This is a genomic window from Polyangium mundeleinium (assembly GCF_028369105.1).
GTDB lineage: Bacteria > Myxococcota_A > Polyangia > Polyangiales > Polyangiaceae > Polyangium > Polyangium mundeleinium.
The window spans coordinates 4907206-4964876 of record NZ_JAQNDO010000001.1 but is presented as its reverse complement, the minus strand read 5'-3'; the positions used below and the strand labels follow the sequence as shown (position 1 = coordinate 4964876).

The window sequence follows — 57671 nt, the reverse complement described above, 5'->3', positions numbered from 1 at the left end:
ACGAGGCGGTGACGATGGTCTCGACAGCCAAGTGATACCCGTCGCGGAGTTTGCTCAGACGGCTGATGTGATCGGGCGTGATGTCGACGAGGATGAGGTCCGAGAGATCAAAGACCTGATCGTTCGGCTTGGGATGCTTGGGATCGGACATGGAAAGACTCCTCCCCGAATGCGGGGGGTATAGGGCTGTACTGTCGCGCGGCATGATTGCAGCGCGCGTGTTGGATGAGGTCGAGTCTTTAAGCTTAGGGGGAAAGCAAGAAGGCGACGGGGACGGGTGCGCGGGGGGATGAGGGCGAAGGGGTGATGGGGCGGGCTCGAGTCTTCGGAGACACGAGGGCGTGTAGCGGGAGAGGAGGAGGGCGGGGCGGCGGGGGTTGGGGGCGATGGGGAGGTGAGGCGGGGTCGTTGGGGCGACGGACGGGCGAAGCTGGGGCGGGGGGTGAGGGCGTGGCTGACGGGCTAGGACGTCGTCGCTAGGTGGGACGGATGCGCGCCGTTTGGGACGGTGAGGATGCAGCGTCAGGACACGACGCCAGGAGGGCGGGGACAAGGCCAGGGCCAGGGCAAGTGTCCAGGCGAGCCCCCCTCGGCAGCGAAGGCGAGGGGCGCCAACGTGGACCGGCGCGATCGGCGCAGGTAAACTCCCCCGAGGGGAGGGGTCATGCAACGGATCACGAGTCTTGGAATCGTCGTCTTTCTTGTAACAGTCCTTTTCGCGTCGCCGGAGGCGGCCGCAAACGGGGGCAACGACTGCCCACCGTCGAGCGTCGCGGGGCGATGCGAAGACCGATGCATCGAACAATATGATCGCGACGAGGCGGATTGTCGACGATTGCCCAAGAACAGACGCCAAGCCTGTTTTAACGAGGCCATGCGGCGGCTGGCTAACTGCATGGCCAAATGTCCGGATAGGTCGAAGAACGGATGCAAGAAGTAATCGCTGAAAGGCAACTGGACTTCTATTCGCCGCGAGGCCGACGGCCGAAGAAAATCATCGTCCGCATCGGCAAGGCCGAGCTCGACGAGACGGGCGAGACCTGGCGCGCGCCCATCGAAATCCTTGGTCCCAAGGCTTCACAGGTCTTCCGGAGTCGGGCGTCCGGTGTCGACTCCATGCAGGCGGTCATCGGAGCAATATGGCTCGTCCCGGTCCTTCTTCGGACCCTCACGAACGACACCGGTGGGCGGCTGGAATTCGAAGGGAGCGCGGATCTCGGCTTCTACATGGAGCCGCACGAGGCCTTCAAGCCGCCGTTACCCGCGAAGGAATGAGGCTGCCGTAAGTCCTCAAGACGCGTAGCACGCTCCGCGATGAACTCGCAGGGCTGCTCGTAGTTCGCTACCCTCCCACCTGCCATGCTCAGCGCCTTCACGCGCATCGCCGTCGTCCAATTCGCGTACCACCCGGCGATCCTCCTGCAGATGCGCTCACCGCTCGAGGATCCTGGTGGCGTCAAGCCTCTTTTGCCGTCCGTCGTCCCCGCGACGCTCGTCAAGCCGTTCGACGATCTTCGTCTCCGCATCCGGACCGCGTACACGGCGTTCACGCTTCGGCGAGTCCAGGCCATCCTCGATGCGTGCCGCGGCTGGGGCGTGCGTCTCGTCGTCTTCCCCGAGTACAGCATCCCCTGGGGCATCCTCGAAGACGTCGCGCAGGCAGCACGCGACATGGTCGTCGTGGCGGGGACGCACATGGTCGACTTCGAGGGGCTCGAAGCAGGCATCTACGAGCGCCTGGGTTGGTCGAGCGACGCCTTGCCGATACCCCAACAGGCGGTCGCCCCAGTGCTCTGCCGCGGCAAGCTCCTCGCGCTCTCGCCCAAGTTTCACCCCGCGACGGCCGTCGGCGAGGAGATCGAGGCCGGGACGTCGTGGGCCCCCGTCGGTCTGCCCGAGGACATCGTAGGGCCGATGGGCGTCATGGTGTGTCTTGACTTCCTCCACCGCGAGAACGCCGAGCACCGGGCTCTGGTCATGGAGCCGCTCGCGCAATGCAGATTCCTCGCAGTGCCCAGCCTGACCGGGAAGCACACGGTGGGTGAGTTCGCGGCGAAGGCTTGGGAGGAGGCGAAGCGGTACGGGAGGCCCGTGCTCTACACGAACCAGGCGGAACATGGCGGGACGTCGATCTTCGTGGACGAAGAGAAGCACTCGGACGTCCGGCCATTCCCTGAGCACGTGGGCCGTCTGGAGCCCGGGGAGGAGGGCGTCATCGTCGCGGATGTGGACCTCGGGTTCGTGCGCACGGGAGGCTCGACGCATTACGACGCCCGCAGACCTGTACGCCCGTTTGCAGCGGCGACGCTCGTCTACCGCGCGCGCCCCGAGGACGACGCGTATGCGGCATGGATCGAAGAAACGGCCCCGCTTCTCGCGGCGAAGGACATCTCTACGCTGCGAACGCTCATGCAGCGTATGACGGCAAGCGCCACGGTCCTACAGAGCGCAGCGGATAACGACACGGCCATGTCGCGCAAGGAGCGCCTGTCGCGACTCATCGGCAATCTACGCAATGTGTCGAAAGACGAGATCGGACGGCTCACGCGCGAGGTCGTCCTGCCTTCGGACATCGTTCCATTCGATACGATGTGCGCTGCGCTTGCAAAGGGCGCTGCCGAGGCCATGCAACCGTGGCTCGCCGAGCATCCGAATCTGGGCCCGGACGTCGCGCGGCTACGGAAGGCCGCGAGTGCGCTCGATCCCGGTGCGTGGACGGATGCGGGAGGATCTGCGATCGAGTCGGTTGTCGCGGGGATAGTGGCAGAATCGCAGGCGCACGTGTCCGCACGAGTGGTGCTTCTGGAGGGAATTCACCCGGCGGCCCTCGGCGGGCGGAAGCACGGAGGGCTGGTCTTTACGTTTCGCGCCAAGCCTGCCGATTTGCTAGAAGCGGCGCGCGCTCACGAGGCGGCCCCAAAGCATGGTTTTGGCGATCTGTACCTGCGCGAGGCAGAGGAGGTGTATCAGCTTGCCCTCGCCGAAGGAGCGACGGGGCTCGCGGTCGTAGGGATCTGGGCGGAAGCGCCCGTGGCCGGTGATCTCTTCGTGCTCGTGCCTCGGGGCGATCGATGGACCGTGTGGACGAGCGCGACCGATCGGTGGGTGGAAACGAAGCGTACGGTGATCGTGGAGGGGCTCCGCTCGTTTGGGATCGACCTCGAAGGGATCGAAATTCTGACAAAGGCAGACCGCGAAGAACGAGCGCGCGCCCTCCTACCGCGTTTCGCAGGTGCGCAGAGGCGGATCGATGCCTGCGTGGAAGAGCGCCTGCGTGAGGTGGGAGGGCAATTCGTCGAGCCGGCGGTGCGCGTCGAAGGATCCGAGCCCGAGCCAGCGCTCGCCGCGATGGATAGGTGGCTCGCAGGAGGAGGGCAAACCGCTCTCTTGCTTGGCGAATTCGGGACAGGCAAGTCGACCCTGCTCGCCCGCTGGGCGCAGGAGCGCTGGCGCGCGTCCACGGGACCTCGGGCCCTTCTGGTCAACCTTGCGGGCGCAGCGACGAACACGGTCGCGGAGCAGCTCCTGCTCGAGGCCGCGGGCGTTGCCGATGACTCCACGAACCGCGCCGCGCTGGTCTTGCTCGTGCGGTATCGAATGCTCGTACCCTGCTTCGATGGCTTCGATGAGATGGCGACGCGGGTCGGGCAAGCCGATCTGGGCGGGCGCCTTGCGGGGCTCCTCGAGGTGGCGTGCGGGGGTGGATGGGTGGTGCTCTCCTGTCGAGATCACTATTTCCCCACGGAGACGGGCCTGCGCACGACGGCGGAGCAAGCGCTCGCGAAGGCACTCGGAGCGTCGGCCGGCGGCGTCACGCGGCTCGTGCTGCAGCTTTTCGACCAGGGCCGGGTCGAGGCGCTCGTGAGCAAGATCAAAGACGGGGACGCGGCGACGCGGGAAGCGCTGACAAAGATCGAGCGGACGTATGATCTCGGGGATCTGGTACGGCGCCCCTTGCTCCTCGCCATGGTGCTGGCCACGCTGGACAGGCTGGACCCCCAGGCGCGCGTCGCGACGGCGGACGTGTATAACGCTTACCTCGCGAGGTGGCTCGAGCAAACCCGCTCTGGCGACCCCGAGTGCTTCACGGATGCCCAGAAGATCGCATTCGCCGAGGCGCTTGCGGAGGAGTTGTGGCGCACCGGAAAGCAGAGCTGTTCCTGGGAGGAGTTGCGGCACTCGGTGCGCCAGGAGCTATCCAGGGAGCTGCCCGACGACGTGCCTCGGGAGGCTGCATACCTGGAGATCCAGGGCGGCGCTTTTTTCATACGGGAGGGAGAGGAGCTTTATCGATTCGCGCACAAATCCTTGCTCGAATTCTTCCTTGCGTGCTCACTCGTGAAAACCTTGCCCTTGAAGCCTGCAGAGGCGCTCGCGACGATGCCACTCACGCCCGAAGTGGCGGCCTTCGTGGGGGAGGTTTTACGTCGAGACGGAGAACCCAAGAAGTCGGCAGCGGTGTTGGCGACTCAGAGTTGGCTGCAAAGGAGTAGAGGAGGCGACCCTCTAGCGACCACGAAAGCGGCGGCAAACGCGCTGCGGCTGCTGCTCGGGCTCGGCCAATGGGCGAAAGAGCCGGAGGGCTGGGTACCGGAGGGAGCGGACCTGCGTGGAGTGCAGCTCGCGGGTGAGGACATGCGACAGGCCGCTCTTTCGGGCGCTCGCTTCGATGGCGCAGAACTCACGGGCGCCGACCTCCGGGGTGCTACTTTGACGCGGGCCAGATTAGACCGAGCGCGACTCCCAGGCGTCCGCCTCGACGGAGCGCTGCTCCAGCATGTGAGCGCACGAGAGGCAGATTTTACGCAGACGGAGGCTCACGGGGCCGATCTCGAAGGGAGCGATCTGTCGGGTTCGGTGCTGCGGCAATCGACTTGGACGGGGTGCCGGTGGGAAGGAGCCTGCTTGGAGCGGGCCGACATCACGGCATGGATCGCCCCTGAAGCGCCGTTCGGCGGCGCCGCGGTCGGGGAGGCCGCGGCACTCCCGACGCTATTAACGGATCGACGGCGCATCTGTGCGGCCCGGTCCCCGGGGGGTCAGTACGTCGCGAGTGCCGAATCGGACAACACGATTCGCATCCGGGACGCAGCAACGGGCCACGTCCTCGCGAGGTTGATTGCAGCGGAGACTTTGACCGGGCCGATGACCTGGGATCTTTCCGGTACGCGGCTCGCCGTCCTCGGAGAGCGAGGGGTCGTCGTCTCGTGGGACGGAATCGTCCCGAGGCCCATGGTACGCCTCGAAGGCGCTGCAGAGCATCTCCTGTTCAGCCCCGACGGGACCAAGCTCGCAGGCTCGTACGTCAACGCGACGCGCCTCTCGATATGGGATGCGGTGAGCGGCCGTCGGCTCGTCGAGTGTGAAGCGTGGGCCCTTGGCATGGCTTGGCATCCATGCGCCCCTATCCTCGCCCACTGCGGCCATGTCGTGGAAGTTCTGGATGCAAAGTCCGGAGAATCTTTTGAAGTCGGCGAATACCGAGCCTGGCGATTCTCTGTCGACTGGAGCCCGGACGGCCGGTTTCTTGCGTCCACCTACTCGGATTCCGACAAAAATGGGGTACAAATCTGGGATGTGCAGCGACGAAATGAAATATGGCATTACGACTTGATGGAGGAACGCCCCTGCCTTGCATGGCAGCCGGATGGTCGACTTTTTGTGGACACGGAAGCCGCGGGGCGTATCGTCTGGGATGGTCGCGGCGCACATCCGGAGCACGTAGAATGTGTCGACAATGATAGCGACCAAGAGCTCGAACGAGAGCCTACGGAGTCGTTCTTTGATTTCTTGACGGAACGAATTACCACTCAATCCATCCGGTGGGATCCTCTGGGTACTCGGCTCGCGATCGAGGATGGAACGCAACATGTGCGCATTTGGGACTCGAAAACGGGCCGAGAGGCGCTCGTCATTGCGGATGCTCATGGAGCGGTCTGGAGCCCCGACGGCACCCGACTTGCCGCGTTTGCAGCTCCGACACGCATCCCGGACGAGGGCACAGTCATCCAAGGGCTGCAAATCTTCGACGCCATGCGCGGGACTCGGCTGCGATACCTGGATTCCCCGTCGTTCAGCCCGAACAATTCGCTCCTGAGCGTGTGGCTCACGAGGGACATGCTGATTGCAGCGTCAGCCCCCCTGTTCCATTCCATCAACGTCGACGAGGGGGGGGAGGTTGTGGTGACCCCGATGCTCGCGAGCCCGCGCCCCGGATGGGTTCGCTCGTCGGCACTGAGCACCGATGGTAAGAAGCTCGCACGCATTCACCAGTCTGGTTTCGGGAATGCCACCTCCGAGATGGATGTCTTCGATTTCCAGACGCAAAAACGCATTGTTCTGGAGGACGGTCAATCCGACCCAGCATATCTTCTTGCATGGCATCCTGCTGGAGGGCAGGTTGCCGTAGCCACGTCCTCAGGGAACATCCGGATTTGGGACGCTCTGACAGGACGTCTGCTCGACAGCGCGCGAGCCCCCGAAGGTTTGAGCGCGATGGTATGGCACCCAGACGGCACATCGCTCTCGATCGCCCACGCCAATGGCACGGTTACGCTCTGGAAGGCCACCCCCTTGACGCCTAAGGTACGCCGCGTGGCGACCGGTTGTCAGATTCGCGCGCTCGCCTGGCATCCGAGTGGGAAGTGGCTCACGAGCCTTGGGGCGAATGGGGTCATTCAGCTGATGAACCCTTCCACGCTGGAGACCGTAGTCGCCATCGAGGTTTCTCCCGGCTCGCTGCTCACCCGGACCCCGAACGGGTTTTACGTGGCGAGCGGCAAACCCGCGCAAGTCGGACTCGCGCTCCATCACCCTGATCCCAGCTCGGGTGCCGCGCTGTATCTTCCCATGGCAGGTCTGGACGAGGTCCTCTCCAACCCCGCCAAGGTCGAATCCGCTCTCGCAGGCGACCTCTCGGGGGACGCTGTCTCCCAGGAACTCGCTAAGCGCGGCTGGGACAAAGGCATCCCCTGGGATGGCCGGGAGCGACTCGTCCCCGCCGCGGTCGCTGACCCCAATGCCATCGTCGCAATTGCGCCTCCTCCGGCTCCCCCGATGTCCTCCATCAAGCTCCCTCGACTCCTCCTCGACGCCTACCGCCGCGGCAGACTCGCCCTCTTCGTCGGCTCCGGCCTCTCCCTCGGCCGCGACGTCGCGGGAGACTTCCCCACCTGGTCCCAGCTCCCCGAGCGCCTCCTCGACGCCTGCGCTCGTTACGATGCGCTGGACGGCGACGTGATCGCCGCAAAGAGGGCGCTGTTCAAGCCCGGCATGCGGCTCGAAAACATGCTCGCGGAACTCGGGGCCTTGCGGACCGCACTCGGTCGGGACTACCAGAACGCCCTCAACGACATCTTTCGCCCCGAAAACGCTGCGCCAGGCGAAGCGCATCGCGTGCTCGTCAGCCTCGGTACCCGGGCCATTCTCACGACGAACTACGACCAGCTCCTCGAAGGCGTGTCCGAGACGCCGCGGCGTCAGCCCTACACCTGGAAGGACGCCGATCGGGCGCTGGGCGACTTGCGCGCGGGCCGGAAGGTCCTCCTCAAGGTCCACGGAACGGCGGAGCACCACGATACGGTCGTGATGTCGGAGGTCGAGTACAACCAAGCACGTGCCGACCGCTCCTACCAGGCCGTGCTGAGCTTCCTGCTCCAGGATCACGTGATGCTCTTCGTGGGCTACGGCATGAACGATCCGCTCGACCTCGATCTTGCCTTGAAGGGCAACGCGGACGCGTTCCGGACCTCGGCACAGCGGCACTACGTGTTGCTCAAGGGGCCTTCCGATGCGGATCGGGATCGACTCGAGCGAGAGTATAACGTCCGCGTGATTCCTTATGCAGAGCATTCGGAGATTCCCGCGATCCTCCGAAGCATCGCGGACGCGTGACACAAGGGGGACACGCCGGTCGTGCTCGCAGACGTCGCTTGCACCCGATGGCCGCCCCATCTGTGCGAGCCCGTTGTGGCTCCACATCTCACACGTATTTCGCTACCCTTGATCTTCCTCCGGCTGGGACCTCGATCGCCAGATCCGCGAGGAGTTCACCCTCACCGCCGACCGCGTCACCACGAAGGGTCGCGCAGGCCAGAACCGGATCCCCAACACCGGCAAGCGCGCGGACATCGTCCTTTTCTACAAGCCGAACCTCCCCATCGCCGTTATCGAGGTCAAGGACAACAACCACGCCGTCGGCGCCGGCATGCAGCAGGGGCTCGCGTATGCCGAGCTCCTTGCCTGAGGACGCACACCATGGGCTGGGCCACTGGATACATCACCAAGCTTCGCACTGGCGAAATCGTTTCCTTCCGCCCGCGGGGCAACTCCATGTCTCCACGGATCGAGTCCGGTCAGCTCTGCACCGTGGAGCCCGTCGACCCACGCGACATCCGCCCCGGCGACATTGTCCTGTGCAAGGTCCGCGGCACCGAGTATCTCCACTTCGTCAAGAGCGTGCAGGATGGGCGGTTCCAGATTGGGAACAACCGCGGGCACATCAATGGGTGGATCGGGCACAATGCGGTCTTCGGGCGGCTCGTGAAGGTGGAGCCGTGAGGGATCCGCGTGCGCGCAGCGTGGGAGTGGTGGGGTGACAAGCCTCAGCCGCTCGCGTTTGCCATGAAACAAGGCGACTGCATTCCCCTCGATACCGCATATTACTGCGTGGAAGCCATCGAACCGGGAACATCGGTCACGCTGAAAGCGACGTACAAGAAACCCCGGCGACCGGAGCACATGCTCGAACGTTTGCCCTGAGCTCGTCTGGTTTCCGGGAGGTGCCCCTCCCGCGGCAGGAAAAATCGTCCGGAGGATGCACGGATCCACCCGCGAGCCTGCCCAAGAGGAGACGTGACGACCCCCGAACCCGCCGCGCCTCCTGTCGGTTCCTTCGCCAGCCTCTACCAGGCCTACGCCGCCCAGCTCCCGCACTGGTTCCGTCGGCTCCGCGTCCCGGCCGTCAGCACCGCCGATGCAGAGCAAGAGGTCTGGCAGGCCGTCACCGAGGCCCCCGAGAGCATCCTGACGAACCCCACCGAGGCCCGGCGCGCGCTCTTCAAGCCGGTGGACAGACGGGCCATCCGCGGGAGGCGACGAGGGCATGCCCTCCTCCCTGGGGCCCGTTGCCGGGGATGACGGACGCGTGTCTCCGAAAGGTGAGGACGCGGCGTCAGGACACGACGTCATGAGGGCAGAGACAAGGCCTGGGTCGCGAACGCCTCAGGACCGCTGCACAGCGCGCGGCGTCCTCGGCGAAACGTTCTGGCGAAACGGAATTCAACAGGCACGGAGTCTCCCGAGCTCCAGGGACAAGGCCATCACCACAGGGGTTGTCTTGGCGAGCACTCGACAGTACAAGGAAGGCTCTCGTGGGAAATGGGGGTTCACATGAGACGCGTCGCGATTGTTTTATTTGGGGGTCGTTACACTCGTAGTATTTCCATTACAAATCGGTGCATAAACGCCCCTCGAGGCGTGCTTCAACGCATGCGAAGCCATCTGGAGGATGGACAATGAGCGCTGCCGCAGGATGCCGGAGAATGCCAGAAAAGAGCGAGAGGCGTGCTGGAGTCAGGCGAATAGGGACCGCTCGAACTGTCGCCTGGAGTGCGAACGGGAGGCTGCGAAGTTCAAATGCCCGGTCCCGTCATCGCTGAGCGAGTTCTAGAATTTCGCCTTCCCGGGCAGACGCACGCACAACGGGTCACCGTGCTGATAGAGGCGCCCCAATCCATAGAAAATGGAAACTGGTCCGTGGAGTACGAGATCCACGGTCCGGGTCAGCGGAAGGTGCGCCAGTGGGTCGGTGGCGTCGACTCTGTGCAGGCCCTCTACATGGCGTTGGTCAACATCCCGGTGGATCTGCGTGGGATAGCGCTTTTGCTGGGCGGAACGATGACGTTCCTCGACAGCGAGGACCTGAAGTTTCCTCCGCCGCTCTAATGCTCTCCTCACCCGCGAAGGAATGAGGCCGCCGTAAGTCCTCGCCCCACCTCGTCTTGCTGGACGCCCGCAGACGTGACAGGGCGAGGACGTACGGTCGAACAAGTTCTTGGCGAGTTCGTCCTGGGAAGCGTCGTCGAACAACTCGAGGCGATGCTTGCAAAGGAACGCGAACAACAAGGCGACCGAGGGTCAGGGCAACAGCGGGGCAACGGAGTCCAGCGAGCCGGAGCACGGGGGCAACAGCGGGGCATCTCACGGTATCCGCGCCCCCGCGCCTCCTCCCCCTCCCTCACGGCCCTGCGTGCCTCCCCGCTTTCGCTGGCGGCCAGCATGCCCCAGGGAATCCGTGTGCGTTTGCGCCACGGGGACAGGGAGGTCGAACATGAAACTCACGCTGGCCGTCACTTCGTTGCTTTGCTGCGCATTGACTGCGTGCGGCACGGGCGCGCCCGAGGAGACCACGACCACGGAAAATGTGCTTGCGCTCGTCAGGACTGCCGACGGGGCGGAGGTCCGCTTTTTCGAATCTCCCCCCGGTGAGCTCAACCTCGAAAGCACGCCTGCCGCCGGCGGCGAGGATCCCCTCGCGCGCCCCGACCTCGGCCACCTCCGCGCGACCGAGGTGTATGAGGCCCTCGCTGGCGAGCCGGCGCCGGAGGCGCTCGTGGCTGCGGAGGCGCGTGCTGCCTTGTCGGAAGGATCAGGAGAGACGGGCGAGCTCGCGCCGGTGGGCGAGGGCGACGCGGCGCTCGTCGCGGTGCCGATCGGCGCGACGGATTTTCAGCGCCGCTTCTGCGGCAGCCTGTCGTTCTGCTGGGTCAACCGGTCGACCGACTTGCGCGACGAGGAGTTCGCCAAGGGGATCAAGGGGTACATCTACGCCGTCCGCGGCTCGGTCTTCTTCGGCATCCGCCGGAGAGAGAATGGTTGGTATCAAGTCATCTCGCGCCAGATTCTGCCGGAGGCGGCATTGCCCTACCACTTCGACGAGCACTGGGGAGATCTGATCCGGCGCAAGATCAAGATCGAGGTGAAGAACTCCACCGGCGACCAGTACCACCTCGCCTACGACTGGATCTCCCGGCGCGGGTGGTGATCGGGCCGGAGGTCGCGCCCGGGACGCCGCTGCCGGGACGGGCGGCGCGAGCTCATCCACCACGGGCGTCGGCGGAGGGAGCGGCGACGCTCCCAATGCGGAAGGCTCCTGCGGGTGCAAGGTCGTCGGGACGAGGTCGAGCTCGAGCGGGCTGCTCTTCGGGGCGGCGGCGGTGGTCGCCATGTCGGTCTTTCGCCGCCGCCTGCGGAGGGATCGCAGCGGATGCGTCTCCGCGGGCGTGGTGAAATAACGCGGGAATAGGCAACGCGGCGGGGACGATGTTATGTCGGGGCATCCGAGGAAGGGCGCCCGGGCGGCGCTCGATCGAACCGAGAACGAGGAGAGCCATGAGCCAGGAGACGGAAACGGGCGAGAAGGTGCGGGCGGCGGGCGCAGGGTCACACCACAAGAGATTTGGCCAGCAGATCGACGGCGGATGGAACATCGCCATCTACGACCACAAGGACGGGGACCTCATCGCGCAGATCGTCACGACCCTGCCGAACGGACCCACCATTCACCCCGCTTCGGACAAGTTTGGCTCCAACGACAACCCGCCACAGAGCACGGAGATGTGGTGGTACCAGAGCAGCTTGCTCGACAAGCTCACCGGCACCACCATTTACATCGAGAGCAACCCGATCACGGGAGATTCCGTGAACCTGCTCCGTGCGTCCTTCGATCCGGCGACCCCCGCCTTCACCAGCGCCGAGGGCACGAGTTGGGCGCCCCTTCGCGTCGAGAACGGTGTGCCGAACGTTTTGGTGTTCTGCGGGAAGGACCAGTACAACGGCGGCGACAAGGATCTCTATGTCTCGATCGTGGTGACGAATGAGGCCATCACCCAGGTCGAATGGTTCGAGAAATCCGATTCGGCGCCCGCGTACATCGTCCCCGCGACGGCTTCCTGGACGTCCAGCGTCTTGCCGAATGGCCAGTATCAGGCCGCCTACTCGCTGCACGGGCCGAACCCGCGCCGGAACTCCTGAAGGGCGCTCGAAGAGGGTGCAGCCGCAGACTCACCCGCGGAGCGACCTCGCCACACGCACGCCGATGCTCTCTCGCCGATCGCCGGGCAAGTTGCCGAAGCGCGCGGCCGCGCGCGAGCGCTCGAGAGGGCTCGTCCACGCGCCGCCGCGGTTGCTCCGGAAGTCCGGATCTCCCGCAGCAGCCGGCGACAGGACCAGACGGCCTCCCGACACGTCCGGCCCCGCGTGACGCCAGACCTCCAGGCAATGGTCGCGGATGTTTCCGGCGAGGCCCCGCACCCCATAGGGGCTCTCGTCCAGCGGATACGCGGTCACGCCCACGCGCATCGGCAGCGTGTCACTCTCCGCGGCGCGGGCAAACGTGGGATCGGCCTGGTTGCCCCACGGGAAGACGCGAGCGTCGGCGCCACGCGCGGCCTTCTCGCGCTCGAGCTCCCCCGGCAGGCGCCACGGCTTGCCCGTCCGCGCAGACAGCCACGCCGCATAGGCACGGGCGCCGTGCCAGTCGATGAGCGCGACAGGCCAATCGGGCTGCCACCGCCGGCCGAACTCCTCCCCCCCGAGGACGAACCGCCCGCCTTCGCCCCGCGTATAGATCGGCCGCCCCGCGCGCGCGTCCGTCGCCCCCGACAGGCTCGGCGGATCCCGCGGACAGAAGACGAGCGCTTCCTCTTCACGGCCCGCGGCGATCAGGTCATTGAGGAAGATCAAATACTCTCGATTCGTCACCGGGTATCGCCCGAGGATGAAGCCGTCCACCCAGAGGCGCCGGCCGGGCAGGCTGTCCGACGCCTGCGGATCGCCGCCTATCCAGCACCAGCCTGCCGGGACGTACACCTCGTCCGGGCCGAGCTCGCCCTCGGCCGGGAGCGGGATCGGAAGCGGCTCCGATTCTCCGGGCGGCACGCCATCCCATCGCCCGCCGCGCTCGACCCACACCGGGATCCGCGTCTCGCATCGGCCCTCGGCCCGGACCACGCAGAGGTAGCTGCCTCTCGGCACCACGGCATCGAGGAGGGGCGTCGGCCCGAGCTCGCCCACGAAGCGCGGAACGAGGCGCCGCTGCGCGGGCTCGTAGCGGAACAGGGACACGCTCGCTCCCGGGGGATCGGTCACGAGCGAGAGGGCCCCTTCCCCGCGCAGCAAGGCCACGTGCCGGCCGCGGTCGTGCGCGCGGAGGAGCGCCTCGAAGCGGACGGCGTCCTCGCCCGAGGAGGCGCGCTCGGCCGCGATCAGGCTCTCCGCGTAGTGATCCGCGAGCGCGGCGTGCGCTTCTTCGAGATCGGGATCCAGGGTGAGCGCACCCGACATGCCCTCGAGCCACGCGATCTCTTTCAGCGCCGCTTCGCGCCCGAGCGCGGCCGCCTGCTCTTCGAGGTCCCACGCGGGCGCCTTGATCTCCACCGGATCGAAGGGCCGCGCCGTGGACAGCCGGTGTCGCGCCTCGGCCAAGAGGTCCGCCTTCCTCGCGCGGAGCGCCGCGATCGCAGGCGCGATCGCGCGCGCTCGCGTCGCGATCACGAGCGCCTGATCGCGCCGCCGCGCACCGTCGAGCCACGCGAGCACCTCGCGGCCGAGCGCCTCCGCGTCGGGGTGGCGATGCGCGATCTCGCGCGCCATGGCGCGGCGGCAGATGTCCGCGAGATCGTCCGGAACAGGCTTGTTCCCGGCCGCCGCGCGCACGTCCGGCGGCGGCCCGGCGCGCACCTGCAGGACCACGAAGGCCGCGGCGCCCGCGTACGGCGGGTGGCCCGAGAGCGCGTGGTAGAGGATCGCGCCGAGCGCGTACACGTCACTCGGGGGGCCGAGGAGCGCCTGTTCGCCGCGCGCCTGCTCGGGTGACATGAACGCGGGCGTGCCGAGCACATCGCCGTGGCGCGTGAGGGTGGGGCGGTCCTCGTCCGGCGCGGCGCCGGCGGCCTCTTCCACAGGCGCCGGCGCGTGCTCCCCGAGGCGCCGGCCGAGGCCCCAGTCCATCACCATCACCTCGCCGAGCTCGCCGACCATCACGTTGTCGGGCTTGAGGTCGCGGTGCACCACGCCGCGCTGGTGCGCGTACCCGACGGCCTGGCAGACGCGCGCGAAGGCGTCGACGAGGCGGCGGAACGAGAAGCCGTAGGGCGTCTCGACGAACGTGCCGCTCGCCGCGTCGCCGTGGACGTCGTGGATGATCTCGGACAGGGTGCGGCCGCGGACCTCCGGCATCGTGAACCAGGCGCGGCCGTCCGCGAGCGTGCCGCCGTCGAGCACCGCGACGATCCCCGGATGCTGGAGGCCTGCGGCGAGGCGCATCTCCGCGAGGAAACGCGCGGCGGCGCGGATCGACGAGGCGACCTCGGGCCGCAAGAGCTTCATCGCCACGGTGCGCCCGAGATCACGATCGTACACGCGGCGCACCTCGCCGAAGCCGCCGCTCGCGATGCAGCCGAGGTCGTGGTAGCGCGGCGGCAGCGCGATCGCCTTCGCCGCGCCGAAGCGCGCTGCCTCCGAGCCCGCGTCCTCGCTCGACGAGAGCGCGGTGATCATGCCGTCCTGCGTGCGAGACACGACGCGCGGCGCGCTCACATCGGCGGGGGCGGGTTCGGACGCAGATTCGTCCGCCGCGGCTCCTCCTCGCCCCGTGTCGCCATGATCCACCGAGGTCACCTCGCGCACCCTTCCTGCTTGGTGACTCGGCCCATAGCATACGCGCCCGTGGGAGCCTTGAAGCAAAGTGGTCACGCGGCGCCGTACAACCTCCGCTCGTGGTGCCTCCTCGGCCGCTCGCCCACGTGTGACGTGCGCCTCGACGACGCGCGGATCTCGGGCGAGCACGCGCGCGTGAGCTTCACGGGCCACGGGTGGGAGCTCCGCGATCTCGGCAGCCGCAATGGCACGTTCGTGCACGGGCAAAAGGTCCCGACAGCCGATCGCGTCGCGCTCGCGGAGGGCGACGTCTTCACGCTGGGCGGGCCTGCGCGGCCGGCGCCGGAGCTTTGCCTCGTGGATGCGTCTCCTCCGATCGCGAGCGCTCTCCATGTCGCGAGCGGCAAGGTGCTCGTCGCGGCCGGGGGCGTGCTTTCGCTGCCGGACGAGGACGATCCGCAGGCGAGCCTCGTCGAGACGCGCGAGGGGCGATGGGTGCTGGAGAGCGGCGGCGCGACGCGGGACGCCGTGGACCGGGAGATCGTCGTCGTCGGCGGCGAGGCGTGGAGCCTCGACGTGCCTGCGCTCACGGGCCCGACCCTCGACGCGGCGGCGGGGGTCCCCACGCTGGACAACGTGGTGTTCCGGTTCCGGGTGAGCCGCAATGAAGAATATGTCGAGATCACCTTGCTCCACCCGGCGGGCGATGTCCTCGTCCCGACGCGGAGCCACCATTACCTGCTGCTCACGCTGGCGCGCGCGCGGCGCGACGACAGCGAGGCCGGCGCGGCTCGCGATGCAGCCGGCTGGCGCGAGCGCGACGAGCTTTGCCGCATGCTGATGATGGACGAATACCGCTTGAACGTGGACGTCTGCCGGGCGCGCAAGCAGCTCGCCGCGGCCGGGATCGCGGGCAGCGCGAATGTGGTGGAGCGCCGCGTGGGCAGCGGCCGCCTGCGGCTCGGGACGCCGCAGATCAAGATCGAGCGCGAGGGCGCCTGAGGCGCGTTGCGCCGGAAATAGGCCTGAAATACCGCTCGGGCTGGGACGGCCTCACCATCGAGCAACGGAACGCCCCGAACAACCAGCAGGCGCCGCCGGCAGAAAGAGGTCCCCCCCATGTGCACGCACCTGATGATCAGCGTCCCCTCCAATCCCGGTCAGAACCCCCCCGACACGGCGAAGACATACGTGAGCGGGAGAGCAATGGAGCTGCCGGGCGTGCTCGAGCAGAGCGTCTACGTCATGCCGAGAAACCAGGCCTGGCCGCTGCAAGCGGGCCAGGGAGGGACGACGCTCCAGTGGAAGAATCCCTATGGCTTCGTGGGAATCGCCCCCTCCGGGCGCGCTTGGGCATCGCAGCCGGCCTTCTGCGACGGCATCAACACGGAGGGACTGTCCGTCGGAGCGCTGTGGCTCGCCCCCGGTACCGAGTACCCGCCCATTGGGACGCAGGGGAACCAGGTGTCTTACCTGGATTTTCCTGCGTGGATCCTCGGCAACTTCGCGTCGGTCGAGGACTTCCTGGCAGCCCTGCCGACGATCTCCGTCGTGGGGCCTGCGCCGGGAACTCCGTCCTATGTTCCGCTGCACTTCATCGTGACGGACAGCACCGGTCAGAGCGCCGTCATTGAATTCATCGGGGGCAAGCTCACCCAGTACAAATGCACCAACGGCGTCATGACCAACTGGCCGACGTACGATTGGCAGCTCACGAACGTCCAAAACTACTTCAATCTGACGCTCGTCGGCAGCGGCACCTCCACCACGGGTGCCGGCAATCCCGTCGGAGGCGGCCTGGTCGGGCTGCCAGGGGACTCGCTGTCCTCCTCGCGATTCGTCAGGGCAACGATCCTCTCCCAGGGCTTCAGCCAGCTCCCGGCAGACGGTACGGGTTGGCTGCCGGCGCCAGGCGTCTTCGCGACGACGCCGCCGTCGAAGAACCCGCCCGGCTTCGCCGGTCCCGAGCAGACGGCGGTCATGGTCGCGCTGCAGCTCACGCAGATCTGCATGGGGACGCCGTACGGGATGCTGCTGGAGACGGTGCAGAACTCGCTGGCCACCACGGGCATCCCGGCCACGACGCCGCCCTCGTCCACGACCACGTACGGCGACTATACGCTGTGGACGAGCGTGCGTGATCACACCAATTGCAAGTACTACTTCATGTCCGCGTTCAGCGGGATCCTCACGATGATCGATCTGAGCTTGCTGAACTTCGACACCACACCGGCGTACCCGAACAACGCGAGCATCGCAGTCCTGCCCCAGGGGGATGCGCCGTGGTGTGCGGATGCGACGAAGCTGCTCACGCCGGCAACCTCCGTCGCGGGTTCAGGTAGGGTGCGCTGACTCCTCTCGGGAGAAACGCAGGATAGGGGCCCCCCGAGGTCCGGCCTGTCACGATGGGGCCACGCCCACGCGCGTTACGGCGCGAGGAATCTCGCGAGGAACATGTCGGAATCGCCGGCGGTCTCGAGCAGCCCCTGGCCGAAGTCCACCGTACCGTAGAACGAGCCCGTGATCGCGGCGGCCCCGCTCGGATCCACGGCGAGGCCGTCCACGGACATGTACTTGGTACCGCCAAACCCGCGGCTCTCGACGTGGTTGCCCGCGGCATCGTAACGCGCGAAGAAAATGGCATTCGCCTCGCGCAGGATCTGTCCGCCGCCGAGGTCGATCGCGGCCATGAAATCCCCCGTGACGACGAGCCCCCCCGCGGGGTCGGTGGCGATGCGGGGGCTTGGGTTGTCCCAATCGGCGTCGAGGAGCGCGAAGCTCCGCGCCCATCGCGGGGCGCCGGTCGGATCGAACTTCGCAAAGAAGAGATCGCGGTCCTCGGCGCGCAGCTCGCCATTGCCGAAATCGATGCGTCCCTCGAAGAGCCCGCCGACGAAGACGTTGCCTTCCGCGTCGGTGGCGACGGACTTGATCATCTGGAACGAGGCGTCGCCGAAGGTCTTCGTGAAGACGTGCTTGCCGTCCGCGTCGAGCTTCACGAGCGCGGCGTCCCACTCCCCTGCGTTCGTGGCCAGCCCGCCGCCGAAATCGACCGGCCCACGGATGGCGCCGCCGAGGAGGACGTTCCCGCTCGGGTCCACGGCGACTTCCATGTGCTCTTGGTTCGCACTCCCGAATGCGCGGGTCCAGACGGGGGCGCCCTTCCCATCGAGTTTCATGACGAGGATGTCCTCCCCGCCCGCGCCGGTGAACGTCTCGCCGCCGACGACGACCGTCCCGCTGAAGGTGCCCGCGGCGACGATCGCATCGTCCCCGGCGGCGGCGAGCCCCTCCAGCCAACCCGGGAACATCATGCTGAAGACGTGGCCGCCTTCCGCGTCGAGCTTCGCGATCGCGGTGCCGGCGACGCCCTGGGGAACGAGCGGCCCGCCGCCGAGATCCAGCTCTTTTTCCGTGTGTACCCCGAACACCCACGCGCCTGCGCCGGCGGCGACGACGTGCCGGGCCAGTTCGTGCTCTGCCGTCCCGAAGCGCAGACTCATGCCCGGGTTGCCCTCCGCGTCCCACGTCGCGAGCACGGCGTCCGCGTTCCCGGCCGAGACGAGCGGACCGGCCCCGAAATCGACGGTGTCCCAGAAGGCGGCGAGCACCGCCACGCGGCCGTCGGCCGAGACGGCAACTCCTTTGCCGCCGTCGTACAACGAGCCGCCCGCGCGGAGGCTGAAGGCGCTGCCGATGGGCGCCGCCGCTGGGTACTCTTCGGTGGTGGTGCAGCCGAATGCGAGCGTCGCGCAGACGAAAAGGAAGTTCCGTAGGTTCATAATGCGTATCCTACACATCGTCGTCGCCTCACGCGAAGCGTGATCGCCCTCGGCGCGGATGCCGTCACGCGGGCATGACAGGTGTCCGGGGCGCGTGACAGCGCGCTGTCACGCGGGCATGACACCAGGGGCTCGGGCCCCGCGCCGCCGGCGCCGAACGTCGCGCAGCGGCGCATTCCCGCAGGATCGCAGCGCGTTTGCGTCCCCCCTGCACTGCCGGCATGCCCCATGCACAGAGTGCGCTCGCTCCTTGACCAGCAAAAGAAACACGAATGCGCTCGTCAGGGGGCATCCACACCCACGAAGACAGCGGAGTTGCCTCTCGGAAGAGAGCGAGCTGGCTGCCGCGCGCGCCGCGTTCAGAGCGAGCTCGCGCGGCAGGGCGTCGACATGGACGTCGACGACGCTCGAATCTCCGCCCCGGCTTCAGAGCGGAGCGACATCTCATGCGTAGAAATTCTATCTCGTTCGGCATCGCCGGCATTCTGGCCGCCTCGACGTGCCTCCTCGGTTGTCCCCAGGAGGGCGGTGTCGGGGACTCGGCGGGGCCACTCGGCGTGGACTGCGACGCGCCCACGCCCAATCGATCGTTCCCCTTGCTCGACGGCAAGTGCTCCATGCCGGCGCTCTGGGGCACGGCCGTGTTCAACGGGGTAGATTGCGAGATCGACAATTGCTTCGCGATCACCCAGGACTGCCTCGACGAGATGGAGGCGACGGTGGCGAGCGTCGTCGAGGGCACGCCGGACTACGGGTCCGAGGACAACAAGACGGCATTCCTCGTCGCCATGCAGCAGCTCCTCTATGGTCCCATGGCGCGCGAGCCGGCGATTCTGCCGGGTCTCAGCACCATCCTCCCGCCGAGCCTCGATCACGTCGACACGACCGACCTCTGCTACAACGCGACGGAGGGCTCCCCCTCCTTCCACCTCGCGCTGCTCGAGGACATCCACGACTACACGGCCATGCCATACCCCGTCATCTGGGGCAGCGAGGAGATGCGGAACGAACGGCATTACCAGTTCGTGTTCGAGCGGCTGAGCCACCTGAAGATCGACAGCACCAACAAGGCGGACTACGTGGCCGGCAATCGTGGAAACCGGAAGCTGATCCTCGGGCCCGAGTTCGGTTCGGATCACGGGACGTTCGGGCATGCCGGCTTCCTGCTCCACGAGCTGATTCACGGCCTGGGCGACGGTTTCTTCGCGCCGCACCACCTGGGGTCGCCACACATCGCCGCCCTTTGTCCGATCCCGAGCGACGACCCGGACTACGAGTGTGATCAGGACGAGGCCAGCGCCTATGGAATGGAGGTCCTCGTGATCCACGCCCTCGCCCTCGGTTATCAGCATACGGCCGGCCAGGCCTTGTTCCTGCTGCCGAAGATGCAGGCGGAGTGTGATAGCAACCTGGAGGATGAATTCGCGCGTGCTTGCAGGCGCGCGCGAAGGAGGGTCGTCGACGCCTTGGCGACTCCGGCCCCGTTCGACTGCGAGAGCGAGGCCGCCGCATATCTGAGCTTGCACGCGCCCTCTGGGTTCAACGATCCGGCCTGCCTGACGCCGGCGGCGACGTTCCGGGACCTCCCGTGCGGCACCGCTCCGCTCGACAAGACGGGCATCGATTTCAGCGCGACCGCGAACCGCGTGACGCTCCCGCAGTCGACCCACGACGAGCTCCTCGAGGACCCCGAGTGGCTGATCGACGACGAATACGCCGCCGGCGTCCGCATCAACGTGACACAGACCACCAGCGGCGCCGATGTGCTCACCTTCGCTCAGGTCCCGTCAGGCTCGCTGGCGCATACGCTCGGCATTCTCCCGGGCGATGTCTTGACGCAGGTCAATGGCTCGAACGTGACGACGGTCGGCCTCGCTGATCTCGCCCTCCGGCCGCATCTGGTGGAGAGTTTCACCCTGGCACGGACGATACCGGGCAGCGGAACACAATCCCGGACGATCAGCATCCGTGAAGAGGAGGGCGGATGCGCCGACAGCGTGCAGGTGGCGAATGAACAGACCTTCGCCCCCGGGATGGTCGGCTGCGCGGGGACGGTGGCGTGGGCCGACCGCGCCAATCTCTGCAAGCCAGGCTGGCACGTCTGCTCGGCCGAGGAGTACGTGGAGCGCAACTTCGCCGTCACCCCGACCACGGACGCCCCGGCGTTCCATTACTGGACCGACGACAACCTGAAGTACTCGGGGACGAGCAGCGCTTGCTCGGTCTCGACGACCTCCGGGACGTCCTGCTCGAGTCCGATGCGCGTATGCGCTCCGAGCAGCACGGGATACGACCCGCTGAACAACCAATGCAACTGGCGGGGCTGCGGGTACGAAGGGGGGACCGCCAGCCGTTACTTCGGTGGATGCGCCGGCAATCTCACGGCCGGCACGATGTGCTGCAAGTAGCTCTTCGCCACCCCCCTCGCAGCCCGGGTCCGCCGCGACAGAGGCGTCCCCCCTCCTCGCGGGCCCCCCACGCGTCCCCTCCTCGAGCGTGACCGGGGCCGACGTGCCAGGCACACTTGCTCGCATGGAGGCTGGAGCCCCGTGCGCATGTCGCATTGACCTCGCAGGCAGATGAGCGGCCCGCCCTCGGTGTTGGTCCTGGCGTGCGGCATCGTGGGGCCCCCATAGAAAAATCGTCCGGGCGATGCACGGATCCACCCGCGAGCCTGCCCAAGAGGAGACGTGACGACCCCCGAACCCGCCGCGCCCCCTGTCGGTTCCTTCGCCAGCCTTTACCAGGCCTACGCCGCCCAGCTCCCGCACTGGTTCCGTCGGCTCCGTGTCCCGGCCGTCAGCACCGCTGATGCCGAGCAGGAGGTCTGGCAGGCCGTCACCGAGGCCCCCGAGAGCATCCCGACGAGCCCCACCGAGGCCCGGCGCGCGCTCTTCAAGCTCGCCGTGCGCATCGCCAGGAACCACAGGCGCCGCGCGGCCCGGGGCGCGACCCGCCGAAGCGCGGTCACGGTCGACGACCTCGCGTCCGACCGGCCGAACATCGAAGAACAAGCGGCCGTCGCGCTCGCGTTGCTCGATGCGCTCGAAGAGCTCCGCGACGAGGCGACGCGCCGCATGGTCCTTGCAAACAAGGTCCTCGGGTACGCGGGGCCGCGGGCACGAGCACGCCCTTCGGCGGGCCCGACGGGTGGGACGGGTCCTGCACGAACGAAAACGCCCTGGCCGCGGGCGCCATGTGCGGCGGGGCCTTGTGCGCGCAGTCGATCGCCGTCTCGCCGCTCGGCGCTCCCACGGGCGAGGCGTGCGCGTCCTTCTCCGAACCGATCCCCGTCACGCATTACGGACTCCCCGCGCCGAGGTGGGCGACGGCCGCGATCGGGTGCCGGATCCCGACGTGCAACGTGCCGAGTGCGTCTTGTCTCCCCTCGATTCGCCGCCTCCCCGACGGGTTCCTGACGTGCATCAAGCGAGAGGGAGAGCACGTCTGCCCCGCGGCGTGGAACGGCGATCGGTTCGTCGTATACGAGGTGACGCACGAGAAACCGGGCTGGCTGGAAGGGCGCGAATGCACGGCGTGTGAATGCGGCGCGCCCGTCGGCGGGGCGTGCCTCGCGCGTGTGCGCACGTTCGAGGATGGGGCGTGTTCGAAGCTCATCTCGGACGACGGGATCTCGTCGGTCGTCGAGCAATGCTCGAACGCTCCGTTCGCGGGCCTCGCGATCGGCAGCAAGGAGATCACGCCGCCGGAGTACCTGCCCGGCGCGTGTGAGCCGAGCGGCGGAGAGCCAATCGGGGATGTGAAAGAAGATCCCGCGCAAGCGGTGACGTTCTGCTGTCGGCCGCCGGATACTTGAGCGGCCCAGCGTCGAGCTTCGCGGAAGGGGCAGGCGGCGAATTTCGTTCAACGAACCGGGGGGACGCCCCCTGCGTTCAGTCGCAATCCCACCCGATTCCGGGGATCGATACGCATTCGAACCAGGGATTGCCCATGAGGGAGAAGCTGCAATGGTACCAGGTGCCGCCGAGATCGCTGTCGCAGCTGATGCCCACGCAGCCGGTCGGGTTGCTCAGGTCGCAATAACTCGTCGGATCGGGCCCACCCGTGGACAGATCGAGAGAATCCCTCGCGCAGGCGGCTTCGGGTCGCGTCGGGCAGACCCAATATTCGACGATGCTCTCCGTGAGCGTCGCTTCGGCTTCCACGCACACGTTCTGACCGGCGACATCAAGACCACACTCCGCGGAAGGGGCAGGATCCGCGCTCGCAACTCCGGGGGCGCCCGCCATGAATGCAAGCAACGTTGCGGCGCCTACGACGATTCGATGGAAAGACAGGTTCATGAGTTTCTCCTTCGTTCTCTGTGTCGTCCAGCGACGCAAACACGTACGGCAAGGCGCGTGCCCGAACGCCATCGGGAGCGTGCGCGTGTATCCGCGCCCTCGTGCGCAGCGTTTTTGGTGGGCCGCGCTGGGGTATCGCATGCCCATCACCCCCCACACGTCCCGGACCTTGCACCCCGCGACGTTCTGCAACCGGGGAGCGGTGGCCGACCGGGAGGCTGCGGGACGTCACGCGGGTGTGACGCTGTCATGATCGGGTGACAGCCGTCGTCATGGGCGTATGACACGAGGAGGCGGGTGGGGCGGGGAGCGTCATTCCTGCCGAGGATGCCTCTGTAGATACGCTTCGACGGCCAACAGGTCACACGATGGCGGCACATTGACCGTCAGGAGCGGGTAGGCCCCGCCGTATTCCGTGTCGCAGCCCATGGCTTTCAAGCGTTTGATCGGACCGTGGGATTGCGTGAAATCCTTTGGCGGCGAAAAGCACGACCGCGTGTCGGACGCTGTACGATTCGAGCCCGTGCTTTTGCTTCCCTTCCGGGTTAGGAGGCGCCGCATGAACATTCGTGGTGCGGTTCTTGGTTGCCTTTTTCTTACGTTTCTCCTCGGCGCGTGTAGCGGGGAGTCGAACGAGGCGTCGGGCTCGGACGGCGGCGGTGGGACCTCGTCAGGCAACCCGGCGGGCGTACCGTCGTGCGCCGACGTCTGCGCGGCCATCGGAAAGCAGTGCGGGCAGATGCCCCCGAATTGCAGCGATGGCTGCTCGATGCTGTCGAACGAGGCCAAGGCGTGTGTCGTGAACGCGAGCTCATGCGCAGCCATCGACGGCTGCGGGAGCAGCAGCGCGAGCAGCGCAAGCAGCAGCGCGAGCAGCGCAAGCAGCAGCTCGTCGAGCGCGAGCAGCGGATCGGGGGGCTCGGGGGATGTGTGCGCGGCCTGCAAAGGGGACGAGTTCTGCGTGAAAAGCTCGTCGATCGAGTCCGAGGTCGGTTGCGTCGGTCTCCCGTTCGATTGCAACGACTCACTCTGCGTCTGCCTGATCGCGAAGGGGTGTTCGCAGGGCGGTAAGTCGTGCGCGGGTAGCATCGTCGAATGCCTCTGATGCGCGCGACGCCGTGACGAAGGGCCCATCGGGCCCATTCCTTCGGCGACTCCCCGATCACTTCAACGACGCCGCGAACGCCTTCGCTTCGTCCAGTTGCTCGAACAACGCAATCGCCGACGTGCTCGCGTCCGTCTGCACCCCCTCGGGATCCCCCGGCCAAGACACGCATTGGTCGGACGGGATCTCGGCGATGCCCGCCGTCATGCGATATCGGACCACCCCGTAGACGAGGCCCGTCGCGGACGCGAGCCCCGGGGCGAGCTGGCACCCATGCCCGCCGAGCCAGAAGTACCGGAAGCCGTCGATCTCGCGCGCGAGCATGTACTGCCCTCCCGCGTCGGTGCACAGCACCGTGACGGAGATATCGGTCACGGCGATCGCCTCCCCGTCGTCGCCCGGCGTGATCACCTCGGCGGCCGTGTCCAGCGATGGCTGCGTGACGCAGCCGTTCCCATCCGCCACGAAGAGCTGGACGGCCTTGGGCTGCGCCTCCGGGGCGGGGTCCACGACCACACTGCCGCACGCGGCGGCGAGCAGGCACAGAGATGCACAAAAGAAATGGGCGATATGCATAGGCCGGGCATTTCAGCAAAAGCCGTGCCCCTCGTTTCGGGGTTCCGAAACGGCGCGGCACCCCCTCTGTGTTGGTTCTGAGCATTGGTCTCATCGTGACGCCGCTTCGCTGGGGCTTTGCCCCAAGCCCCACCCGGGGCTGTCCGCCCCGGGACCCGGACCAGCCAGGGGCTGGACCCAGTGTCGATGAACTGCGCTTCGCGCAGCTCATCGAACAGGCCCGGTCAAGACCGGCAGCGACGTTGCCAACCAAGACAGGCGCGCGGCCTTCCAGCAGGCCGGTGGCAAGACCATGGGGGGGTTCGCTGGCCCGTGCCTTGGAGGGACGGGAACGTGCCTTGGAGGGACGGGAACGTGTCTCTGGGGCGTGCGGTCGAGCCTCCGGAGGTACGAGGCCGTGCCTTGGAGGGACGAGGCCGTACCTTGGAGGTACGGGGGCGATGGAAGGCGCGGCGGGCCCGTGGCGTCGAGAGATGGGCACGATGCGGGAGACCATGGGCTCATCGCCGAAGACCTACGGCCCCATCGCGTGGTGGGACGGAGCCGTGCTGTTTGGAACATGAGGCCACCGCATCGCGACACGACGTCATGCGACGAGACGTTACCCGCCGACCTGTCAGCGCTGCGGCCTTTGGTTGGCAGGGTCATCCCTGGTCTTGACCGGCAGCGGCGTTCCCCACCAAGACAGCCGCGCTGCGGCTTCTGCTGGCAACCTGGCTTCTTCGTCGGCCTGTTTGAAAAACTGCGCACCGCGCAGTTTTTCAACCCTGGGTCCAGCCCCTGGCTGGTCCGGGGTCGAGGGGGCGGACAGCCCCTCGCGGGGTCCGGGGCAGCGCCCCGGCGGCGGCGCTCACGGGGCGATGCGAAGACGTCAGAATCGCGCGGATGACTGCAAGGGTCGTGTGCGATCACGAAGAGAGGAGAGACACGACGCTCCTCGCGGTCGCCTTCGCGGAGGAAGGGTTCTGGCCCGTCACCAATCTCCCGTCGACGACGACCTTCGAGAGGAACGGGACGATGCTCTTCTCGTATCGCGCGCCGCGCGCGCGCATCTCCGCCTCGGCGTTGTAGGGCACCATCTTCGCAACGCCGGCGAGCACTTCCTCCCACCACGAATACCCAGTGACGCGCCGCCCTGCGACCAGGAGGCGTCCGTCCGACAGCTTCGTGTTGAGGAGGCCGCAGTAGCCGTGGCACACCGACGAGACGACCCCCCCATGCTCGTAGATGTCGCGTGTGAGAGCTTGGAGCGCCTCGTCGTCGGGGAAGTCCCACATGACGGCGTGGCCGCCAGTAAAGGAAATCGCGTCGTAGTCTGCGGCGTCGATCTCGTCAGGCCGCGCGGTGGACGACAGCAGCGCCGACCAGGTTGGATCTGCCCAGCGCGCTTTGGCAGACGCGTCGAGGAGCGGCCACTTGAGCGAACGGGGCTCGAGAGGTGTCCGCCCTCCCTTCGGGCTGACCAAGCGCTGCTCGTAGCCCCGCGCGGCGAAGACGTCATAGGCATGCGTCAACTCCGAGAGCCACAAGCCGGTCGGCGTCGACCGGCCGTCATAGTGGTCCACGTTGGTGACGACGTGGAGAATGCGCTTGGTCTTGCTCATCCGCCCCATCCGAACAGCCGCGTGAACCGTCCGCCGACGGCCATCTGGCTGCGCAGATAACCGCTGTACTTGGGCAAGTCGTCGGCGGCGTCGTTCAGCCTCCGATGGTAGAAAATGTGCATCACCGGCGGCGGGAGGAGCTCCTGCCGTTTGAAGTTGATGCTCGGAACGAAGATGATCTTCGCTGGGCCGAAGCCCACGTATTCGATCGCGGGCTTGCCGCACGTCTTGCAGAGCCCGCGGTTGATGTTCGGCGGCGGGCGGTACTTCTTGAACGCAATCTGGCTCCAGTCGTTCACTTCGACGTGCTTGGCGCGAAGCACCGTCACGTCGGCAAACGGCTTGCCGTTGTAGGCTTGGCAGATCGTGCAGTGGCAAAAGAAACGTACGGCCGGGGCTGCGCCGACCTCGAATTGGCAAGCGCCGCATTCGCAGGTCGCTTGCTGTTGCTGAAGGGTCTTTGTCATGGCCGATGTCCGCTGTTCGGGGGAAGGAAGCTCGCGCGCTCGCGACACGGGAGGACTTTGCGCTGAACCTTTCCGATGAAGGAAGTGATATGATTTCATGCACCTCGATGCATCGCGTGCATGATCGCTTCGACACGATGGACCTCAACCTGCTCCGCGTCTTCGAGGCCGTCTTCCGGGAACGCCATCTGACGCGGGCAGCGCGTGTCCTCGCGCTGAGCCCCTCGGCGGTGAGCCACGCGCTGCGAAGGCTCCGGGAGCACCTCGACGACCCGCTCTTCGAGCGGGAAGGGACCGAGATGGTGCCCACGGCGACATGCCTGCGCATGGCGCCCGCGCTCGTCGAACAGCTGGCGCAGTTGCGCGGACTCCTCCATCGATGGGGAACGTTCGAGCCTTCCACGACGACGCTGATGTTTCGCATCGGGATGCCCGACTCCATCGAGCCGATGCTCGTGCCTCAGCTCCGGAGCGCACTCGCGAAGGCGGCTCCGCTGGCCACGCTGGCGAGCGTCGCGTACCAACGCTCCGCCATTGCGCGTGAGCTTGCGTCCAGACAGATCGATCTCGCCTTTGATGTCTCCATGCCGGTCCACGAGCCAGTACAACACCGTCGCGTTCTGGAGGACGACTTCTGCCTCGTCGTGCGAGATGGGCATCCCCTTCGGGGGAAGCTGACGGTCGCGCAGTACGTCGCGGCGTCTCACGTCCTCGTGTCGAGTCGAGCGACGGGGCTCGTGCTCGAGGATCACGGGCTGTTGAGGCTCGGCGTCGAGCGGCGCGTGGTGGTGCGCTGTCAGAGCTACGACACGGCGTTCCGCGTGGTCGCGGACTCGGACGACGTGCTGACCGCGCCACGACGCTTGACGGGCGAGGTCGGGAAGGTCCACGCGCTCTCGCGACGCGCATTGCCGTTCAAGTTGCCACCCGTGAAGCTTCACATCTACTGGCACGCGCACGCGGAGTCGGACCCGGCAAACATGTGGCTCCGCGGGTTCGTAGAGGAGGTCGCCAACGCCGGTTCGGCCTGACGCTCAGAGCTTGACGCCACGGAGGGTTCCTGCCCTGCTGCGCGCCCCAATCATGCGCGCGCGTGCCCTGCCCCAGCTCCTCTCGATCGCCGTCGCCATCTCCGCATGCGCTGGCAGCCCGGCGCCCCCGTCTCCGCCTCCCCTTGCGGCGGCCTCCGCGACGCCGCCGCCCCAAACACCCGCGCCTCCGCCCGACGACGCGCCGCCCTTCGAGCTCTCCCGGGTGGAGCTGTCGCCCGAGGGAACGCGCATCGTCGCGTGGCAGGGAGGGGCCCCCATGGGGGCGTCTGCACCGCTCTGCGTGGTGCAGCTCGCGTCGCAGACGCCGGTGTGCGTCACGCTCCGTCCCAGTGATCCGCTGGACGGAGATCCGAAATTCTCCGCCCGGGGCACGTACCTCGCCATGCGCACCCGCAAGGGCCTCTTGGTCCGGGAGACAGCGCACTTGCGAACGACCTTCCAGAAGGCGCTCGCGAAAGGCGAAGAGGCGCGCGCCTTCGCCCAGAGCCCGAACGAGCGCTTGCTCGCCTGGATCGACGCCCGCGGCGCGGCGCGCGTGCTCGACATGACCACCGGGACCGACGTCATGTCCGCTGCATTCGGCGGGCCTGTCGAGACAGGGCGTGTCCTCTGGAGCGGCGACGAAAGGGTGGTCGTCGCCGCGGACGGATACGCTCCCCAGGTATGGGACCTGGCGCAGAATGCGGTCCACCCCGTCGACGTGCCGGGCGCGACATGGCGCGGCTACGAAATGGCCATCCACGGCAGCACGGGCCTTGTGGCGGGCGGTGACGCGCTGGTGGCCCAGTTCGACCTGCTCACCGGGCGTGTGACGGCGCTCGTTCGCCCGCCCGCTCCGACAAGAGGATCCCGCCGCGCGTCCCTCTCCACCTCGGCGTCGGGCGGGCGCTTCGCGGTGACGCTGGGCTCGCAGATTGACGTCTTCGACGCGAGCCCACCCGGGCTCGTCGTGTCGGTCCGTGTCGCCGACGGCGAGATCATGGGCGCCGCTCTGTCTCCCGACGGCTCCCGGATGGGGTTCGGCCTCGACCGCACCTCCTTCGCGGAAGGGCTCATGTACGAGTCGCACACCTTCCCGGTCGCGGCGGGCGCTTCTCCGAAGCGTATTGCCGAGACGCTGTTTTTGGGCTGGCTCGGCCATTTCCTCGTGACGGCCCGAGGCACCGAGGTCGTCGCCTTCGACGGCGACACCATGGCATGGCTCTACGACACCGGCTTCGTCTGGGCCGAGGCGTGCATGCTGGGGGGATATGCCGTCTCGGGGGGCACCGCGCTGCGCGTGTTCGACGCCGCGCTCCGGAAGAAATTCGAGATGGTGATCCGCGGGCCGATCACGTCCCCGAAGCTTTTGGCCCTCCCCGGGACGCGGATCGCCGAGCTCCCTCGCAATCTCAGCGACGTGCCCTTCTGACGGCAGTGCCCATCCAGGCTCGGAAAGCGGGTCGCTTTCCGGGGGATCCGGATTGCGCGCTCGATGGTTTCACGCAGCCCATCCTGGGGCGCATGGGTACCGATCTCCCCTCTTGAGATGGCGGCCTCGGCAGAGCACGCGCCGAGGCTGCCCCGGTGTTCGGTGCGCAAAGCCGCACGGCATGGCGCTCAAGGCGCGCTCAGCACCACGTTGATCGCGCTGTTGCTGCTCGAGACCACCGCGTCTGCGTGCCTGCGTGCCGCGCGTGACGACCACGTCATTGTCCCCGTCGCCGTCCATGTCGGCGGGGAGCGCGCCGTCCGGGGCCTGGGCAAAGGGGCTCATGACGCTGACGGAGAAGACCCCGCCGCCCTCGTTGAGCGCGATGCTGGCGTCCCGCGAGAGCCAGTTCGTCATGCCCAGGTCCACGTCGCCGTCGCCGTCCACGTCGGCGGCCTGGAGGCGGCCTGGAGGCGGCCGTTTTCGCTGTTGTAGATCGTCGCGCCCGTGAGGAAGGCGGATTTCGGCAAGAAGCCCCCGCCGCCGTCGTTCTGGAGAATGCGCACCTCGTCGAGCGGGCCCACGCCGGCGGTCGGGCCGATGCGGACGGCGATGTCCAGCCAGCCATCTGCATCGTAATCGGCGATCTCGGTGTCCACCGGCCGCACGCCCAGGGACAGGGGGACGGCGTTGAAGGACCCCCCGCCCTGGTTGTAAAGGCGGGTGAGGTCGTTGGAGCCCAGGTTCGCGGTGATCAGATCGCGGTCGCCGTCGCCGTCGAGGTCCGCGACGTCGAGCGAAATGGGCTCTGTGCCGACGGGAATCTTCACGGTCGCGGCGAATGCGCCATTGCCCTCGTTGCGCAGCAGGCTGACGGAGCTGTCGCCCTTGTTGACGGTGGCGATGTCCATGTCGCCATCGCCGTCGAGGTCCGCGAGCACCACTTGCTTGGGCGTCGCGCCGGTGGCGAGGCTCTGCGGCGCGGAGAGCTGGAAGAGGCCCTGGTTCTTGTAGACGAGCACGCCGCTCGAATAGGTCCTGCACACGACGATGTCCGCGTCCCCGTCGCCATCGACGTCGCCGAGCGCCATGTCGCCGGGCATCTGGCCCACGCCGGCGAGCGCATGGGCGACGACGAACGAACCATCCGACTGCTGCTGGAGCAGGCGCAGGTAGCCATTGGACGTTTCGGTGAGCGAGGCGATGTCGAGGTCGCCGTCGCCGTCGAGGTCGGCCAGCCTGAACGTGCTGGGCGAGGCGTCCAGGGAAAGCGTTTGGCGCGGCCCGAACTGATAGCCTGCGCCGCGCGGCAGGATCTGCAGGCTGGAGAGCTCGTAGCTCGCCAGCACGTCGACGTCGCCGTCGCCGTCATGGTCCCTGAGGCTCATCATGTAGGGGCGGTCGGGGAACACCCAGTCGAGCTGCGGCGCGAAGCATATTTCGCCGGTCTGATGAATGCCGTCGCCGCAGGTGGTGAACGTGGGCTTGCAGTCCGCGTCGCAGCCGTCGCCGCTCACCATGTTCTTGTCGTCGCAGACCTCGCCCGCGTCGAGCAGGCCGTCGCCGCACTGCTCCACGCCCTTGCAATCGCTGCGGCAGCCGTCCCCGTTCTTCACGTTGCCGTCGTCGCAGGCCTCGGCGCCCTCCTTTACCCCGTTGCCACAGGCGAACTTGGTACAGCCCGCCGTGTCCAGCGCGCAGCTCGGCGCGCAGGCGAGCTGTCCGGCGTCGAAGCCCAGGTCCTGGCAGGTCTTGCCATCGAGCAGCGCTCCGTCGCAGGCCTCCTGCGCGTCGAGCTGGCCGTTGCCGCAGGTGCCTCCGCAGGCAGCCTGGCCCGCGCAGTTCGTATCCGCGCAGTCGGCGGCGCCGTCGCCGTCGTCGTCCACGCCGTTTCCGCAATCCTCGACGGGCGGCACGCACGCGGGCTCTTCCGCGCAATCGTCGTCCGCGCAGTCGGCGGCGCCGTCGCCGTCGTCGTCCGCGCCGTTCTTGCAATCCTCGGCGGTGGGCGGCTGTCCGGGGGGCCGGGATCGCCGCAGGCGCCGAGGATGGCAGGGAAGAACGAGAGCAAGAGAAGGGCGTGTCGATGCTTCATGGTTCGCTCGTAGCGTCGCGGGGGCGCGAGCCTATCCGGACGTCAATCGCGGTGGGAAGCGATTGCAGATCGGCTGGCAGAATCCACGACGTGCCCGCGGGCCTATCGAGCGTCAGGCGGGATCGTGGGCTCGGGCTATTCGTCGATCGGCATGCAGGAAGAGCCGTATTCCTTCACGAAGACCTTGTACGTCTGCGGGGGCTCTTCGTCGAACGACGCGAAGTCGCTGCGTTCGAAGTCCTGCACGAGGTCCTTCTCGCACTGCTGCCCGTCGCGGTCGACGTCGACCACCACCGAAAAGTAAAACCCCGCATCCTCGCGCGCGACCGGCCCGACCCCTTGATCGATCAGCGTATGGGCGTTCGCCGGAATGTCGAGCGCGAGGTCGACGGGCAGCGCTGTCACTTCGAGCGCGTAGCGCCGGATCGCGGTGGCGCTCGCGTCGGCGAGCCTGGAATCGTAGCCCCACAGCGTAATGTGCGCCGTGGCGGGCTCGCCGAGCGTCACCGGCTCGTGATCCAGCGTGAAGGTCGTCCCCTCCGTCCCTCCCGTCCCCTCCGTCCCCCCGCACCCGAACAGCGCCAGAGCTGCGAGGATCCATGCGTGATGTGCTCTCATTCTCGTGCCCCTTTCCCTGTACGTGCGCGGGCATGGGGAACAATTGCAGACTTCGTGCCGTCTCGGCGCTCGTTCTTGCCCGCCAGCGTCTCCAGGCTATCGGCCCATCCCGCGCTGCGCTCAGCGTCCTGTTCTGGCGCAGCCTGACACAGGGCTTGCGAGCGACGCGCGGGCCGTCACGGCCCTCCTTTGCGAGCGAGACATTCTCGCCAGCGGGCGATGGGCATGGATCAACGCGATCGCGTCCTCGACCGTGCTCGTGATGCCCATACGGCACAGAAGAAGCACGACGAAGGAAGCCGTGCGGCCATGCCCCTGTGCACAATGCACCAGCACCACGGTCTCGGGGCCTATCTCCACGCTGGGCGTGTCGTGCACCAGCGGCATGCCGTCGAGATTCGGGAGCGCCTCGTATCGATGGGGAAAGCTGTACCAGCGCGGCAGCTCGGCAGCGAGATCCACCACGACGTCGAACCTCGACAAGTCTGGCCCGAGGAGCGGCCACCGGCCGAGGTAGATGTTCGTCCCTTCGAGCCGGTTTACCCGGGGCTCACGAGAAAAGACGGCGAGTATGATCCAGGTCGTCCAGGTGAATAACAACCACGGGAGGTTCAGCGTCGTCCAAAACCAGGAGACGCGTCCGTCGTTCGACTTCCCGCTCACCAGATGCGGGCGGTTTCTCGCGTACGCGTAGGCGAGCACGACACAGGAGAGGGCTGGCCACAGCAGGAGATGACGAGCGGGATGCGCGAGCAGCGCCACGCATGCGCCTTGCGCGAGTGCCAGCAGGAGGAAGAAGACGACGAACTTCATCGAGCAGCGCGGGAAGGCGGCGAACGATATGGGAATGCAGCGATCTTCCCTCGAGGGGGTGCCGCTTATCCGTTCGGCGGCGCCTGGGGAGGAAATGCGTCGTACTGAGGGGCTGGTCCCCCAATGTGATCCCAGGGCGCCTTCGAACCGACGAAGATATGCATCTCGATCTGAACGCCGGGATCACCATCGACGCTGCCGAGCGTCACTCCGTGCACCTTGCCTCCGCCTGTGCCGCACAGCGTGCTTCCACAGGTCCGGCAGAAGCACAGACCCCATCCCGGCGTCGTTTCATAGAAGCTGAGATTGTCCTCCCCGCTGAGCCACGAAAAGGACCCCGGCACGACTTCCGCGTAAGCAGACCCCGTCCCGCTAAATGCTTTTCGGCATCGCGAGCAATGGCAACTGCGCCCTGGTCCAAGCGGCGCATCGATTTGGTATCGAACCTTTCCGCAGAAACAACCACCCGTCAGCGACATGATCTCTCCTCTTTCTTTGGTTTCTGGCCGCCTCGGCCCGCCAGCGCCGGGACCGGCCCGCATCCCAGGCGGCCGTAGGGACACGACTTCACCGGCTTCGAGACCGAACGCCGAACGATGTCATTGGACCACCACCGCAGAACCGCCCCCTCCCGCTGGGTAGCCCGCTGCGGCCTGGTGTGTCGATCGACAGGCCGCCCGCGTGTCCGCCCAAAAGGCTTGACACGCGGGCCCTTGCCCTACCTCACTCCTCCGCCGCCGCCTCCGCCATCCCCACCGACGGCTTCCGCGCCGACAGCCCCGCGTCCCGGATGAGCGCCGTGTCCTCGTCGGCTTCCGGGTTCGGCGTCGTGAGCAGCTTGTCCCCGTAGAAGATCGAGTTCGCTCCGACGTAGAGGCACATCATCTGCGCCTCGCGCGACAGGTCCGTTCGGCCCGCCGACAGGCGCACCATGCTCTTCGGGAACACGATCCGCGCCGTCGCGATCATCCGGATGAACTCCACCGGATCGAGCGGAGGCAGGCTCTCCAGCGGCGTGCCCGCCACCCGCACGAGCGCGTTGATCGGCACGCTCTCCGGGTGCGGCGTGAGGCGCGCGAGCTCGACGAGCATCGCCGCGCGATCCCGCACCGACTCGCCCATCCCGATGATCCCACCCGAGCACACCGTGATCCCCGCCTTGCGCACGTTGCGCAGCGTCACGAGCCGCTGGTCGTACGTGCGCGTCGAGATGATCGAGCGGTAGTGCTCGCGCGACGTGTCGAGGTTGTGGTTGTACGCGTCGAGCCCCGCGTCCTTCAGCTTCGTCGCCTGCTCTTCCGTGAGCATGCCGAGCGTCACGCACGCTTCGAGTCCGCGCTCCTTCACGCCCCGCACCATCTCGAGCACGCGGTCGAACGCCGGGCCGTCCTTCACCTCGCGCCACGCCGCGCCCATGCAGAAGCGCGTCGAGCCCGCGGCCTTCGCGCGGTCGGCCGCTTCGAGCACCCCGTCGACGTCGAGCATCTTCTCCGGCGACGTGCTCGTGTCGTGGTGCGACGACTGCGGGCAGTACGCGCAGTCTTCGGGGCAGCCGCCCGTCTTCACGCTGAGCAGCGTGCAGAGCTGCACCTCCCCATCGACGTGGTGCGCCCGGTGCACACCACGCGCGCGGTCCATCAAAGCAAAGAACGGCAGGTCGTGAATCGCGACGACCTCGTCCACGGTCCAGTCATGGCGGATGGGGTCTGGGGCGAAGTGAGCCTCGGTCATGGCCGGCCGGTGTAGCCGACAAAGGCCCGCGCGAAAAGCCATCACCCCCGCCCGCCCGAGCGCGCCCCCTCGCGGCGGCGGCGGCTGGCATCGATCTGGCACGTTCTCCTCGGCAAAAACCGCAGAGGAGTGCCCCATGTCCCTGGATCGCTACCGTCGCCCCCGGTTGATCGTCCTCCACCCCCGCTCCACGACCTACGAGGCCGCCCGTGCCATGGCCGACAACCACGTCGGCGCCGTCCTGGTCGTCGAGGACCAGCGCCTCGTCGGCATCGCGACCGACCGCGACCTCGCCCTCGACGTCGTGGCGGCCGGCCTCGACCCGCGCACGACGCCCCTGCGCGACGTCATGAGCGACGAGGTCACCCCCGTGGACATCGACGACACGGTCGAAGACGTCGTGCGCGTCATGCGCGAGCACGCCTGCCGCCGCGTCCCCGTGCTCGAAGCGGGCCGGCCCGTCGGCATCGTCACGCTCGACGACCTCTTCCTCGAACGCGCCATCAACCTCGACACCGCCCGCTCGATCATCACGGCGCAGCTCGAAGTCGCCGCGCGCTTCAAGCCGGCAGGCGCGACGAGCCCGGCCGGCGTGACGCCAGGCCGCGGCGGCGAACGCGCACGCCAGCGCCGCGCCGCGCGCGCGGAAAATACCTACGGGCGCCTCCTGCACGCCTGCATGCGCCAGACGGGCCTCTCCACGCGCGAGCAGGCCGAGCGCGCGCTGCTCATCGTGCTCTCGAACCTGTGCAGCCGCCTCACGGAGGACGAGGCGCAGCACCTGCTCGCGCAGCTCCCGTCGAAGCTCGTCCCGCAGCTCGACGCGACGCTCGGCGGCTCGAACAAGGGCATCACGCCCGACACGATCGAGGCGGAGCTGCGCCGCGCGCTCCAGCTCTCGCCCGAGGCCGCGACGGACGTGCTCTACGCGACGTGCGAGGTCATCGCCGACAGCGTCTCCGCGGGCGAGATCGAGGACGTCCGCTCGGAGCTGCCCGCCGCGATGAAGGACCTCTTCCCGCCGATGCCGTATCGCCGCGCCAGCTAGAGCATCGACCCGTTCGATGCTCTGAAGATCGCGACGCGATCTTCCTCGGGGGGTGAATCGGCCGGGCTTTGCCCGGACGAGAGGGGGACGCGAGGCGTCCCCCTCGGGACTAGACCTGCGTCGCTGAGCGCGCGACGTCCGCGTCCACGAGCCCCTCCGCGACGAGGCGCTCGATGTGCATAGCGAACGTCTGCATCCCGTAGGGCGTCACGCCCTTCTCCATCAGCTCACGAAGCGACGGATGGCCTTCCGGACGCTCGATCGCGCCGCGCACCGCGCCCGTCGCGACGAGCACCTCCGACGCGAGCACGAGCCCGCCCCCTTCGCGTCGCGGGAGCAGGCGTTGCGCCACGATCCCCTGCAAACACGCGCTCAGCCGGTCGCGCGTCTCCGCTGGCGTCGGGCTCATCGAGAGGAGCCGTTTCACGGTCCGGCCCACGTCCGGCGTGGGCAGCGACGAGAGCACGAGGTGCCCGGTCTCGGCCGCTTGCAGCACGGCCTCCATCGTCGCCGCGTCGCGGATCTCGCCGACGAGCAGCACGTTCGGATCCTGCCGGAGGGCCGCGTGAACGCCCGACGCGAACGACTCCGTGTCGCTGCCGACCTCGCGCTGGCTCACGGTCGCGCGGCCGCCCTCGTGGACGAACTCGATCGGATCTTCGACGGTGACCACGTGCCTCGGGTGCGCCTCGACGATGTGCGCGAGCATCGACGCGAGCGTCGTGGTCTTGCCTTGCCCCGCGGCGCCCGCGACGAGCACGAGCCCGCGGCTCTTGTCGGCGAACCCGCGCGCGGCGGGCGGCACGCCGAGCGCCTCGAACGAAGGGATCTTCGCGGGGATCAGCCGCAGGACGAGGGCGATCGTCCCGCGCTGCAGGTAGACGTGGACGCGGAAGCGCCCGAGGCCTTCGGCCTCGTAGGAGACATCGACCTCGCGGAGCGATCCGAGCGCGCCGAGGACCGCGGGCCGCCGGGTGAGCACGAGCCGCGCGACGGCCTCGGTGTCCTCGGGCTTGAGGGGCTCGGCGCGGAAGTAGACGATGTCTCCGTGCACCCGGGCCCCGGGCGGCTGCCCCACGCGCAGGTGGATGTCGCTCGCCTGGGCCGCTTGCGCCTTGGCCAGGATCTGGTGGAGGAACGCCTCGCTCGCGTAGGGGGTCGTCACGGGGTCGTCACGGTAACGCAAGTCGGGCGAGGCCTCACCCCCGCCGCCGCCTCCCCCAAAGCAACGCCATCCCCGCCAGGAGCGCGCCCATCCAAGCCGCGCCCGTCGTTCGTCCGGGCCCGACCGCGCACGTAATGCCAGCGGCGTTTTCCTCGCCGATCTCCGCATCCGCGTCCGCGCCCGCTCCCGCCCCTTCCTCCGCTCCCTCGTCCGCTCCCGCCTCTTCCTTGCCCCCCCCGAGCCCTGCCCCCTCGTACGCGCCGATATCGATCGCGCCTGCCGGGACCCGCCCGAGCTGCCCCAGTTCCGTCACGACCTTCTTTGCCGGCGGCACGAAGAGCGGCGTCGCGAGCGGCGACGGGAAGGGAGACCCGGCCGGGCTCGCCGGGGCGGCCGCGCCTGCATCCCGCAAAGGGCTGTCCGCCGCGGGGCGCAGGTCGAACGCCGCGAGGTCCGCGAATTTCGGATTGCTCCCCTGGATCGTCCCCTGCCATTGCGTCGGCACCGTGCTCCCCTGCGGCACCCAGTTCTTCTGGCCGCCGATCACCGCCTTGCCCGTCGCCCATTCCACGTCCGTGAGCTTCAGGATCGAGACCGCGCCTCCCCCGACCCGGTAAAACGCGTTGTTGTGCATCTCGATGCTCTCGATGCCCCAGAAAATCTCCACCACCGGCTTCGATCCCTGCGCGAGGAGGAACGTGTTGTTCACGAAGCGGTAGCGGCCGTTCGTGGATCCGCCCGTCGCGTCGCTCCCGATGCGCACGGTGTAAAACGTCCCCGTCTTGCGGAAGACGTTCCCCACGATGTCGCCGTCCTCGCGCGCCACGTCCTCGGCCTCGCCGTCCGGCGCCACGAGCTCGAGCTCGCGGTAATACGCGCCCTCGATCCAGTTGTAATAAATCTCGTTCCGCTCGGCCCGGCTCTTCACCGCGTGCCCGCCGAGGCCGTCGTGCACGTAGCAATGCTGCATGCGGAACACGGCGCCCGGGTGCGCGTGCTCGTCCGTGTCCATGTAAATGGGGTGGCGCTTGTCGCCTGCCCCCGCCTTGTAGACCTCCACGTATTCGAGCGTCAGCGAGCCGGAGCCGTCCATCGCGCCGAGGATGCCGTGCGAGGGGCAATCATGGACCGCCGTGTCCCGGATCCGGATGTCGTGCCCGCGGTGGAACACGCAACGCGAGCTGCCCCCCACCACCTCGAAGCCCTCGATCACATAATGGTCGGCCCCGACCTCCAGCGTGTTCGTCCCGCCCGAGAGCACCGGGCGCTTGCCGTTCACGCGCACGCCTCGGATCGTGATCTTGTTCGAATTCGTCCCCGACTTCGTGAGCTTCACGTCGCCCGCGTACGTCGTATTTCCGGCGACCTCCACCACGTCGCCCGGCTGTAGCAGTGACGCCACCGCTTTCAGACTCGCATGGGGTTTGCCCGGCCCGACCTGATACGTCGTGGCGAATGCGAAAGGCGAAAGCAAGAGCGTCGCCCCGAAAAACCCCGCCACGACCCCACGGCGAAGCGTCCATCCGTTTGTCATGCACGGAGCTTCGCCCGGCAAACCCGGTCCACTCAAGCGCGACCCGCATCGATATCGGGCGCGAAGCTGCCAGAAATGTGCTTACCCGCCGGAATGGAAAGCCCGGTCGGCGCGCCAAACCCGGGCGCTCCCGGTCTTCCAGGGTTTTCGGGTCAGGGCGGATCGAGATCGCCGGGGATCTTCGCCGGGTCGAGGATCTTCTTTTCGGCAAGCGCCCGCGCGGCCGAGACCGCGAGCGCCCGGTGCTCGCGCGGGAGCGCAGGGTTTGCCGCGATCGAGAGCACGGCCGCGCCCGCCTCCGACGCGCCCTCCGGATCGAGCGGGTCCCGCGCCGTCGCGGGCCGGCCCGCCACGCCGAGGACGGCTTCGAGCGTGGGCCCGCGCTCCTCGTCCGTCGCCGCGAGCGCCCGCTTGCCGAGCACGCCGAGCGCGAGATCCGCGTCGTCCGCGAGCGGCAAGGCGGAGAGCGCCGTCCTCAGGATCGCCCCGCCGTCCCCGAGCGCCTCCACGAGCCCCGCCGCGCCGAGCGCGTCCGCGAGCGCTTGAAGTCCCGCCGGATCGTCATCCATCGCCCGCTGCCAGCGCGGATCGTCGAGCCGCGGGCTCCTCCGCGGCGGCGTGTTCGCTGAAGCAGACGCCCCTGAGCCCGCGGCCGCCTCGGTCGACCCCGACGAACCGCCCGACGGCGAGGACACCTCCGACGGCGCGGATCCGCGGCTGCACGCGGCGAGGCTCGCCACGAAAAGCACGGTCCACAGTCTCCTCGGGCGCGTGATCGAATCCGGCATGGTCCCGGCGGCTTACCGCGCCTCGAAGGTCCTGCCAAGCGCCACGGGAGAGAGGCCGGTCAGGTCCGCGCGCGCTTCGGTGAATACACTTCGCGATTCCGCGCGTCGGCGATCCCGAGCAGCGTATCGCCGTCGAATCGCGCGATGTACCCGACGGGCAGCGCCAGCACGTCGAGCAGCCGCTCGCGGCCGAGCCGCACGAGCCCGCAGCTCATGAACCCGGCGAGCTCCTCGGCGGACGGTTTTCCCTTGGCCTCCGCGCGGCCCATGTACCAGCCGGCGTCCCCGCCCTTCGCGATCCCCGTCCGATGCAGAACCACCGCCGGGGCGCGCAAGGCCGCCCGGTCCGCGACGATCTTGTCGTCGAAGCGGCACCCCTCCGGCTTGACCCCGAGCATCTTCACGAGCCCCACCTGCCGCGCCACGACCCGGAGCGACGCGGTCACGTCGGGCCGAAATTGCCGCGGATCCTCGTCGAAGTTGGGCTCGCACACGAGGAGCTGGCCCTCGCGCCGTTCGAGCCGGTAGGCGGCCCAGCCGAACACGACCACCGCGCCTTCGAGCCGGCTTTCGTCCGGCGAGCGGGCCGAACCCCCGCTCGATCATCGTGCGCGCTTCGAGCGCCTGCTCCGACGCACACCGGGCCACGACCGTCGTGCCCCCGATCTCTGTCGAGACCTCGATAAAACGTCCCACCGGCTGCCCTCCGCGCCCCTTGGGGCGGGCGCGAGTCTGCGCCTCTCGCCCTCTGCTCTGCAAGCCCGCTGAGGCCTCGATCGGGCGACGTTCGCCGCCGCGCCCGCTCGATCGTCCTGCCCAACGAGCACGCGCGTGGCAAGGTGCGCCCGCGGGAATGCTCTATCCGATCGTCCTCACGCTCCACTCGTGGCTCCGCTGGATCGTCCTCGGGCTCGGCCTCGCCGCCACCGTCGCGTCTGCCAACGCCGCGCGCGGGCGATCCGGCGCGTACGAGCGTCTCCACGACCGCCTCGGCCTCTTCTTCGTCGCCTCGCTCGACCTCCAGATCACGCTCGGCCTCGTGATGTACCTGTGGCTGAGCCCCATGACGCACCTCGCCTTCCAGGATCCCGCGGGCGCGATGCGCTCCTCGGCGCTCCGGTTTTTCCTCGTGGAGCACGCCTTCTCCATGGTGCTCGCGCTCGCCTGCGCCCACGTCGGCCGCGTGCGCGTGCGGCGAAGCACGAGCGACGGCGACAAGCACAAGCGCGCTGCGTGGGGCGCGGGCCTCGCGCTCGTGTGTCTTCTCGTGGGGATCCCCTGGCCGTTCATGCCTTATGCCCGCCCGCTCGCGCGGCTCTCCGTGGAGCAGGAGGCACCGCGGCAAGCGCTCACGGGCGCCGCGCTCGAAGAGACGCGCAAGCTCTACGAGCTCCGATGCGCCCCGTGCCATGGGGTGAACGGGCGCGGCGACGGCCCGGCCGCGGTGAACCTCCTCCCGCGGCCGCGTGATTTCGGCGATCCGGAATGGCAAACCGCCACGAAGGACGAATCGATCGAGCGCATCATCCGCTTGGGCGGCCGCGCCGTGGGCAAGAGCATGATGATGCCCTCGAACACCGATCTCACGGACGCCGACGTGCAGGCGCTGCGAGCCTACGTCCGCCGCATGGCCCGCTAGATCAGGCCGGCTCCGCCACTTCTTCCGGGGGTGCGTCCTTCGGGTACGGCACCATCTTGCCGGTCTGCGGGTCCCACAACTTCAGCGAGAAGCAATGCAGGATGTCGCGCGGCGACAGGCTCGTCTGCGGCTCGACCTGGAGCTCGGGGATCGCGGCCATCGCCTCGCGCAGCCGGTAGAACGGGATCGCCGCGTTCAGGTGGTGCACGTGGTGATACCCGATGTCCCCCGTGAAATAACTCATGATCGGCCCGCAGCGCATGAAGCTCGATGACTCCACGGCCGCGCGCGCGAACGTCCAGGTTTGCCGCGGCTGCATGTGCACGCCCGGGAAGTTGTGCTGCGCATAAAAGAGATACGAGCCGAGCGCGCACGCGATGAACAGCGGGCCCACGAGGACGAGCAGCGTCATCTCCCAGCCGAAGAAATACGTGATCGTCGAGACGAGCGCCGCGTGCAGGACGAACGCCGCCGCCGAATCCCAGTTCTCCTTGGGATTGCGCAGGAAGGCCGAGATGCACATCCCGGCGAGGAAGATCGTCACGTAGCCGAAGAGGATCGTCAGCGGGTGGCGGGCGAGCGCATACGCGATCCGCTTGCTGCGCGGCGCCCGCTTCCACATCTCCACCGTCATCACCGGGTACGAGCCGATCTGCGCGCCCACGATCTTCGCCGTGTGCGCGTGGTGGTAGTTGTGCGTCTGCCGCCAGACCCGAGGCGGCGTGAGCACGAGCGCGCCGTAGAGGCCGAAGATCACGCTGCCCACCTTGGACTTGCGCAGGAGCGCGCCGTGATGGAAGTCGTGCGACAGGATGAACGCGCGCACGATCACGAGCCCCTCGATCACGCTGCCGAGGATCCGGAGCGGCTTGTACGGCGCGGCCGCGGCCACGGCCGTCGCGAGCGCGAGGACCGCGAACGTCGAGGCGACGTGATAAACGCTGCGGGCCCGATTCTCGGAGGCAAAGGGCCGCGTGACGGCGACGAGCTCGTTTCCCTGCATGGTCCGAAAGATGACCCGTGAATCCGGGCGAAGAAGAAGCTTCGGTGCGCGTGCTCTTATCCAACCTCGCGCGCCGTGGCAAGGTCCGCAAGGGCTTCTTGGCTGCGCAAAAAGCTACGCGCCGAGCCTCTTGGATCCTGGGCGCGGCTCGGCTAGCTCCGACCCTGCCATGCGATCTGTCCTCCTCGCCCTCCCCGTCGCGGCGCTCCTCGGCTGCGCCACGCCGGCGATCCCGCAGGTGCAGGCCCCTGTGGCCGTCGCAGCCGCATCCCCCCAAACGCTCCGCGCGCGTTGCGCCAAGGGCGATGGGCCGAGCTGCACCGAGCTCGGCGTCCGGATCGAGCGAGGCGACCTCGGCGGGAGCGAGAGCGAGACGGCCGCCTCGTACTACGAAAAGGGCTGCTCCTACCGCGACGCGAGCAGTTGCAACAACCTCGGGTGGCTCCTCCACAATGGCAAAGGCGTGCCCGTCGACCTGTCGCGCGCGGCGGACTTCTATCGCATCGGATGCAACCTCGACAGCGGCCAGGCCTGCACGAACCTCGGCAACCTCTACGAGCACGGGCTCGGCGTGCTGGAGGATACCTTCTCGGCGGGCCTGCTTTATATCCGAGCGTGTGAACTCGGGTTCGCCGTCGGCTGCCGCAACGAGGGCCTGATCCGCGAAACGCATTTCGGGCGCGTCGGCGAGGACCCGTCCTGGGCCCGCAAGTGCTACGCGCGCGGCTGCAAGCTCGGCGATGCCGGCTCGTGCGTAAACCTCGGCAACCTCGTCCGCCAGGGGCGCGGCGGCCCGGTCGACTTCGACCGCGCGCGCCAGCTCTTCACGCAGGCCTGCGACGGCGGCGATCTGCTCGGCTGCAACAACCTCGGATTCCTCTACGAAAAAGGGCTCGGCGTCCCGAAGGACATGTGCAAGGCCGTCGCCGCGTACGAGCGCACCTGCAAGGGCGGCGAGCAGCTCGGATGCACGAACCTCGGTCATGCCTACGAGAAAGGCGCCTGCCTGCCCAAAGACACGCGCCGCGCGCTCGCCCTGCACGCCCGCGCCTGCGACCAGGACGAACCCCTCGGCTGCAACAACTACGCCGCCGCCCTGGAGCGCGGCGAGGACGTCCCGCAGGATCTCAGCCGGGCGCTCGAGCTCTACCGCTTCGCCTGCGACAAGAAGGAGCCGCTCGCCTGCCACAACCTCGGCCGCATCTACGAGGAGGGAAATTTCTTCCCCGCCCCGCAGGACCTCAACCTCGCCGTGCAATACCACCGGATCGCCTGCGACAGGGCCCATGGCAAGTCCTGCGCGGCCCTCGCCCGGATGCACCACGAGAGCCTGGGCGGCCTCCGGCCCTACCCGCCGTGGGAGCGCGACCTGCGCGAGCGCGCCTGCCAGCAGGGGTACACCGAAGCCTGCTCGACGACGGGGACCACGCTGCCGGAAAATCCGGCTCCGCCGTGAACCCGCCCCCGTCCCCCTTGCTTTCCTCCCCCACCGCTGGTGCATCCTCGTAGGCGGTGCACAAATCAGGTGACGTGATCGGCGGTCGTTTCGTGCTGGAGGAGCCGGCCATCCACGGAGGGATGGGCATCGTCTGGCCCGCCTACGACAAGGACACGCGGGGGCGCGTCGCGATCAAGTTCGTCGCGGAGCCCCGGGACGGCTCCACGCCCAAAGAGAGCTTGCTCCGGAGGTTTCGCGGCGAGATCGAGATCCTCTCCCGGCACCTGCGCAACCACCCGCACATCGTCCGTTACGTCGACCACGGCAGGATCGACAACGAGCCCTGGCTCGCCACGGAGTGGCTCGAAGGCCGGGGCCTCGACAAGGTGCTCGAAAATGGCCCGCTGCGCATCGAGGACACGCTCAAGCTCGGCCATCGCGTCGCGCAGGCCCTCGGCGCCGCGCACGCGGCGGACGTCGTGCACCGCGACATCAAGCCCTCGAACATCCACCTCGTCGGCTCCGACGTCGAGCGGGTGAAGGTGATCGATTTCGGCATCGCGCTCCTCGCGGGCGGCCACATGACCTCGACCGGCGTGGTCATCGGGACCGTGGGCTACATGGCGCCCGAGCAAATCGACTACGGCGGGAACGTGGACGCGACGGCCGACATCTTTTGCCTCGGCGCCGTGCTCTTCGAATGCCTCACCGGCCGCAGGGCCTTCGAGGGCGGCCCGCAGCACGTCGTGCTCGCGAAAATCGTGATGGCCGAGGTGCCGCGCGTCGCGGAGATCCGCCCCGAGGTGCCGTTCGCGCTCTCGGAGCTCATCGCCCGCATGCTCTCGAAGGATCCCTCGCAGCGGCCGCAGAACGGCACCACCGTCGCGAACACGCTCGAGGGCATCGCCAAAAAAGCCTCGACGAGGCCGCCGCTCCCGGAGCGGCGCACGAACCCGGTCATCACGACCTACCCGCCCGCCTCGCCGAGCGACCCCTGGGCCCGCAGGTTCACGCCGATCCCGCCGGCGCCGCCCGTCCCCGCGAGCGAGCGGATGAGCCCGCTGGAAAAACAGCTCCATTTCGTGGTCGCGGCGAAGCCCGTCCCCGACGTCGACGATCTCCTCGCCGACAAGCCCCCGCGTGGTCTGCCGCCCGAGGTCGTCGCCGCGATCCGCGCCGAGGTCGATCCGAAGAAAAACGAGCAGCTCCACGAGCTGCCGGGCGTCGCGCTGCTCATCAAGATCCAAGGCCGGGGCAACCCCGCCGAGATCGCCCGACGCGCAGCGAGGCTCGCGCTCGAGATCGCGGGGCTCGCGAAGGGCTCGCGCGTGGCCATCTTCGCGGCGTACGCCGAGGCGAACGACAAGGCGCCCGTGGGCAAGATGCTCGACGGTGTCTTTCACTTGCTCGACATGCCCACCCTCGATGGGGGCAAGGGGCCGAGGCCCGTGCGCGTCAACGACGTCGCGTGCGCCTTCCTCGACGCGCGCTTCGACGTGACGAGTTACCTCGGCGAGTTCTGGCTGCGCAGCGAGCGCGAGACCACGCGTGCCGTGCGCACGCTGCTCGGCAAGAAGAGCCCCTACATCGGGCGCGACCAGGAGCTCGACACCGTCTGCAAGTACGTCGAGCAGGCGCTCCAGGGCAGGAGGCCGCGGGCCGTGCTCGTGCTCGGCGAGCCGGGCGCCGGCAAGTCGCGCCTTCGCTTCGAGCTCGTCGAGCGCCTCTCCCTCGAAAAGCCGAACCTCAGCGTCGTCCTTGGCCGCGGCGATCCGCTCCGCGCCGGATCGGCCTTCTCCATCGTCGGCTCGGCGCTCCGCAGCGCCGCCGGGATCTCGGCCGGCGAGCCGCCCGACGCGAGCCAGGAGAAGCTCCGCGCGCTCGTCGGGACCTACCTCGCCGGCAGCGACAAACGGCGCGTGACGGAGTTTCTGGGCGAGGTCGTGGGTCTGCATTTCCCCGACGAGGGGCGCACCGAGCTCCGGGCCGCGCGCAGCGACGCGGCCCTCATGGCCGATCACATCAAGGAAGCGTTCTTCGATTTCGTCCGCGCCCTCACGGACAAGACGCCCTTCCTGCTCGTGCTCGAGGAGCTCGAGTGGAGCGACGCCGCGTCGCTGAAGCTCGTGGACGCCGCGCTCGACGCGCTCCGGGATCGGGACTTCGCGGTGCTCGCGCTTTCGCGGCCCGACGTCCGCGAGCGGCTGCCCGGCCTCTGGGAAGGCCGCGAGGTGCAAGACGTCCGGCTCCACCCGCTCCACAAGGACGACGCCGCGCGGATCGTCCGGAGCGCGCTCGGCCCGCAGACTCCGCGCGCCGTGGTCGACCGGATCGTCGAGCTCGGCGCCGGCAACGCGTTTTACCTGGAAGAGCTCATCCGCGCGGTGAACGAGGGCCGCGGCGGCGCCCTGCCCGAGTCGGTGCTCGGCATGGTGGACGCGCGGATCGATTCGAAGTCGCTCGACGACGAGGCGCGGCGGGTCCTGCGCGCCGCGAGCATCTTCGGCGAGGCGGCGTGGGAGGGGGCGCTCGGGCCGATCGTCTTCGGGCACAACGAGCCCACGGGGTCGCTCGGCAAGACGCTCGACAAACTCTGCAATTGCGAGCTGCTCACGCGGAGGCGGCAGAGCCGCTTCGCGGGCGAGACCGAGTACGCCTTCCGCCACCCGCTCCTGCGCGAGGCGGCGTACGCGCGCCTGACGGACGACGATCTCCAGCTCGGCCACAAGCGCGCGGCCGAGTGGTTGCTCGCGGCGGGCGAGAGCGACAAGAGCGTGCTCGCGCTCCACTTCGAGCGCGCCGGCGACGGCCCCCGCGCGGTCGAGTTTTACGTACACGCGGCCGAGCAAGCCCTCTCGGGCGGCGCCCTCGAAGCGGCGATCGACCTCGCCAAGCGAGGCCTCGCTCTCGGCGCCGACGGCGAGGCCGCCGCCGAGCTCTGGGCCATCGCCACGGACGCGCAGAGCTGGCGATCGAGCCACGCCCGCGCCTACGAGGCCGCCCGCTGCGCCTTCCTCTTCGCGCGCCCGGGCAGCCGCCACCACGCCCGCGCCCTCGGCGGCGCGATCCGCTCCGCGCTCGCCCAGGGCGACGCGCAAGGCACGGCCGAGCTCTTCCACAAGCTCCTCGACGAGCGCCCCGCGCCCGACGCGGTCCTCGCGCTCTCGTGGGCCTTCAGCGCCACGATCGACGCGCTCCTCGATCACGAGCCGGCCGCGGCCCTGCCCTACCTCGAGCGCATGCGGCTCGTCACGGCCGCCGCCGCCGAGCGAGAGCCCGTCGTCGCCGCGTGGATGCTGCACACCCACGCCCACTGGACACGCGCGGTCGAGCAGGATCCGGGGGCCGCGCTCGGGCTCGATCGCGAGAGCGTCCTGCGCTTCAAGACGATCGGCGACCGCCGCTATCTCCCTTATGCGCGCATCCACGTCGGCCTCGATCTCCTGCTGCTCGGCGCGCACGAGCAGGCGGACAAGGCGCTCCGGGAGGGCCTCGATCAGGAGCCCGAGGGCAGCCTGACCTCGATCGTGGGCAGCACGTTCGAGGCCCTGCGCAGCCTGGAGCGCGGCGCGTTCGTCCCGGCGCGGGCGATGGCCGAGGACGTGGCCGCCCAGGCCGAATCCCGGGGCGAGCGCCTCGCGGCGCGGCGGGCGCTCCTGCTCGCGGCGCGCGCGAGCATCGCGCTCGGCGAGCTCGACAAGGCCGATCGGATGCTCGGCGCGCTCCGGGCCGCCTCGACGCCCCCGGGCGCGCTCTACGGCGTACGCGCGGCGTTTTTCCTGGCCTCGAAGAAACCGGACAAGACGCTCACGCTCCTCGATCGCGCGCTCGCCTTGCGCCCTTCCCGCGGCGCGCACCCGGCCCCGGCGCCGCCCGAGCTCACGCTCCTGCGCGTCGAGGCGCTCCTCCTCCTCGGCGCGCACCACGAAGCGCGCGCGACGCTCGCCGCGGCCCGCGCCGACATCCACAAGCGCGCGGCGACCCTCCTCGACGACGAGCTACGGAGCTCGTTCCTCAAGGGACGCGCCGCGAACGCCCGCCTGCTTCAGCTCTGCAAGGAGTGGCTCGCGGACGAGCCGGGCGACGACCCGAACCGCCGCCTGATCATCCTCCCCACGCCGTGACACACGCGGCTTCGGCCACGTCGCAGAACTCGCGCTGGATCTGCCCGAGCGTCGCGTCCTGCGCGAGCAGATCCGGATCGAGCTCCTTGAAGAGCCGATCCACCACGGGCACGGCCGCCTCGGCGGCTTCGAGCACGCGCGTCGTCACCTCGGTCTTTGGCTCCGTCGCGGCCACCAGCAGCTCCCGCGCCGGATCCACGAAGACCGGCCCCACGTGCGCGATCGACTTCTCCAGCGTCGCCAGCACCTCGCCCACGTGCCGCTCCACGCCGGCCCGCCGCTCGCGCGCGAGCTGCCGCAGCGCCTCCTCGCGGCCCTGCGTCGCGGCCGTCTCCGCGCTCTGCACCATCGCGGTCACGTGCTGCCGCTCCACGCCGATCTGCTTCATGCGGGCAAGCACGCGCACGGCTTCGTCCTTCTGCCGCCGCATCTCGGCCTTGAGCGCCTCCATCCGCTCGGCCACGCCGAGCTTCACCTGCTGCAGCGAGCCGAGCGCCTTGCGCGCGTCGTCCGCCGACACCGCCCGCGACGGCCGCGACGCCCCGAGCTTCGTCCCGATCTCCCGGATCGTGAGCTCCAGCGTCGCGGCCTTGCTCTGCGCCTCCCCGATCTGCCGCTCGAGCAGCGCTTGCTTCTGCTGCTCCGTCTGCACCTCGACCGACACGCTCGAGTGATCGATCTGGAACTGCTGCAGCGTCGCGAGCCGCTGCCCGTACGTCGCCTGCTGCTGGGCCTTCTGCTCCTCCATCGCGGCGACCTTCGCGCGCCACTCGTCCTTGCCGAACAGCACGGGCTCGTCCTTGCGCGTCTCCACGAGCTGCGCTTCGAGCGCCCCGAGCTCGGCGTGCCTCCGCCGCAGCTCGTCTCCTCCTCGGCGAGCGACGTGACGCTCGCGCGCGCCTGCGTGAGCTCCACCGATCCGGCCGGCGGCACCGTGACGAGCTCCGGCGGCAGATCCTTCGTGATCGGCAGCGTGTCGGGCCACGACGCGGTCGGCTCGGCGTTCACGAACGCGTAGAGGTTCTGGATCGCCTTGCGCAGGAAGGGCAGGCACGTCTGGTAGACGTGATCGAGCTTCGCCGCGTACTTGCGGTACTCCTCGGCCGCGGTCTCGGCGTTCGAGAGGTCCGGGAACGGCACGGTGCGCACGGCGTCGATCGTCTGCTTCGCGCGGATCACCACGGTCTCGGCGAGCGGACCAAACGCCGCCATCTTCTCGGCCCGCTCGGCGGCGGCGCGCGCCTCTTCCTCCGCGCGCAGACGCGCCGCCGCGGTGCGCGCCGCGTTCGGCAGCTCCCGCAGATCGGAGAGCCTGCGCCGGTGCCCGAGGATCTCGTTCCGCGCGGACGCGACGAGCCGCTGCACGCGCGCGAGGTTCTCGTTGTCCTCGCCCTGGAAACCGAACCGCCCGGCGACCTCGTAGATGTCGTTCATATCCGAGAGGTCTTTCCCGTCGACCGGCCTCCACAACGCGGCGAGCGCTTGCTCGGACGGCGCGGGATCTTCCAGCGCGGCGAGGAGCGGCGCGTAGGCGACGGGCGCGAGCGGCTCGGCGAGCGGCGCGAGCGCGTCCTTCGCCGTGAGGTGCAGGCGCGTCAGGTTCTGCCAGGCCGCGCCGAGCTGGTTCACGACCGTCTCGTAGAACCGAACGTAACTCGACAAACGCGCGAGATCGTAGGCCACGGTCTAGGCTCCTGCTTTCTGGGGCGGGGCGTTCCCACCGAAGAGCTCCTCGAGCGCCTCGATGTCCGCGCGCGCCCGCTCCTTCTCCGCTTCGATCGCGGCGAACTTGTGCGGCCAGATCCGCGCGCACTCGCTGCGCACCCACCGCCTTAGCGACTGCTCCCCTTCGCGATCGAGCCACGAGTCGTGCACCGTGCGCACCGCCTCCTCGTGGTACTTCTGCAGGCCCCGCGGGTGCTTCGCCAGCGCTTCGAGGAAGTCGCAGATCCGCTCCACGTCCACGCGCACCCGCGACAGCATCTTCGACCAGTCGCGCCCGTTCGCCGTCGCCGCGGGCGCCGCCGCCGCGCCGGGGTTGGTCTGCGGGGGTTTTGTACTGCCGGCCGGCGCCGCGCCTGCTTGCGGGGCCTGCTGTCTCGGCACGGGCATCGCCGCGCCCACCGTGGGAAAACCTCCGATCGCGGGCGCAGGCGCAGGCGCAGGCGCCGCTCCCGCCGCCGCGTTGCCGTCGGGCTCTCCGAACCCGAGCTTCGCCTTCACCGAGCCGATGACGCCGCTCGCGGCCGCGGCCGCGCCCGTCGCCGACCCTTGCGCCTTGTCGGCGATCCCCATCCCGAAGAACTGCTCGAGCCCGCGCATCTCGCGCTCGCGGATCTCGCGATCGTAGGGATCCGTCGCGTCGAGGATGTCCACGATCTGCCGCGCGAAGTACCGGGAGAGCACCTCGAACGCGACGTCGGCCTTGGCCATCTCCTGGTTCTGGTAACGAACCACGCTCTCCGAGACGTGCCCCGACCGGCCGAGCGCGTCGATCCGCTCGATCAGCGTCTTGCCCGACGCGAGCAGCACCTCCATTCGCCCGCCCTCGTAGGTCGCCTCGATGAACATCTCGTGCAGCATCCGCTCCACGCTCTCGCGCGCCGTGTTGCGGAAATCCTCGCCGAGCCCCGCGATCCGCGACGCCACGCGCTCGCGCATCTGCTTGCGCATCTCGATCTCGACGGCGGTCTCGTTCATGAGCCCCGGGCTCGGCATCTGCCGCCGCTTCGCCTCCGCCTCCTCGGGCGTGAGCCGCGCGAGCAGATCGCTCCGGATCTGATCGATTCGAACGTCCGCGCGCGCGGCCCGGGCCGATCGCTGCGTGTCGCTCATCTCGAAGTCCATGAAGCCCGACATGCGCTTGCGGATCTCGGGCAAGAGCCCCGTCGGATCCTCGCCCGACTGGATGTGCTCGTAGTGCAGATCGAAGACCTGCTCGGCGCGCCGATCGAACTCCCGATCGCTGAGCCCGTCCTTCACCGTCACGAGCACGCCGCGGAGCAGCGCCTCGACCTCGCCGAACTCCGCGTTGATCGCCTGCGTGACCTTGCGATCGAGCGCCTCGACGTCGGTCGACAGGTAGCGCTCCACCGCGTCCTTCAGTTTGTCGAGCCCGTTCACGGGCGTCGTCGCGCTGAAGAAGTCCATGAGCTGGCGCGCCACCGGGTGCTGCGTGTCCACGCCCTGGTGCACCCACACCTTCGAGTACGGGAAGATGCGATCGACGCCCTGCTCGCGGAAGTTCCGCGCCGCGAGCGACCAGTGCCAGTTGCCGTTCTCGTCGGCGTGATCGAAGAGATCCACCTTCGTCAGCACCACGAAGATCCGGTCCTTCAGCGAGATGCTCCGGTCGGCCGTCTGCGCCATGCGGAGCAGCTCGACCTCGTTGCGCACGAGCGAGGGCCGGGTGATGTCCTTGACGAAGATCGTGACGTCGACCTCGTTCGCGAGCGCCTCCTCGGTGTCGCGCCGCGCCTTGTCCGAGGGCGCGTCGATGCCGGGCAGATCCATCAGCTCGACGCCGGGCATCGCGCCCTCGACGGGGATCGTGACCGTGACGATCTTCACGGCCCGCACGCCCGGGTAGGGCCTGTTCCCGTTCTTCGTGTCCTTCAGCGCGATGTAGGGCCGGATCTGCTCGGCGAGCGCGTCGAGGCTACTCGCCGTGATCTTCTCGGGCGCCCGACCGAGCCGCGCCTTGATCTCGGAGAGCCCGGCGCTGATCTCCACGAGCTCGGCGAGCGCCGTCTGCTCGCGCCGCCCTGCGCGATCCGGATCGTCGACGTCGTAGCCTTCGCGCGTCTTGAAGCTCGCCTTGAGCCGGAGGATCTCGGCCTGGTTCAGGCCCTGCCAGCGCTCGACGCTGCCGGGCTCCAGCGCGTCGAAGTAGCTCTGGATGCGGGCCTTGAAATCGGCCTCGTTGTAGTAGGTGACGGTCGCGGCGAACTGCCCGGCCTCGCCTGGCTCGATGACCGTGGTGCTCCAGGTGCAGCGCTCGGCCTCGCTCGGCAGGAGTTTTTCACTTTTCAGCCACGCCGACAGGAACGCGCTCTTGCCCTGCTTCTCCAGGCCGACGACGCCGATCTTCACGACGCCCTTGGCGAGCCGCTTCTCCCGATCGAGCGCGCGGCCGCGCAGATCCTCGAGCTTGCCGCGGATCTGGCGGAGCTGGCGGGCGTTGTCGCTCTCGGGCTGGAAGTAACTCGCGAAGCGGTCGCAGAGCTGCCGGTAGCGCAGGACCTTGTCGGCGATCCTGCGGAGCTCACGAGCGTTTTCCTTGCGGCCTTCAGGGCTCCACATGGCCGACATGGCAAGCCAATCGGGCCGAGGGTGTCAACAGGGAAGCGGTTGCGGGAGCGGGAGCAGGCGCAAGTGCCGGGGCGGGAGCCGTGGTTCGACGGGCCGTGTGAGCCGGCCCCTTGCCAGCTTCAATCGAGACCACGCTTGCCCGGAGCCCAGTAAGCCTTGTTCTTCTGCGCCGCGAACGCGACGCGATCCCTCTGGGCCAGCCGCCGGATCGCCTGGATGGTCTGTGCTTTGCCGGTCAAGACCAGCGCGCTCGACGTCTGCGAGGCCGCCTTCACGGCGGACCACAGCGCATCGACGTGCGCGTCTCCGGCGGCACGGGCCACGAACGAGGCGTCGCGAAGGCCGATGGCATCCGCTGCGGCCTGTGTGGCGGCGACGTCGTCGACCTCGAGCACCACCGTGCTGGGCCTGCCCAGCTCCCCGAGCGAGCGACCCACCGCGAGCGAGGTCTCGTCCCCGACCAGCACCGCCGGAGACGGGAGCGCCCGGAGCGGCAACGAGCCCCGCGGCCCGAAGAGAAACACCTCGTCGCCTGCGCGGACGGCGCGCCCCCAACGCGCCCCCGGCCCGTCCCCGTGCAGAAACGCGAGCAGGCTCGCGCGCCCCGCGGCCGCATCGAACGCAAAGGGCGTGTAGGTACGGAAGTCCCCGTCGATCATCACCTGCACCTTGTCCCCCGGCGCGCAGCGCGGCCCGGTGAGCGCCTCGCCCGCGAGCACGATGAGGCGAAAACGCGCTGCCACGTCGGTGACGTGCTCGACCCGAACGGCGCGTAAAATCGGCTTGAGGAGCCCGCCGAGGGCTTGCTTGATGGCGCTCATGTCATTGCCTCCCAATACGTGTGTCGGTGGGTCGTGGGCGACGAAGCCCTTCGATCTGGTTCACATCGTCCAGCAGCGTCTTCTTGAGCTCGCCCGCGCCGTGGGACCATCCTGCGAGTCATTTGCATCGTCCTCGATCAACGCGCGCCCCCTTTGGGCGCGCACCTGGAGCAAAGGCCGAAGAGCTCGTGCACGTGTCCCGTCAGGAAAAAGCCGAACTGCTCGGCGATGTTGCGCTGAAGCACCTCGATGGCCTCGAACTCGAACTCGACGACCTTGCCGCAGGAGGTGCAGATGAGGTGGTCGTGGTGGTCGCGTTCGAACGCGCGCTCGTAGCGGTGTCCTTCGCCCGCCGAGACCATCGTTTCCTGAAGGAGCCCCGCTTCCACCAGCAAGGGCACGATGCGGTAGACCGTGGCCGGGTGCGCTTCGACCGTGCCCGTCTCTCGGAGCGTCTTCACCAGGTCTTCGACCGTGAAGTGCCCGTCGTACGCGAGGGCCACGCGGGCCACGGCGTCACGAACCTCCGAGTTCTTCAGCCCCTTGGCGCGCACGACGCCGTGGAGCTGTTCGAGGGCTCGGTGGATGCCGACGGAGTCGAGGACGGGAGGTTGGGCTGCCCTGCGCATGGTCCTATCGTGCGAGCGCTTCGCAAGATCCTCAATAGGCCCACGAGCGGCGCGTGATCCGCGGCGCGGGTGGCCTGTCTTCGGGCGGGTCGCGAGGGCGGAGCTCGAACGGGTCGCCGAGGTGGCCGACCAGCAGGCTCACGGCGTACGAGGCGAGAGAGACGCTCGCGATGCCGAAGAACCCGCGGGTCCCCACCCAACCTGCCGCGACCGCCCCGAGGCTGGCCACGAAGCCGACCATCCCGAAGAGGCCGAGCCCGAGGACGCAGGCGGACCAGCGCTCGATGCAGCGGCAACACCAGCGGCGCGTCTTCACGCGAGCCCTCGCGACGAGCCGAGCTCGGCATTCCGTTGCGCATACACCGTCGCCGCCGCTTCGCCGAGGACGACCCACAACGCTTCGAGGGCCAGCGGGTCGACGCGCACGGTGGTGGTGCCGAGATGGATCGATACGCACTCGCACGCGGCGCACTGCTGCACGTGGGCGATGTCGTTCCTTGCGAGCGTCACTTGATGGCAGGGGGGCGCGTGCATGAGGTCCTCTGGTCGGCGATGATGGTGCGAATGACTCGCGTTGTCAACAGTCACCATCCAAGACCGTCCGGGTTCCTCGACGGCCCGCGAGGCAGGCGAGGCTGTTTCGTGCAACCAGTTCGCATGGTTGGCCCCCGCGCCGCGTCGGCTCGTACGCGCATGGAGGTGCAACCCGGTGCGAGATCGGGCAGCCTTTCGCCATGCACCGACTCTCGTTCACCTCCGAGCACCGGATCGACGCGCCGCCCGAGCGTGTCTTCGAGGCGATGACCAACCCCGAGGGCTTCGGCGACTGGATGAAGGGCTTCGTGCGGGCCGAACGCCTCACGCCCGGCGAATTCGGTGTCGGCACCACGTTCCGCGAGACGCGCAAGATGTTCGGCAAGGAGGCCACCGAGCATTTCGAGGTCACCACCTGCGTGCCGGGAAAACGCCTCGGCCTCAAGGTCGACGGGACCAAGGGGACCACGGGCAAAGGCGAATACCGCTTCGATTACGATTTCGAGCCCGCCGGCACGGGGACGCTCGTGCGGACCAGCGCGGTCATCGACATGCCCGGCGGCCTGTTCACGAAGATCATGGGCAAGCTCATGGGCGGCGCCTTCAAGAAGGCGTGTGACAAGGACCTGGACGCGCTGAAAACCTACATGGAGCGGGGTCGCTGATCGGCGGCGGCGCGTGCGCCCAGAGGCTGCGCATCGAGGGCCGAGCCCCTCGACACGTGTCGACCCCCGCAGTCCAACCTGACCCGACCCCCTCGACGCGTGGCGACCCCCGCGGTCCAACCTGACCCGACCCCCTCGACGCGCGGCGACCCCCGCGGTCCAACCTGACCCGACCCCCTCGACGCGCGGCGACCCCCGCGGTCCAACCTGACCCGAGCCCCTCGACGCGCGGCGACCCCCGCGGTCCCATCTCTCCGACGCCCATTGACGCGCGTCGACCCCCGCGGTCCAACCTGACCAGCCCCCCTCGACACGCGTCGACCCCCGCGGCACCGCGCAGACGCCCGCATCTTCCCTTCCCCACCGCCCATGACCATGAACATCACGGCCATACCGGTCCTCTCGGGTTCCCGCGGCCTGCTCGGGCACGTGGCGGAGATGCGCGAGGATCGTCTCACCCTTCTGCGGCGCGCCGCGCGCGAGCTCGACGACATCGGGCGCCTCCGATTCCTGCACCGCCACGTGCTGCTGCTCAACACGCCCGCGCTCGTCCACGAGGTGCTGGTCGAGAAGGCAAAGAGCTTCGACAAGCCGCTCGCCACGCGCGTCAGCCTGACGCCCCTCGTGGGCGACGGCCTGCTCTCCAGCAAAACGGACACGCGCTGGCGGCGGCGACGTCGCATCGTGGCCCCGCTCTTCTCGCATGCGGAGTCCGCGCGCTTCGGCGAGGTGATGGTCCATTCCGCGGTGCAAGTGGCGTCGCGGTGGAACGAGGGCGCGGTGATCCCCGTGATGCGCGAGGCCACACGCATCGCAATGGCGGTGATCACGGCGTGCCTGTTCTCGACCGAGGATCTGGAGCTCGCCGATACGATCAGCAAACCCTTGACCGGCGCGCTGGAGTGGACCGGGCATTACGGCACCTCGCCCGCCATGATGGGGCAGCTCGTCGCGCACAATTTGCTCCGGGGGCTCTCGCGGCGGCTCGACGGGAGCGCCGCCGCGCGGCTGGAAAAGCTCGGCGCGTGGCTGGAGCAGCCGTTTCTCGTGCCAGGGGCGCGCACGTCGGCGATGCGGGCCGATCTGGCCCGGATCGAGGAACGTCTGCTCCCGCTCGTCACCGCCCGTCGCGCCGCGGGAGGGACCAAGTCCGATCTGCTGGAGCTTTTGCTCCGCGCCTGCGAACAGGAAGGGCACCTGAGCGATCGGGAGCTGCGCGACGAGGTGGTCACGTTTTTCGTCGCGGGCAACGAGACCACCGCCTCGGGAATCACGTGGGCGCTTTCTCTGCTCGATCGAAATCCTGCGGTGCTTTCGGCGCTGGAGCGCGAGGTGGACGCGCTCGGAGGCCGGCGGCCCACGGTGGAGGATCTTCCTCGCCTGGCGCTCTGCGCGCAGGCATTCAAGGAAGCCTTGCGCCTGTATCCGCCCATTTACCTGTTCGCACGAGAGAGCGTGGAAGACGTGGTGATCGGGCGCTACCACGTCCCGGCGGGGACGTCGGTCTACATCGCGCCGTACATGATCCACCGTGATCCCGCGCTGTATCCCGATCCGGAGCGCTTTGATCCCGCCCGCTTCACGCCCGAGGCCGAGGCGGCGCGCCCGCGCCTCGCCTGGATGCCCTTCGGCGCGGGACCACGCGTCTGCGTGGGCGCCGCATTTGCCCACCTCGAAGGGACGCTGGTCCTGGCGACGCTCCTGCAGCGGTTTCGCTTCGAGCGGGTCGAGGATCGCCCCGTGGATCCGCTCCCGTTCATCACCCTGCGACCTGCGTGGGATTTGCCGATGCGGGTGCGGCGACGCGAGCCGATCCCCGGGTGAAGGCTCAGAGCCCGAACACCTCGCGCTCCAAAAACTCGTTCAAGAACACCCCCTCCGGATCGAATCGCGCCCGCTGCACCAGGAAATCCCCCATCCGATCGAATCGATGCCGCCATGTGGCCGGCGCGAGCAAGAGCTTCCCCCAGTGCGGTCGCATGGCAGGAATCGCGTCGATCAGCCGGTCATGCGCCTCCTGGCGAAAACGATCGAAGGCAGGCGTCCCTCGCACCGTCGCCACCTCGATGAAGCAGCTCGCGCGGCCCTCGCACGCCGCGAGGTACGAATCACTCGGCCCCGTGAACCGCGCCAGGAGCCCCAGGTTCACCGGATAACGTCCCCTCGCCCGGTCGTCCTCCAGCGCGGCCCGGAGGATCTGGAACGCCCGCGCAGCCGACTCGATCGGCACCGAGCACGAGAAATCCAGGCAACGTGGATACTGATCGATATGGTGCCACTCCCGGGTCGCGTCTCGCACCCACGCCCCCTCGGCGAACATCACCACCCGGCCAAACCGCATCAGCCGGGGTGCCAGATCCGGGCGCAATCGCTCGATCCCGGGCATCAGCACCTCTCCGGCCAGGACCCCCGTCCGCATTCGCAAGGGATGCAGCACAGCGCTGGGCCATAATTCGGGCGTCTCGGGCGCCGTCGTCCGCTCGAGCCCCCGCACCAGCACGTCCGCCTCGCCCGGCATCCACATCAGCTCGGCAAACTCGTAGGTGGACGTCAGATCGGAGAGCTCCGCGATCACATGATCGAGCGGGTGATAGCGCTGCTCCACCTTCACGCGGAACGCCGGCTCGCAGCGCAACGTGACCGCATGGACCACGCCCAGCGCGCCGAGGCTCACCCGCGCGGCGCGCAGCGCGGACAGGTCCGTCCGGTCGATCTCCACCACCTCGCCCCGCGCGGTGATGAGCGAAAGCGACTCGATGCCATCGGAAAAACATCCCGCGGTGAGCCGCGTCCCGTGGGATCCCGTCGCGGCGGCCCCTCCCACCGTCACGAGATCGAACATCGGCGGGCTGATCAGCGAGAGGCCTTTGGCGCGCAAGATACGCGTGAGCGCCCGGATCGTGATGCCCGCCTCGACCCGGACCGTGGGAGGATCCCCGCCCTCGTCGAGTGATAGACAGCGATCCAGGCGCCGCATGTGGATCAAGGTGTCCCGCGTCGGCACGAGCGGGCTCCACGAATACCCCCCGCCACAGAGCCGCACCCGACCTCGGGACGCGCCCTGTTTCACCGCGCGCGTGAGCTCCGAGAGGCTCTCCGGCTCCACCACGTGTGCCGTGCAGCGCAGGTTCCCGCTCCAGTTTTCCCACGATGTTTGCATAGGATCCTAGAAATGGACGCTGCCCGGGACCAAGCTGGGGAGGAGGTAACGATAAGGCCGGGGACGACGCCGGTTGCGTTCTTCGATCTCCACCTCGATCGCCGCCAAATCACGCTGGAACCGCTGGAGCGCGGACCGCGCCGGAAGCGAGCGCCCGAGGCGCGACGACCGGTATTCCCCAAAGCGGCTGGCGCGGTGGACGGCGATGGCGCTGTAATGAACTTGCGTGGCCGCCGACGTGAGGGGTGGGAAAAGCGACTCGAAGGAGAGGGGCGCGCCGTCGCGGGGGGGCGGGCGATAGATGGCGGCGGGGAACCCCTCGATCAGCGAGTAGAAATCGGGCTGCGCATAATGCAGCGCCGAATGCTTGGGGCCCGCGGTGAACAGCGCCTGCGTCAGGACCTCGACCAGCGCCTCCCGTGTGCCCAGCCGGCCGTCTTCCGTCACCCGCCCGAGATCGCCGCCCTCGGGCGCCAAGAGCTCGGCGAACCAGGCTTGCAGCTCGTGATCGTCCGCCACATCGGCGTCGCCGCGATAAAACAGCTCTACGTACGAGGCCACGAAACGCCGAATGGCCGCGACGTGCAGGCGCGCGT

Annotated in this window: 50 protein-coding genes and 1 pseudogene (2 of these 51 only partly in view); 21 read left to right on the top strand and 30 right to left on the bottom strand. The window is 68.4% G+C overall.

Annotation, left to right across the window (positions count from 1 at the left end; genetic code table 11):
- Positions 1-151: the start of a hypothetical protein gene (locus tag POL67_RS19885; protein WP_271919293.1), read on the bottom strand. Its footprint begins 341 nt before the window's first position; the window shows 151 of its 492 coding nt (coding positions 1-151); it begins with the start codon at positions 149-151; its stop codon lies beyond the left edge, outside the window.
- Between the two features lie 776 nt (positions 152-927).
- On the opposite strand from POL67_RS19885, the gene POL67_RS19880 reads away from it, so the two are divergent.
- Positions 928-1275 (top strand): DUF6968 family protein, encoded by a 348-nt coding sequence (locus tag POL67_RS19880; RefSeq protein ID WP_271919290.1) that lies wholly within the window; start codon positions 928-930, stop codon positions 1273-1275.
- A 156-nt stretch (positions 1276-1431) separates the two neighbouring features.
- On the opposite strand, the gene POL67_RS19875 is transcribed toward POL67_RS19880, so the two are convergent.
- Together POL67_RS19875 and POL67_RS19870 are read right to left on the bottom strand one after the other, a co-directional pair.
- On the bottom strand, positions 1432-1995 hold the full coding sequence (locus POL67_RS19875; protein WP_271919288.1) for a hypothetical protein: 564 nt from the start codon (positions 1993-1995) through the stop codon (positions 1432-1434).
- A gap of 1221 nt (positions 1996-3216) precedes the next feature.
- On the bottom strand, positions 3217-3378 hold the full coding sequence (locus tag POL67_RS19870; protein ID WP_271919286.1) for a hypothetical protein: 162 nt from the start codon (positions 3376-3378) through the stop codon (positions 3217-3219).
- A gap of 219 nt (positions 3379-3597) precedes the next feature.
- Here POL67_RS19870 and POL67_RS19865 point away from each other — a divergent pair, with 219 nt between their 5' ends.
- The 7 genes and pseudogenes from POL67_RS19865 (at position 3598) to POL67_RS19835 (ending at position 12033) form a co-directional block, all read left to right on the top strand.
- The gene (locus POL67_RS19865; protein WP_271919284.1) at positions 3598-7893 is read left to right on the top strand and encodes an SIR2 family protein; all 4296 of its coding nucleotides are present in this window, start codon (positions 3598-3600) and stop codon (positions 7891-7893) included.
- A 115-nt stretch (positions 7894-8008) separates the two neighbouring features.
- Positions 8009-8239 (top strand): annotated as a pseudogene (locus tag POL67_RS54255) (hypothetical protein); the annotation flags it as partial.
- A gap of 92 nt (positions 8240-8331) precedes the next feature.
- Entirely contained in the window at positions 8332-8559 is a 228-nt protein-coding gene (locus tag POL67_RS19855; protein ID WP_373372364.1) for a S24/S26 family peptidase, read from the top strand.
- A gap of 294 nt (positions 8560-8853) precedes the next feature.
- Complete coding sequence (locus POL67_RS19850) at positions 8854-9138, top strand: hypothetical protein (protein ID WP_271919278.1); 285 nt, start codon at positions 8854-8856, stop codon at positions 9136-9138.
- A gap of 498 nt (positions 9139-9636) precedes the next feature.
- Positions 9637-9945, top strand: coding sequence for a DUF6968 family protein (locus tag POL67_RS54250; RefSeq protein ID WP_373372363.1), 309 nt, complete (start codon positions 9637-9639; stop codon positions 9943-9945).
- Positions 9946-10330: 385 nt separating this feature from the next.
- Complete coding sequence (locus POL67_RS19840; RefSeq protein WP_271919274.1) at positions 10331-11044, top strand: hypothetical protein; 714 nt, start codon at positions 10331-10333, stop codon at positions 11042-11044.
- A 347-nt stretch (positions 11045-11391) separates the two neighbouring features.
- Positions 11392-12033 (top strand): hypothetical protein, encoded by a 642-nt coding sequence (locus POL67_RS19835; protein ID WP_271919272.1) that lies wholly within the window; start codon positions 11392-11394, stop codon positions 12031-12033.
- A 30-nt stretch (positions 12034-12063) separates the two neighbouring features.
- Here the strand turns inward: POL67_RS19835 and POL67_RS19830 are convergent, their stop codons facing one another.
- Positions 12064-14580, bottom strand: a complete 2517-nt coding sequence (locus POL67_RS19830; RefSeq protein WP_271919271.1) for a bifunctional serine/threonine-protein kinase/formylglycine-generating enzyme family protein — start codon at positions 14578-14580, stop codon at positions 12064-12066.
- A 147-nt stretch (positions 14581-14727) separates the two neighbouring features.
- Here POL67_RS19830 and POL67_RS19825 point away from each other — a divergent pair, with 147 nt between their 5' ends.
- Entirely contained in the window at positions 14728-15660 is a 933-nt protein-coding gene (locus POL67_RS19825; protein WP_271919269.1) for an FHA domain-containing protein, read from the top strand.
- 117 nt (positions 15661-15777) lie between these two features.
- Positions 15778-17010 carry a linear amide C-N hydrolase gene (locus POL67_RS19820; RefSeq protein ID WP_271919267.1) on the top strand — a complete coding sequence of 411 codons (1233 nt, stop codon included), beginning with the start codon at positions 15778-15780 and terminating at the stop codon, positions 17008-17010.
- Between the two features lie 74 nt (positions 17011-17084).
- Here POL67_RS19820 and POL67_RS19815 read toward each other — a convergent pair whose 3' ends face one another.
- Positions 17085-18440, bottom strand: a complete 1356-nt coding sequence (locus POL67_RS19815; RefSeq protein WP_271919265.1) for an NHL repeat-containing protein — start codon at positions 18438-18440, stop codon at positions 17085-17087.
- Positions 18441-18886: 446 nt separating this feature from the next.
- Here POL67_RS19815 and POL67_RS19810 point away from each other — a divergent pair, with 446 nt between their 5' ends.
- A complete protein-coding gene (locus tag POL67_RS19810) occupies positions 18887-20848 on the top strand; it encodes a PDZ domain-containing protein (RefSeq protein WP_271919262.1) in 1962 nt (653 codons plus the stop codon).
- Positions 20849-21189: 341 nt separating this feature from the next.
- On the opposite strand, the gene POL67_RS19805 is transcribed toward POL67_RS19810, so the two are convergent.
- Positions 21190-21411: a hypothetical protein gene (locus POL67_RS19805; RefSeq protein ID WP_271919260.1), complete on the bottom strand. Its 222-nt coding sequence runs from the start codon at positions 21409-21411 to the stop codon at positions 21190-21192.
- A gap of 225 nt (positions 21412-21636) precedes the next feature.
- On the opposite strand from POL67_RS19805, the gene POL67_RS19800 reads away from it, so the two are divergent.
- The gene (locus POL67_RS19800) at positions 21637-22257 is read left to right on the top strand and encodes a hypothetical protein (RefSeq protein WP_271919258.1); all 621 of its coding nucleotides are present in this window, start codon (positions 21637-21639) and stop codon (positions 22255-22257) included.
- A gap of 76 nt (positions 22258-22333) precedes the next feature.
- Here the strand turns inward: POL67_RS19800 and POL67_RS19795 are convergent, their stop codons facing one another.
- Entirely contained in the window at positions 22334-22744 is a 411-nt protein-coding gene (locus POL67_RS19795) for a hypothetical protein (protein WP_271919256.1), read from the bottom strand.
- Positions 22745-23303: 559 nt separating this feature from the next.
- Between POL67_RS19795 and POL67_RS19790 the strand changes: the two genes are divergently transcribed.
- A complete protein-coding gene (locus tag POL67_RS19790; RefSeq protein WP_271919254.1) occupies positions 23304-23849 on the top strand; it encodes a hypothetical protein in 546 nt (181 codons plus the stop codon).
- 57 nt (positions 23850-23906) lie between these two features.
- Here the strand turns inward: POL67_RS19790 and POL67_RS19785 are convergent, their stop codons facing one another.
- From POL67_RS19785 to POL67_RS19775, 3 genes are all read right to left on the bottom strand, one after another.
- On the bottom strand, positions 23907-24425 hold the full coding sequence (locus POL67_RS19785) for a hypothetical protein (protein WP_271919252.1): 519 nt from the start codon (positions 24423-24425) through the stop codon (positions 23907-23909).
- A 908-nt stretch (positions 24426-25333) separates the two neighbouring features.
- A complete protein-coding gene (locus POL67_RS19780; RefSeq protein ID WP_271919250.1) occupies positions 25334-26029 on the bottom strand; it encodes a type 1 glutamine amidotransferase domain-containing protein in 696 nt (231 codons plus the stop codon).
- On the bottom strand, positions 26026-26496 hold the full coding sequence (locus POL67_RS19775; protein ID WP_271919247.1) for a GFA family protein: 471 nt from the start codon (positions 26494-26496) through the stop codon (positions 26026-26028). Before POL67_RS19775 ends, POL67_RS19780 begins: the two co-directional genes overlap by 4 nt.
- A 107-nt stretch (positions 26497-26603) precedes the next feature.
- On the opposite strand from POL67_RS19775, the gene POL67_RS19770 reads away from it, so the two are divergent.
- The gene (locus POL67_RS19770) at positions 26604-27527 is read left to right on the top strand and encodes a LysR family transcriptional regulator (protein WP_271919245.1); all 924 of its coding nucleotides are present in this window, start codon (positions 26604-26606) and stop codon (positions 27525-27527) included.
- 52 nt (positions 27528-27579) lie between these two features.
- The gene (locus POL67_RS19765; RefSeq protein ID WP_271919244.1) at positions 27580-28959 is read left to right on the top strand and encodes a WD40 repeat domain-containing protein; all 1380 of its coding nucleotides are present in this window, start codon (positions 27580-27582) and stop codon (positions 28957-28959) included.
- Between the two features lie 69 nt (positions 28960-29028).
- Here POL67_RS19765 and POL67_RS54245 read toward each other — a convergent pair whose 3' ends face one another.
- The 6 genes from POL67_RS54245 to bioB all read right to left on the bottom strand — a co-directional run bounded on the left by POL67_RS54245 (position 29029) and on the right by bioB (position 34216).
- Positions 29029-29376, bottom strand: coding sequence for an FG-GAP repeat domain-containing protein (locus POL67_RS54245; protein WP_373372411.1), 348 nt, complete (start codon positions 29374-29376; stop codon positions 29029-29031).
- Positions 29373-30875 carry an FG-GAP-like repeat-containing protein gene (locus tag POL67_RS19760; protein WP_271919242.1) on the bottom strand — a complete coding sequence of 501 codons (1503 nt, stop codon included), beginning with the start codon at positions 30873-30875 and terminating at the stop codon, positions 29373-29375. Before POL67_RS19760 ends, POL67_RS54245 begins: the two co-directional genes overlap by 4 nt.
- A gap of 314 nt (positions 30876-31189) precedes the next feature.
- Positions 31190-31672, bottom strand: a complete 483-nt coding sequence (locus POL67_RS19755) for a hypothetical protein (protein ID WP_271919240.1) — start codon at positions 31670-31672, stop codon at positions 31190-31192.
- 120 nt (positions 31673-31792) lie between these two features.
- Positions 31793-32485, bottom strand: coding sequence for a protein-tyrosine phosphatase family protein (locus tag POL67_RS19750; protein ID WP_271919238.1), 693 nt, complete (start codon positions 32483-32485; stop codon positions 31793-31795).
- Between the two features lie 65 nt (positions 32486-32550).
- On the bottom strand, positions 32551-32964 hold the full coding sequence (locus POL67_RS54240) for a GFA family protein (protein WP_373372362.1): 414 nt from the start codon (positions 32962-32964) through the stop codon (positions 32551-32553).
- A 244-nt stretch (positions 32965-33208) separates the two neighbouring features.
- Positions 33209-34216, bottom strand: coding sequence for a biotin synthase BioB (bioB, locus tag POL67_RS19745; protein ID WP_271919236.1), 1008 nt, complete (start codon positions 34214-34216; stop codon positions 33209-33211).
- A 136-nt stretch (positions 34217-34352) separates the two neighbouring features.
- Here bioB and POL67_RS19740 point away from each other — a divergent pair, with 136 nt between their 5' ends.
- Positions 34353-35264, top strand: coding sequence for a CBS domain-containing protein (locus tag POL67_RS19740; RefSeq protein WP_271919234.1), 912 nt, complete (start codon positions 34353-34355; stop codon positions 35262-35264).
- 109 nt (positions 35265-35373) lie between these two features.
- Here the strand turns inward: POL67_RS19740 and POL67_RS19735 are convergent, their stop codons facing one another.
- The 4 genes from POL67_RS19735 to POL67_RS19720 form a co-directional block, all read right to left on the bottom strand.
- Complete coding sequence (locus tag POL67_RS19735; RefSeq protein ID WP_271919232.1) at positions 35374-36429, bottom strand: type IV pilus twitching motility protein PilT; 1056 nt, start codon at positions 36427-36429, stop codon at positions 35374-35376.
- A 34-nt stretch (positions 36430-36463) separates the two neighbouring features.
- Positions 36464-37963, bottom strand: coding sequence for a hypothetical protein (locus tag POL67_RS19730; RefSeq protein ID WP_271919230.1), 1500 nt, complete (start codon positions 37961-37963; stop codon positions 36464-36466).
- Positions 37964-38115: 152 nt separating this feature from the next.
- Positions 38116-38751 (bottom strand): thiamine biosynthesis protein, encoded by a 636-nt coding sequence (locus POL67_RS19725; protein ID WP_271919228.1) that lies wholly within the window; start codon positions 38749-38751, stop codon positions 38116-38118.
- A 59-nt stretch (positions 38752-38810) separates the two neighbouring features.
- Positions 38811-39296: an immunity protein Imm33 domain-containing protein gene (locus POL67_RS19720; protein WP_271919226.1), complete on the bottom strand. Its 486-nt coding sequence runs from the start codon at positions 39294-39296 to the stop codon at positions 38811-38813.
- 308 nt (positions 39297-39604) lie between these two features.
- Here POL67_RS19720 and POL67_RS19715 point away from each other — a divergent pair, with 308 nt between their 5' ends.
- Positions 39605-40390 carry a c-type cytochrome gene (locus POL67_RS19715; protein WP_271919224.1) on the top strand — a complete coding sequence of 262 codons (786 nt, stop codon included), beginning with the start codon at positions 39605-39607 and terminating at the stop codon, positions 40388-40390.
- Position 40391: 1 nt separating this feature from the next.
- Here the strand turns inward: POL67_RS19715 and POL67_RS19710 are convergent, their stop codons facing one another.
- Entirely contained in the window at positions 40392-41393 is a 1002-nt protein-coding gene (locus tag POL67_RS19710) for a fatty acid desaturase family protein (RefSeq protein ID WP_271919222.1), read from the bottom strand.
- Positions 41394-41562: 169 nt separating this feature from the next.
- Between POL67_RS19710 and POL67_RS19705 the strand changes: the two genes are divergently transcribed.
- A complete protein-coding gene (locus POL67_RS19705) occupies positions 41563-42849 on the top strand; it encodes an SEL1-like repeat protein (protein WP_271919219.1) in 1287 nt (428 codons plus the stop codon).
- Positions 42850-42905: 56 nt separating this feature from the next.
- On the top strand, positions 42906-46955 hold the full coding sequence (locus POL67_RS19700) for a serine/threonine-protein kinase (protein WP_271919217.1): 4050 nt from the start codon (positions 42906-42908) through the stop codon (positions 46953-46955).
- Here POL67_RS19700 and POL67_RS19695 read toward each other — a convergent pair.
- The 7 genes from POL67_RS19695 to POL67_RS19665 form a co-directional block, all read right to left on the bottom strand.
- The gene (locus POL67_RS19695; RefSeq protein ID WP_271919215.1) at positions 46936-47475 is read right to left on the bottom strand and encodes a hypothetical protein; all 540 of its coding nucleotides are present in this window, start codon (positions 47473-47475) and stop codon (positions 46936-46938) included. The genes POL67_RS19700 and POL67_RS19695 overlap by 20 nt on opposite strands.
- Positions 47427-48638 carry a hypothetical protein gene (locus POL67_RS19690; RefSeq protein WP_271919213.1) on the bottom strand — a complete coding sequence of 404 codons (1212 nt, stop codon included), beginning with the start codon at positions 48636-48638 and terminating at the stop codon, positions 47427-47429. Before POL67_RS19690 ends, POL67_RS19695 begins: the two co-directional genes overlap by 49 nt.
- 3 nt (positions 48639-48641) lie before the next feature.
- Complete coding sequence (locus POL67_RS19685) at positions 48642-51257, bottom strand: dynamin family protein (protein ID WP_271919211.1); 2616 nt, start codon at positions 51255-51257, stop codon at positions 48642-48644.
- 128 nt (positions 51258-51385) lie between these two features.
- Positions 51386-52087 carry a siderophore-interacting protein gene (locus tag POL67_RS19680; RefSeq protein ID WP_271919209.1) on the bottom strand — a complete coding sequence of 234 codons (702 nt, stop codon included), beginning with the start codon at positions 52085-52087 and terminating at the stop codon, positions 51386-51388.
- A gap of 137 nt (positions 52088-52224) precedes the next feature.
- Positions 52225-52716: a Fur family transcriptional regulator gene (locus tag POL67_RS19675; protein WP_271919207.1), complete on the bottom strand. Its 492-nt coding sequence runs from the start codon at positions 52714-52716 to the stop codon at positions 52225-52227.
- A 31-nt stretch (positions 52717-52747) separates the two neighbouring features.
- Positions 52748-53032, bottom strand: a complete 285-nt coding sequence (locus tag POL67_RS19670; protein WP_271919205.1) for a hypothetical protein — start codon at positions 53030-53032, stop codon at positions 52748-52750.
- A complete protein-coding gene (locus POL67_RS19665; protein ID WP_271919203.1) occupies positions 53029-53250 on the bottom strand; it encodes a hypothetical protein in 222 nt (73 codons plus the stop codon). The genes POL67_RS19670 and POL67_RS19665 overlap by 4 nt, the downstream gene beginning before the upstream one ends.
- A 200-nt stretch (positions 53251-53450) precedes the next feature.
- Here POL67_RS19665 and POL67_RS19660 point away from each other — a divergent pair, with 200 nt between their 5' ends.
- Complete coding sequence (locus POL67_RS19660) at positions 53451-53915, top strand: SRPBCC family protein (protein ID WP_271919201.1); 465 nt, start codon at positions 53451-53453, stop codon at positions 53913-53915.
- A gap of 369 nt (positions 53916-54284) precedes the next feature.
- Positions 54285-55739, top strand: coding sequence for a cytochrome P450 (locus POL67_RS19655; protein ID WP_271919199.1), 1455 nt, complete (start codon positions 54285-54287; stop codon positions 55737-55739).
- Between the two features lie 4 nt (positions 55740-55743).
- On the opposite strand, the gene POL67_RS19650 is transcribed toward POL67_RS19655, so the two are convergent.
- Both POL67_RS19650 and POL67_RS19645 read right to left on the bottom strand, forming a co-directional pair.
- A complete protein-coding gene (locus tag POL67_RS19650) occupies positions 55744-57075 on the bottom strand; it encodes a D-arabinono-1,4-lactone oxidase (RefSeq protein WP_271919197.1) in 1332 nt (443 codons plus the stop codon).
- A 6-nt stretch (positions 57076-57081) separates the two neighbouring features.
- Positions 57082-57671, bottom strand: the 3' end of a protein-coding gene (locus tag POL67_RS19645; RefSeq protein ID WP_271919195.1) for a lipoxygenase family protein. Its footprint extends 1093 nt past the window's final position; 590 of the gene's 1683 nt are visible here — the last part of the coding sequence; its start codon lies off the right edge, out of view — the gene reads right to left on this strand; the stop codon is at positions 57082-57084.

Coding starts and splice junctions, on each gene's coding strand:
- POL67_RS19780 (WP_271919250.1), bottom strand. CDS start 26,029: ATGAGCAAGACCAAGCGCATTCTCCACGTCGTCACCAACGTGGACCAC.
- POL67_RS19675 (WP_271919207.1), bottom strand. CDS start 52,716: ATGCGCAGGGCAGCCCAACCTCCCGTCCTCGACTCCGTCGGCATCCAC.
- POL67_RS19815 (WP_271919265.1), bottom strand. CDS start 18,440: ATGAACCTACGGAACTTCCTTTTCGTCTGCGCGACGCTCGCATTCGGC.
- POL67_RS19655 (WP_271919199.1), top strand. CDS start 54,285: ATGACCATGAACATCACGGCCATACCGGTCCTCTCGGGTTCCCGCGGC.
- POL67_RS19810 (WP_271919262.1), top strand. CDS start 18,887: ATGCGTAGAAATTCTATCTCGTTCGGCATCGCCGGCATTCTGGCCGCC.
- POL67_RS19775 (WP_271919247.1), bottom strand. CDS start 26,496: ATGACAAAGACCCTTCAGCAACAGCAAGCGACCTGCGAATGCGGCGCT.
- POL67_RS19710 (WP_271919222.1), bottom strand. CDS start 41,393: ATGCAGGGAAACGAGCTCGTCGCCGTCACGCGGCCCTTTGCCTCCGAG.
- POL67_RS19770 (WP_271919245.1), top strand. CDS start 26,604: ATGCATCGCGTGCATGATCGCTTCGACACGATGGACCTCAACCTGCTC.
- POL67_RS19660 (WP_271919201.1), top strand. CDS start 53,451: ATGCACCGACTCTCGTTCACCTCCGAGCACCGGATCGACGCGCCGCCC.
- bioB (WP_271919236.1), bottom strand. CDS start 34,216: ATGACCGAGGCTCACTTCGCCCCAGACCCCATCCGCCATGACTGGACC.
- POL67_RS54240 (WP_373372362.1), bottom strand. CDS start 32,964: ATGTCGCTGACGGGTGGTTGTTTCTGCGGAAAGGTTCGATACCAAATC.
- POL67_RS19855 (WP_373372364.1), top strand. CDS start 8,332: ATGTCTCCACGGATCGAGTCCGGTCAGCTCTGCACCGTGGAGCCCGTC.
- POL67_RS19800 (WP_271919258.1), top strand. CDS start 21,637: ATGTGCGGCGGGGCCTTGTGCGCGCAGTCGATCGCCGTCTCGCCGCTC.
- POL67_RS19705 (WP_271919219.1), top strand. CDS start 41,563: ATGCGATCTGTCCTCCTCGCCCTCCCCGTCGCGGCGCTCCTCGGCTGC.
- POL67_RS19755 (WP_271919240.1), bottom strand. CDS start 31,672: ATGAGAGCACATCACGCATGGATCCTCGCAGCTCTGGCGCTGTTCGGG.
- POL67_RS19865 (WP_271919284.1), top strand. CDS start 3,598: ATGCTCGTACCCTGCTTCGATGGCTTCGATGAGATGGCGACGCGGGTC.
- POL67_RS19680 (WP_271919209.1), bottom strand. CDS start 52,087: ATGAGCGCCATCAAGCAAGCCCTCGGCGGGCTCCTCAAGCCGATTTTA.
- POL67_RS54245 (WP_373372411.1), bottom strand. CDS start 29,376: ATGACGAACTGGCTCTCGCGGGACGCCAGCATCGCGCTCAACGAGGGC.
- POL67_RS19665 (WP_271919203.1), bottom strand. CDS start 53,250: ATGCACGCGCCCCCCTGCCATCAAGTGACGCTCGCAAGGAACGACATC.
- POL67_RS19765 (WP_271919244.1), top strand. CDS start 27,580: ATGCGCGCGCGTGCCCTGCCCCAGCTCCTCTCGATCGCCGTCGCCATC.
- POL67_RS19840 (WP_271919274.1), top strand. CDS start 10,331: ATGAAACTCACGCTGGCCGTCACTTCGTTGCTTTGCTGCGCATTGACT.
- POL67_RS19725 (WP_271919228.1), bottom strand. CDS start 38,751: ATGCCGGATTCGATCACGCGCCCGAGGAGACTGTGGACCGTGCTTTTC.
- POL67_RS19820 (WP_271919267.1), top strand. CDS start 15,778: ATGTGCACGCACCTGATGATCAGCGTCCCCTCCAATCCCGGTCAGAAC.
- POL67_RS54250 (WP_373372363.1), top strand. CDS start 9,637: ATGCCCGGTCCCGTCATCGCTGAGCGAGTTCTAGAATTTCGCCTTCCC.
- POL67_RS19835 (WP_271919272.1), top strand. CDS start 11,392: ATGAGCCAGGAGACGGAAACGGGCGAGAAGGTGCGGGCGGCGGGCGCA.
- POL67_RS19880 (WP_271919290.1), top strand. CDS start 928: ATGCAAGAAGTAATCGCTGAAAGGCAACTGGACTTCTATTCGCCGCGA.
- POL67_RS19730 (WP_271919230.1), bottom strand. CDS start 37,963: ATGACAAACGGATGGACGCTTCGCCGTGGGGTCGTGGCGGGGTTTTTC.
- POL67_RS19685 (WP_271919211.1), bottom strand. CDS start 51,257: ATGTGGAGCCCTGAAGGCCGCAAGGAAAACGCTCGTGAGCTCCGCAGG.
- POL67_RS19790 (WP_271919254.1), top strand. CDS start 23,304: ATGAACATTCGTGGTGCGGTTCTTGGTTGCCTTTTTCTTACGTTTCTC.
- POL67_RS19750 (WP_271919238.1), bottom strand. CDS start 32,485: ATGAAGTTCGTCGTCTTCTTCCTCCTGCTGGCACTCGCGCAAGGCGCA.
- POL67_RS19795 (WP_271919256.1), bottom strand. CDS start 22,744: ATGAACCTGTCTTTCCATCGAATCGTCGTAGGCGCCGCAACGTTGCTT.
- POL67_RS19715 (WP_271919224.1), top strand. CDS start 39,605: ATGCTCTATCCGATCGTCCTCACGCTCCACTCGTGGCTCCGCTGGATC.
- POL67_RS19650 (WP_271919197.1), bottom strand. CDS start 57,075: ATGCAAACATCGTGGGAAAACTGGAGCGGGAACCTGCGCTGCACGGCA.
- POL67_RS19740 (WP_271919234.1), top strand. CDS start 34,353: ATGTCCCTGGATCGCTACCGTCGCCCCCGGTTGATCGTCCTCCACCCC.
- POL67_RS19785 (WP_271919252.1), bottom strand. CDS start 24,425: ATGCATATCGCCCATTTCTTTTGTGCATCTCTGTGCCTGCTCGCCGCC.